This window comes from Pseudomonas sp. efr-133-TYG-23 (genome assembly GCF_030209215.1).
Classification (GTDB): domain Bacteria; phylum Pseudomonadota; class Gammaproteobacteria; order Pseudomonadales; family Pseudomonadaceae; genus Aquipseudomonas; species Aquipseudomonas rhodesiae.
Window position 1 is genome coordinate 57,672 of the sequence record NZ_JARVSL010000010.1, and the last position, 49,683, is coordinate 107,354.

Below are 49,683 nucleotides of genomic sequence, written 5' to 3' on the forward strand. Positions count from 1 at the left end.
TATATCTGGAGCAATGCAATCGACTGTGGGTGGGGGCTTGCCCCCGATCCGCCGAAGGCGCCCATTCACCCCTGGGGAATCAATGCCCCCGGCACCTGAATCACCCGACTGGCCAGACGATGTCCAGCCAATGCCGCCGCCTCGGGTGAACCACCTTGGAGCCGGCTGGCCAGATACGCGGCGCTGAACGAGTCCCCCGCCGCCGTGGTATCCACCACCTTATCGACCTTTAACGCCGGTACAGAAAACCGCTCGCCGTTGCAGCGGATCAGGCACGCATCTGCGCCACGCTTGAGCACCACCTCGGCGATGCCTGGATAGGCCGCGAACACCTGCTCGGCGTCCTCATAACCAAACAATGCGCGCTCGTCATCTTCGGTGAGCAAGGCGATATCCACTTCGGCCAGCACCGCGTGATACGCCGCGCGGGCCGCTTCCACGCGGGGCCACAGGCGTGGGCGATAGTTGTTGTCGAACACTACCCGGCCACCACGGCGGCGGGTTTCGATCAGGGCTTGCAGCAGGCGCGCGCGGCCGATTTCGCCCAGGACAGCCAGGGTGATACCGCTGAAATACACCATGTCGTAGCCCGGCAGCGCCGCCAGAACGGGCTCGGCGGCAGGCGTGGTAAAGCAGTCGCGCACGGCGGCTTCGTTGCGCCAATACAGAAATTTGCGCTCGCCTTGGGCGTCGGTCTGGATGCAATACAAACCCGGCAAACGCCCCGGCAAGCGTTGCACCAGGCCCAGGCCGAGACCTTCGTCGGCCCATTGCTTGCACATCGCATCGCTGAAGCTGTCATCGCCCAGGGCGGTGACGTAGTCGACGCTGCCACCAGCGCCCAGCTCACGGCGCAGGTACACCGCGGTGTTGAGGGTGTCGCCGCCGAAGCTCTGGTGCAGGCTGCCGTCGGCGCGATGTTGCAGTTCGATCATGCATTCGCCGATCAGGGCGATGCGTGGGGTTGTGTTCATGCCTGAGTCTCTGGTGTGGCTGAGGGCCCTATCGGGGGCAAGCCCCCTCCCACATGGGAACGCATTTCAACAGGTGGGTGGGGCTTGCCCCCGATAGGGGCGGCGCGGGTTAGAAGCAGGTGTGCAAGGATTCGATCACTTGCAATTGCTCATCCACCAGGCAGCCGACGTGCCATTTGTCGAAGGTCAGGCACGGGTGCGAGGTGCCGAAGGAAATGATGTCGCCGATGCGCAGCTCCACGCCCGGCGCCACGGTCATAAAGGCGTGCTGATCCATGACGGCGGTGACGACGCAGGCGCTCACGTCATCGCCTTCAGCCGGCAGCACACCGGCCTTGTAGCGCTTGAGCGGCACCGGCAGGCCGGCATCGTAGGCCACGTCACGCTTGCCCAGGGCGATCACCGCAAACCCCGGCTCCGGCAGGGATTGCACGTGGGCCCAGACTTCCAAGGCTGGGCGCAGGCCCTCGTTGAGATCGCTGCGACGGTCGAGCACGCAGCATTGCGCGTCTTTGTAGATGCCATGGTCGTGGGCCACGTAGCTGCCGGGGCGCAATACGCTGAGAAAGCGTCCGGCGGCGTTCTGCGCTTCGAACGACTCGGCAATCAGGTCGTACCAGGCCGACCCCGAAGCGGTGACGATGGGCTTGGCCAGATCGAACGCGCCGCTGTCTTGCAGCTCCATCGCCAGGCGCACCAGGCTCGCAGCGAAATCGCGGATACCGCGGATGGCGTGTTCGCCGTGGATCACCCCTTCGTAGCCTTCGATACCCGTCAGGGCCAGGGCCGGCTGCGCTTTGATCGCCTTGGCCAGTTCGCGCACTTCCTGCTCGCTGCGGCACCCGCAACGGCCGCCGACCACACCGTATTCGATCATCACGTTCAGGCGCAGGCCGCGGGCAGCGAAAAACAACCCGAGGTCGGCGACGTTATCCGGGTGATCGACCATGCAATGAAAATCGAAATCCTGATCGGCCAACAGGTCAGCGATCAGCGCCATATTCGGCGCGCCCACCAACTGGTTGGCCATCAATACGCGGCGCACGCCACCGGCATAAGCAGCACGGGTCTGCACTGCGCTGGCCAGGGTAATGCCCCATGCGCCCTGCTCGATCTGCCGTTTGAACAGCGCCGGCATCATGCTGGTCTTGCCATGGGGCGCCAGCTCGGCGCCGCTGTTGCTGACAAACGTCTGCATCCAGCGAATGTTGTGTTCCAGGGCGTCACGGTGCAGCACCAGGGCCGGCAGGCTGACGTCGCGGACCAAGTGGGCGCCGATGGCGGCAGCGCCTTTTTCGACGGCGTTGAGGGCAGGCATAAGGAGTTCCTATTCGTTGATGCGACGGGCCAGGTTGTTGGCGCTGTCGATCAGCACCCGGCGATAGTCGCTGTAGTTGTTGAGGGCGTCGGCCCGGGGCGCGACGATGCACAGGGTCGCGATGCTGACCCCTTGGGCATCCCGCACCGGGGCGGCGAAGCAATGGGTGAAGGTGTCGGCCACGCTGTCGAACGAGAAAAAACCGTCGAGGCTGGCTTGACGAATCTGCGCCAGGAAAGTCTCCAGCGGCAGGCGCTGGCCGTCCGGCAGGATGAAATCTTCGGGGTCGATCAGGTCGACAATCTGCTGATCGCTCAAGTGCCCCAGTAGCAGACGCCCGGAGGCGGTCCAGGGGATGGGCGCGTTTTCGCCGATATCCGAGGAAATACGGAAATGCCGCTCACCTTCGCGCATCAGCGCCACGGTGTATTTGCGCCCGTTGAGCAGGCACATCTGGGCGGTTTCGTGGGTCTGGCTGACGATTTCCTGCAAGGCATGGTCGGCCTCGCGGGTCAGGTCGAAATGGCGCAGGTGCGCCTGACCGAGAAAGTACAGTTGGCGGCCGAGGTAGACGTGGCCGTCCTTGCCCACCGTTTCCAGGATGCGCCGTTCCAATAACGAAGCGACCAGTTCATAGACCGTGGACTTGGGGCTGCCGATGCCGCTGGCTATATCGTTCGGGCGCAGCGGTTGGCCGATTTCCTTGAGAAAATCGAGGATATCGAACGCTCGGTCCAGGCCTTTGGCGCGGCGTTTGATGGTGTCTTCGGTCATGATGGTTTTCGGTCCGGTCGAATGTGGGGGGAGCCAATCCCTCCCACATGGGTTCTGTATGGAAGTCGAAGCATTTAGCCTTTTTTCTTGTAGGCCACGCAATCGATCTCGACCTTGCAATCGACCATCATGTTGGCCTGCACACAGGCCCGCGCCGGGGCGTGTTCCGGGGTGAAGTATTCGCCGAAGACTTTGTTGAAACTCCAGAAGTCCCGCGGGTCTTCCAGCCATACGCCGACCCGTACGACGTCTTTCAATTCATAGCCGGCCTCTTCCAGAATCGCCACAACGTTGCGCAGGGTCTGGTGGGTTTGCTCGACAATGCCGCCGGTGATGATTTCGCCGTCCACAGCCGGCACCTGGCCTGACACGTATAACCATCCATCCGCCTCCACGGCACGCGCGAAAGGCCGAGGCTGGCCACCGCCGGCAGTGCTGCCGGCTCCGTAACGAGTGATGCTCATAACAATGTGCTCCTGATTAAAAACGAATGTTCTTCAAAAATTCCGCCAGGCGCGGCGATTGTGGACGTTCGAAGATGTCCTTCGACGAACCCTGCTCCTCAATACGCCCCTGGTTCATAAACACGATCTGGTCGGACACTTCATAGGCAAAACGCATTTCATGGGTGACCAGCAACATGGTCATGCCCTCTTCCGCCAGGCCCTTGATCACACTGAGCACTTCGCCCACCAGTTCCGGGTCGAGGGCTGAGGTGACTTCGTCGAACAGCATCAGGCTGGGGTTCATCGCAATCGCACGGGCAATCGCCACACGCTGTTGCTGGCCGCCGGACAACTGGCCGGGGAAGTGATTGCGCCGCTCTAAAAGTCCTACACGCTCCAGCCATTTTTCCGCGAGAGCAACGGCTTGGTCCTTAGGCATTTTCTTAACTTTCAATAAGCCCAAGGTGACGTTCTGCAACGCGGTCAAATGCGGGAACAGGTTGAACTGCTGGAACGCCATGCCGGTCATCGCCCGGTGCTGGGCAATCACACGCTCCGGGTGACGCACGCGCTTGCCGCCGACGTCGCTGTAGCCGATCGATTCGCCGTCCAGGGTGATCTGGCCGCCCTGGAACTCCTCCAGCAAATTGACACACCGCAGCAGCGTGGTCTTGCCCGAACCGCTGGAGCCGATCAAGGTCACCACATTACCGCGCTGCATCGACAGGTCGACGCCCTTGAGCACTTCTACATCGCCGTACTGTTTGCGCAGGCCGCGAATATTCAGCAGCGGTTCGGTTGTGTGAGATTGGTTCATGGCAAGGCCACCCGCTTTTCAATGTAGCGCCCGAATAACTCGATGGCGTAGTTGATGACAAAGAACAAAAACCCGGCGAACAGGTAGAACTCCAGGGTCATGAAGGTGCGCGCGATCACCTGCTGAGTGCTCAGTAGCAATTCGGCCACGCCGATCACCGACAGCAAGGTCGAGGCCTTGACGATTTCCGTGGAGGAATTGACCCAGGTCGGTAGGATCTGACGCAATGCCTGAGGTAACAGCACGTAGCCCAGGGACTGTCGGAACGTCAGACCGATCGCCTTGCCCGCTTCCAGTTGCCCACGGGGAATGGCTTGCAGTGCGCCGCGTACGATTTCCGACACATGGGAGCCACAGAACAACGTCAGCCCGACCGCGCCGGCCTGGAATGCGCTGATCTGCCAGCCGAGCGCCGGCAGCATGTAGAAGCACGCCAGCACCAGCACGAACACCGGCGTGCCACGGATCAGGTCGACATACAGGCGAAACGGTGCACGCATCCAGAACTTGCCATAGGTCAGTATCAACCCGGCGACGATACCGATCAGCGTGCCGAAAAGAATGGCCAGCGCCGACACATAAACACTGGCCTGAAACCCCGCCCACAGGGTGTCTCGGGCGATCCACAACTCGTGCAGCCAGCTGGGAGATTCGTACATGGGGAACCCTCCTTAACGACGGATCGCCAGACGTTGTTCCAGGTAACGGAGCAACAGGGCAATGAGGTAACAGGCGGCCACGTAGAGCGCGGTCGTGACCAGCCAGGTTTCAATCACCCGGTAGCTTTCGACGTTGATCTTGCGGGCGTAATAGGTCAGTTCCGGTACGGCGATCGCGGCGGCCAGGGAGGTGTCCTTGAACAGCGAGATAAAATTGTTCGACAGCGCCGGCAGCACGTTGCGCAGCATCACGGGCACGGTGATATAGGCGCGGATGCGCCACTCGCCCAGGCCGATGGCCAGGCCGGCTTCGCGCAAGCCCTTGGGAATATTCAACAGCCCGGCACGGAACACTTCGGTCAGATACGCCCCGGCGTAAAGCGACAAGGTGATGATGAACGAAGGGATTTTATCCAGACGAATGCCCAGGCTGGGCAAGGCAAAGTAGATCAACAGGATCAACACCAGAATCGGTGTGTTACGCACCACCGTCACGTACACCGACGCCAGGATGCGCAAGGCGCGGTGCCTGGACAGCATGGCAAACGCCATCAGCAGGCCGATCACGCAGCCGATGGCGATCGACAGCAATGCCAGTTGCATACCCAACCCGAGCCCCGCCAGCAAGGTGTCGAAATCGCGCCAGACGGCGGCAAAGTTCAACTGATAATTCATGGTCAACGCTACCTGAGAGGGGCGCCGGTGGCGGCGCCCCGGTTTTCAAACGTCACTTGAACTCGACAGGAAAGCCAATCGCCGGCTCCGGCAGGTCCACGCCGAACCATTGCTTGAAGGAGGCTTTGTAGGTGGGGAATTCCACACCGGTCATGGCTTCATGCAGTGCCGTGTTGACGAAGTTCAGCCAGTCCTGATCGCCGCGTTTGACCGCGCAGGCATAGGTCTGCGGACTCCAAGCGTAGGCCGGGCTGCGGTAGCGGCCGGGGTTTTGCACCATCAGGTATTTGACCGAGGACTGGTCGGTGGCGGCGGCGTCCGCGCGCCCGGAGTTCACGGCCTGGTACATCAGGTCAACGCTGTCGTATTGATCGACCTTGGCCTTGGGCAGCGCCTGGTGCACCAACTCTTCGGCGTACACGTTCTGCAGCACGGCGACGGTAACGCCATCGCCAGCGGCCTGCAGGTCGTCGATTTCCTTGTACTTGCTGTTGTTCGGCAGCAGTAGGCCCACACCTTCACGGTAGTAAGGCAAGGTAAACGCCACCTGTTGCGCGCGGCTGGCGGTCACGGTGATGAACTGGCAACTCATGTCGACCTTGTCGGTCAGCAGGTTGGGAATCCGTGCGTCGGAAGATTGCACCACGAACTCGACCTTGCTCGGATCATTGAACAGACCTTTGGCCACGATGCGACCGATATCAATATCGAACCCTTGCAACTTGCCATCCGCTCCCTGGAAGTGCCACGGCGCATTGGTACTGCCTGTACCCACGATCAGATGCCCACGCTTGAGCACATCATCGAGCTTGCTGCCCGCCGCCTGCACAACGCTGGCGACGGAAGCCGATGCGGCGAAGAGAAAAACACACGCTTTGAACACGGAAGGTCGGTGATGCATGACAAGCACTCCAGAGGTTGTGTATTCCGCTATACCGGAACTTAGTATGTAACAACGGAATAGACAGCAGAAAGTGTGCCATAGGCGAAGGCGAAAACATACGCTGAAGGGAAATACCATGCAGATCAGTCACATAGCTCTGCAGCGTTATGCGGCGATGAGCCAGCATTTGCAGCTGGAGTGCTACCCGGGGCCCCAGGTTGGGTGAGAACGCCTCAATTGAGGGCGTTGCTGGGCGTGGAAAAATGGGCCTGGGGGGCTAGGCTGGGAAGGGGGTGGGGGCTGCTAAGGATGAGGGAGTGGTGATGAAGGTAAGGATTATAGGTCTGGTGGTTTTTGCGTTGGTGGCCGGGAATGCGTTGGGCAGCGAGGATCGTCGCGCGTGCAAGGAGGAGTTGGCCAGACTCAAGGAGTCTTTCGATGCCAATTACACCAGTCAGAACCATCACGATTATCGTCGCGCCAAGGCCTCTCGCGATAACGAGGAATACAGGAAGTGCGCCAACCAGGCACGCAAGGCGCGGGAACGCGCGGAACGGGAGGCTGACCTGTAAAGGTTGACAGTAGACGCGGGAGCGGGCCCGGCTTAGCGTTGGCGAAAACCAGCTCTGTCCAAGAGGTTCACGCCATGGGGTACGCCACCGCAACTATTGCCAATGCCCAGGAATATCAACGGATATTGAACACCAAGCGTCCGGTATTCATTCTATTTGTCTCTGAGCATTGCCCAGCCTGCGTTAAGGCCGGGCCGCTGTTTGACCGAATTGCCCGACAGTACCCGCGCGTGCGCAGCCTCGTGGTGGATTGCGCGAAGACGCCAAGGCACCCTGATGTAACAGGCACCCCGACGTTGCTGATCTATATGCGCGGTACCTTGATGGAGAAACTCAAGGGCTTCGGGCCCGAGCCCCAGCAACTCAGCGTCGTGCGCAGGACCTTTAAACACTACTCACGCCGCAAGGTTGCAAAACCACTTGCGTCACCCGCCGCTCTTCTACCGCCACCACCGTCAGACGCCACCCTTCATGCTCCAGGCAGTCGCCCACCACGGGTAGACGATCGAGCAGGCTCATCACCAGTCCCGCCAAGGTTTGGTAATCATCGGTAGCGACCGCGTTGAAGCCGATGCGCTGGCGAACCTGGTGGAGGTTCAGCGCGCCATTGGCGCGAAAGCCTGCGCTTTCCTCGACAATATCCGGCCCTTCAATTTCGCTGGCGTCCGGCAGTTCGCCAGCGATGGACTCAAGAATGTCGGTCATGCTCAGCACCCCCATAAAATCGCCGAATTCGTTGATCACAAAGGCGATATGGGTCGACTGCTGGCGCATTTGCTCCAGCGCGTTGAGGATCGAAAAACTGTCCAACAGGTTGATCGCCCGGCGCGCCAAGTGCTCCAGGTTCGGCTCATTACCGGCCAGGTATTCCTTGAGCAATTCCTTTTTGTGTATGAAGCCTAAGGGCTCATCAACGGCACCGTTGCGGATTAACGGCAGCCGCGAGTAGGACGAATGCATCAGTTTCAGGCGAATCGTCTCGAGATCGTCCGCCAGGTCGATAAAGTCGACCTTGGCCCTCGGCGTCATCAAGCTGCGGATCGGTCGCTCGGCCAGTTGCAGCACGCCGCTGATCATCACCCGCTCACGTCGGTCAAACAGCGGGCCTTGCGCTGCATCGGGCTCGCCCAGCAGATCGACCACCTCTTCACCCACCTCTTCAACCGCCAGGCTGCGTCCGCCCAACAGGCGCATGACCGCATGGGCAGTGCGCTCACGCACCGGCAGCACGCCTTGGGCCGACTTCTTGCGACGGGCACGGGCAACCTGGTTGAACACCTCGATCAAAATCGAGAAACCGATGGCCGCATACAGGTAGCCCTTCGGAATATGGAAGCCCAGGCCTTCGGCGGTCAGGGCAAAGCCGATCATCATCAGGAAGCCCAGACACAGCATGATCACCGTAGGGTGAGCGTTGACGAAGCGAGTCAACGGCTTGCTCGCGACAATCATCAACCCGATGGAAATGATCACCGCGATCATCATCACCGCCAGTTCGTCCACCATGCCCACGGCGGTAATCACCGCGTCCAGGGAGAACACCGCATCGAGCACGACGATCTGCGCCACAATCGGCCAGAACAGTGCGTATGCCGCGGTACCCGAACGTTGCGCCACGTGCCCCTCAAGGCGTTCATGCAATTCCATGGTGGCCTTGAACAGCAGGAACACGCCGCCGAACAGCATGATCAAGTCACGGCCCGAGAAGCTCTTGTCGAACACCTCGAACAGCGGCTGGGTCAGCGTCACCAGCCAGGAAATACTCGCCAGCAGGCCCAGGCGCATCAGCAAGGCCAGGGACAAACCGATCAACCGCGCTCGATCACGCTGCTCCGGCGGCAGCTTATCCGCCAAAATCGCAATAAACACCAGGTTGTCGATACCCAGTACCAGTTCCAGCACAATCAAAGTCAACAAGCCGAGCCAGGCCGTTGGATCCGCTAACCATTCCATTTATAAAGTCTCTTGGTTGAATTCAGAATGCCGGACACGGCAACGCGCGGTCGTAGGACCGGCACAAGATCAGCAATCGAAAAACGGGATGTTTCAGCGGGAACGGCAGCAATAAACGTCTTGGGGAAAGACGACTGGGGGGCTCCGAGAGGGTATTCATGCAAGTCCTGCAATGAGAAAAGGACTTAAATCCTACATTCGAAACATGAATTTCCCACAACGCAAAATCATTACAAAATCTGTATCCGAGGTGTAAACCCTGTGAGAGGCGGGCTTTCCCCGATGGCCGCTCTTCAAGTTCGCATAGGTTGATTGATACACCGCTATCGGGGCATAGGCATCTACTTGCCCTTCGATGAAAACAAAACCTGAAAAAATGCGTCCTTTGGGGTGAGCAGGCTTGCCCTGCGCTTGGCTGCAAAGCCGCCCCCGGGCCAAGCGCCTCGGTGTGCCATATAAACCCTATTTTTTGGAGAGGGCTGCTTCGCAGCCCAGCGCAGGGCAAGCCTGCTCACCACGGCGTTTTGCATCAGCCTTTAGATACTTACGGCTATCGGGAGCAAGCCACCGCTCCCACATTGGTGTTACCAGAAGCGCTGCTGAGTCAACCGGCTCCACCACGTCAACAACACGCGGTCCACCGAACCACTGGCCGCCAGGCCAACGCGTTCCTGCAAGCTCTTGCGCTCGGCATAGTGCAGGTGAAATACCTCGGCCGTCTTGGCCTTGGTCGCCAGGTATTCATCGCTGGTCTGCAACTCATCAACCAACTGTTTATCCAGCGCGGCCACACCCAACCACACCTCACCGGTCGCCACTTCGTCGATGGCCAACTGCGGGCGATAACGCGAAACAAAGTTCTTGAACAGTTGATGGGTGATGTCCAGGTCTTCCTGGAATTTCTCCCGGCCCTTCTCGGTATTTTCGCCAAACACCGTGAGGGTGCGCTTGTACTCGCCGGCGGTGAGCACTTCGAAGTCGATATCGTGCTTTTTCAGCAGGCGGTTGACGTTGGGCAACTGCGCCACCACACCGATGGAACCCAGGATGGCAAAGGGCGCGCTGATGATCTTCTCGCCAATGCACGCCATCATGTAGCCGCCGCTGGCCGCCACCTTATCGATGCACACGGTCAACGGCACGCCGGCCTGGCGGATACGCGCCAGTTGCGACGAAGCCAGGCCATAGCTGTGCACCATGCCGCCGCCGCTTTCCAGGCGCAGCACCACCTCATCCTTGGGCGTGGCCAGGCTGAGCAATGCGGTGATTTCATGCCGCAGACTCTCTGTGGCCGAGGCTTTGATGTCGCCGTCAAAGTCCAGCACGAACACCCGTGGCTTGGCCTCGGCTTTCTGTTTGCCCTTCTTCTTTTCGGCCTTGCCCTCGGATTTTCGCAGGGCCTTGAGCTGATCCTTGTCGAGCAGGGTCGACTCCAGGCGCTCACGCAGCTCCTTGTAAAAATCGTTGAGCTTGCTGACCTGCAATTGGCCGGCGGACTTGCGCCGCCCCTTGCTGCGCAGCGCCGCGAAGCTGATCAGCACCACCAGAATGGCGACCACCAGGGTGACGGTTTTAGCTAGAAAACTTGCGTACTCGGCAAGAAACTCCATAAGACACCTATGAGGCTCGAAAGCCGCAGTCTACGGGGATTGTCGCCACCGTGTCTAACACTGTTAACCCGGCCAATATCCTACAAAAATAGCGACAAAGTCCTACTTGCGTAGTTCGATTCCCACATCATTTTCAGACCCGAAGCCCAGCAAATACGGGAGAAAACGACTTTAAACTCGGCGTTGAACACACCCACACAGGAGCGACGCCGATGCGCCCCCAGCACCTCGATACCCGCGCCTGGCTGCTCATGGCGCTGTGCATTGCATCGAGCGCCAGCCTCCCTGGCGTGGCAGCCTCCGCACAGCTCAACCCGGTCGACCTGCGCGCGCAAGAGTTCGAGCGTCGAACCCGCGAGCAACTGGAACGCGAGCAGCGCCTGCGCCTGCTTGAGCGTGAGGCCACCGTGCAATCGGAGCCCGCCGCCCCGCTCCCGCAGTCGTCCGCCATCGAACCGTGCTGGCAGATACGCGGCCTGCGCCTGACGGGCAATACCCTGCTCGAGCCGGCGCGCCTGCGCACGGTGCTGCAATCCCACCTCAGCGCGTGCATGGGCGCGTCGCCTATCAACCAATTGTTGGCGGCACTGACCGCGCTGTACGTCGAGGCCGGCTATATCACCAGTCGCCCCTACCTGAAACAGCCTCCAGAAGATGGCCAGCGCCTCGACATCGTCATCGAAGAAGGCTACCTCGAAAGCATCGAACTGGCGGATCCGGACCTACCGGTGTCGTTGCGCGGCGCGTTCCCCGACATGCTGGGCCGGCCGCTGCAACTGCGCGAGCTGGAACAGGGCCTCGATCAGTTGAACCGCCTGCGCTCAGTCGATCTGACGGTGGATGTACTCCCCGGCCAGCAACCTGGGGCCTCGCACCTGTTGCTGCGCCCGCGCTCCACTGCGCCGCGCCTGAGCAGCAGCGCGAGCTACAACAACCGTGGCGCCGAGGCGACAGGAAGGCACACGGCGCTACTCCATCTGGGGTACGACAGCCCGCTGAGCCTGAATGACTTCATCAGTGTCAGCGCCAGTACCTCCCTGGGCGACAGCCACCGCTACAGTCGTTCCCAGGGTATCTACTACACCTTGCCCTACGGTTTCTGGACCCTGGCCTTGAGCGCCAGCCAGGCCCACTACCGTTATGGCATCGCCCTGCCCAGCCAGACCGTCAGCGCCAACGGCCAGGCCCATCAATACGGCCTCGCCCTCAACCGCCTGCTGTGGCGCGATCAGCACACGTTGCTCAATGGCAACCTGCGCCTGAGCACAAAACGCTCGCAAAGCTACATCGCCGATACCTACCTGGCGATCCAGAGCCCGAGCCTGGCGGTGGCCGAGGCCAGTCTCAACCTGTTGAAGCTGGCGGACGGCATCTGGAACGCCAATGTCAGCTATGCCCAGGGCCTCGACGGCTTGGGCGCCGACCGCGACAGCCGGCGTGAATCCCGGGACTTGCCCCGCGCGCAATTTCATAAATACCGCGTCGACGTCGATTACACGCGGCACAACCCTACCGCCGACGGTGTGTGGAACAGCCAACTCGCACTGCAATACAGCCCCGACCCACTGCCGAGCCTGGAACAGTTGCTGATCACCGACCATTACGCGGTACGCGGCTTCCGCCTCGCTGCGCTGGCCGCCGCCAACGGCGCGGTGTGGCGCAACACCTTGAGCCTGCGCCGACACCTGCTGGGCCAGTTGCAGATCAGCCCGCGCGTGGGGGTGGACCTGGGCTGGAGCCAGTACCTCAAAGGCGCCGATATCCAGCGTGTAGGCGGGGCCAGCGTTGGCCTGGCCTTGAACCACCGCACCTGGCAAGTGGACGTGGATTACCAGCGCGGGCTGTTCGGCCCCGCGCTACCGATCAAGGAACGAGGTTTCTGGCTGATGGAGTTAAGCCTGCACTTATAACGCCTCCCCCAATAACAACAAGAAGGTCAAGCCATGACTAGTCATTGCCGTTTTCCATCGGTTCATCTCAAACCCTCCCATTCCCTGCGTTGGGTGATCTGCAGCCTGCTGTCGATTCACTATGGCCATCAGGCGTTCGCCGCCGATGTGGTGCCGGTGAGCGGCAATGCCCAGCGCTTCACCGTGAAGGATGTACCGGTATTGAACATCGTCGCGCCCAACCAGGCTGGGGTTTCCCACAATCGATTCGTGGACTACAACGTGCAAAGCGCAGGTCTGGTATTGAACAATGCGGTGGCGTCGGGACGCTCGAAACTGGCCGGGCAGTTACCCGCCAATCCGCAGTTCAGCGGCCGGGCGGCCGGCTTGATCCTCAACGAAGTGACCAGCCGCAAGGCCTCCCATATCAACGGCCCGCAGGAAGTGTTCGGGCGCGCGGCCGACTACGTGCTGGCCAACCCCAACGGCATCACAGTCAACGGCGCCAGCTTTATCAATACACCGCGCGCCAGCTTTGTAGTGGGCAGCCCGGAACTGGAGGACGGCAAGCTCAAGCGCCTCACCACCTTCAACGGTGCCAATCCCCTCAATGTGGGCGAGCGAGGCGTTAGCAACAGCGCCGGCGCCCTCGACCTGATCGCTCCACGCATCAGCACCAACGGTACGCTCACCGCACGGGACGATCTCAACGTCTTGATCGGGCAGAATCGCCTGCGCTACGCCGACGCCGCCATCGAAAGCAGCGGCCGGGCAAGCGCCCGCCCGGTCGACGCGCAGCTGTTGGGCGCCATGCAGGCCGGACGCATCAACATTATCAGCACCGCCGACGGCGCCGGGGTCAAGATCGCCGCGCCGCTGACAGCGCGCGGCAATCTCAAGGTGACGTCGGCCGGCAACCTGTCCATCTCCGGCAACCCTGAGCCGGTGCGCACCCGCATCAGCAGCACCAACGGCGACGTCGCCCTCGCCGCCCACAACGATCTGACACTGTCGGCGGTTGAGGTGCAGGGTCGTGCCATCGACGCCAGCGCCGGACGCCATCTGCGCCTTGAGGCCAAAACCCGCAAAAGCCAGAGCCAACAGCAAGAGTCCTGGAAAAAGAAGGTGTTGTTCATCACTACCGAAACCTACGACAAGACCACCACCCAGATCGACGTCGAACACGTCGGCACCCAGCTCAAGGCACGCACCGATCTGACGCTCAAGGCCGGTGGCGATCTGCAATTGTCGGCCTCCAGCGCCAGCGCCGGTCGCAACCTGCACGCCACGGCCGGCAGAGACCTGCGCCTTAGCGCTTTGAACGACTCCCAGACCACCCGCGAAACTCTCAACCACCGCAAGGGCCTATGGCGTGGGGATTACGACACCTCGCGCACCACCGAAACCGCCCGCGCCAGCAGCCTGTCAAGCAACGCGGCGATGAGCGTACGCAGCGGCAAGAACCTGACGGTGCTGGGCAGCCAGGTTCAGAGTCAGGGGGACCTGACGATCGAGTCCGGCAAACAGGTCAATGTCGGCGTCACGCGCGCCGCCCAGCAACGCACGCAGAACAACTACGAAGGCGACCTGCTCTCCGGCGCCGTGTTCGGCAAAAACGACAAGGACAACCGCAGCGAAGACCAATCCATCGGCAGCCGCGTCAGTGCCCAGGGCACCTTGCGGGTCACCTCCGACGATGTGCTGATTACCGGCAGCCTGGTGCTGGGGCAGCAGGACGCGGTATTGATCAGCAACAGCGGCTCGCTGACGATCGACGGCAGCCAAAGCCTGGTGCACTCGGAAAAGTCGCGCTCCGACAGCAAACTGTTCGGCCTATTCAAGGACCAGACTGACGAGCGGAAAAACGCCAGCAACCTGGTGCGCAGCCAGGTGAAGTCCCAGAGCAACCTGCGCCTGCAAAGCGCGAGTGATCTGAACGTGATCGGCGCGGATGTCGAGGCGAAGGCCGGGCTTAAACTCAGCGCCGCCGGTGATATCAACCTACTGTCGGGTACGAGCCGCGACACTACGGTCACGCAGACCACCCGCAACGGGTTCACCTCTTCCGCCACCGAGACCAAACAAGCGGCGCCCGGCATCAAGGGCTCGAAACAATTTCAAGCCGGGGTCGGCTATAGCCAGGAGCACAACACCACCACCCAGGACAGCCTCACCCATGAAGACAGCCAACTCAAAGGCGCCACGGTGGACATCACTGCCGAAAATACCGTGCGGGTCAAAGCCTCGGACGTGAGCAGTACCCAGGGCGATTTGAACATCGCCGGCCACGCCATCGAACTGCTCAGCGAAGCCGACACCACCACTCGCGTCAGTGAAACCGATACCTTCGGCCTTGGCCACTTTGTCACCGGCGGCATGGATCGAGCCGGCGGCGGTTACAAGGTCGGCCAGGAAGAGGTGATGACAAGCAGCGCCTCCACCACCGTCAAATCGAGCCATCTGAGCAGCGCCGGCGATCTGAATCTGGTTGCCGACAAGGGCCAGGGCACGCTGTTGACCGAGGCCGCGCAGGTCAAGGCTGACAAAAACCTCACCCTCAGCGCCGGCAGCGTGGAGAACCGCGCGGTCTCCAACAGCACCGTCGAAACCGAGCAGGTCAAGGGCTGGACCGCCAGTATCGGCAGCAACATCGAATACAAAGACCTCACCCGCCCGGTGCAGAAACTGGTCGAAGGGGTGGATCAGAGCAAGTTCTATCAACCCTCGGTGCTCGATGCGATTGAACCACCCAACCTGGGCGTCGACCTGGCCGTCAATGTGCTGAACACCCGCGCCGAGAGCGGAGGCACCACAGCGGTGGTCAGCACCTTCGAAGGCGCCACCGTCAACGTGCAGGTCGAGGGTGCATTGACCGATACCGGCACACGCTACACGGCCACCGAGGGAGGCGTGTCGATCAAGGCCAACAGCCATACCTTCAACGCAGCCGAGAACAGCAGCTGGCAACAGGACAACGGCACCGACACCGACGTTTCGTTAAGGCTGTACACCACCACCGGCCGCGACCTGAATGCGCGGGTTCTGGGCGTGGGCGGCAGTTTCGACCTGGGTAACACCACCCGTACCGCAGTGCCAGGCAGCATCGAGGGCAAACGCGGCATCAGTGTGCAGCTGGGCAGCGACGGCCGCTATGAAGGCAGCCGCTTCGACGCGGGACGCGGTGATTTAAAGATTCAGGCCGCCGGTTCGCTGATCTTCAACCAAGCCCGCGACTGGCAGGGTTCCGGCGAAGGCACCTTGAGCGGTTTCGGCTGGGTTGAACTGGGCAGCAGCCCAGGCACCAGCAAGAAAGCCAACGCGGGCTTCCAGTTGGATAAATCCGACTTGAGCGTCGAAGACTCCCAAGGCCGCAGTGCCGATTTGATCGCCGACGGCGTGATCGAAATCGACGCCGGGCAGGACCTGACCCTGCACGGCGCCAAAGTCGGCACGCCCAACAGCGGCGATATTCGCCTCACCGCCGGAAACCGCTTTGAGTTCCTGGCCGGGGTCGATACCCACACGGCCAATGGCGACGGGATCGGCGGCGGGGCTCGCGTCAGTGCCAAAGCGACCCAGGCTGACACATCCAGCAGCAAGAGCGGCAGCGCCGGTGCCCAGTTCAGCCTGGCTGACATCGACGAACACAGCGTGTTGCAGTGCGGTGGCACGCTCAATAGCGCGGGCACCGTGCGTATCCAGGCCGATCATGTGCGCCTGCAAGGAGTGCAGGGCCAGGCCCAGGCGTTTGAGCTGGCGGCCACCGGCGGCGACTTAGTGCTGGAGTCTGCGGTCTCCAATGAGCACCGCAACAACCGCACTATCGCCGGCGGCCTGGGTGTGAGCGGCACCCGCAGTACGGACCCGGCCAATAACGGTTCCGGCCTGTTCACGCGCGCCAAGGGTGGTGTGGACCAACTCAGCAGTCAGACCCACGACAATACCCGCCTGCGGGCTGATCGCATTCAACTCGACAGCCGCGGCGACACGCAGTTGCTGGGGGCTACCGTCACGGCGCGCGAAGTCAGCGGCACAATCGACGGCGACTTGGTGGTGCAGAGCCGTCAGGATCAGGTGGAGGGCTTGAAGGTGCAGGTCGACGCGCAATTGACCACGGAAAAGAACCCGGCGGGCGCGATCGATAAGCTCAGCGTGGCCGGCGGGCCGTGGTCGGGCAAGCTCAAGACCGCTGGAAAGAACCTTTACGAAAAAACGGCCGACAAGGCGCGCACGCTCAAGGACAAGCTGATCAGCAAGGTCGGTGGCTCGCCCGCGACCCAGGCCGGTACTGGCGCGGCCACGGGGTCGTCCACGTTGAAGAACCTGCTGTTTCAAAATCCGGCCTACCGCGACACTACCCCCACACTGCTGGGGGACTTCAGCTGGTTCAGCAATAACACGGTCGCCGAGGCGTCCGGCATCAACGGCGGCGACGGGATAACGCTGCATGTGGGCGGCGCAGTCGACCTGACCGGCGCGCGCATCGCCTCCAGCCATGGCCGCGTGGCACTGGGCGAGGCGAAGATCACTGGCCGCGACATTCAAGGCCGCGACACCCGCACGGATTTCTCGCTCAACGCCTCGACCTCGCCCCAGCAACTGGGCACAGCGCTCTACGCAGCGTTCAACAACCCCCGTGACCCGCAAAGCCAGCGCGATGAGCATTTCAACCTGGGCCTGTTGCGTACCGGCGGCCACGACCAAGGCCAACACCTGGTCAGCGGAGTCGATCAATAAGCGCGTTAAAAACATCCAGGCCCCTGTGCACAGGGGCCTTGCTCAGTTGCTCCAACACGCTTTTAAAACAAGCGTATGTTTTTCCATTGACAGCTCCCCGGCATCCTCATAACCTCGCCAGACTTTCAACGTACCGGGTGAACGGACGTGGGCAGCATCTATTTGATTCGACATGGCCAGGCCTCCTTCGGTGCAGACGACTATGACGTGCTGTCCCCCATCGGCGTGGAACAAGCGCAAGTGCTCGGTCGCCACCTGGCGGACATGGGCCTGGTGTTCGACCGCTGCATAGCCGGCGACCTGCGCCGCCAGCAGCACACCGCCACTGCTGCGTTCGATCAATACCGCACCCTCGGCCTGCCGACTCCCACCCTGGAAACCGACAGCGCCTTCAACGAATTCGATGCCGACGCCATCATCCGCGCCCTGCTCCCCGACCTGCTCGACAGCGAGCCCGATGCTTTGGACATCCTGCGCAATGCCGCACAAAACCGCGGCGAGTTCCAACGCATCTTCGCCCTGATCATCGAACGCTGGCTGGCCGGCACCTACGACCCACCAGGGCTGGAAAGCTGGCTGGGGTTTGTCGAGCGCGTCCAAGGCGGCCTGCAGCGTCTGCTGGAAGCAGCCGAAAACACCCACAAAATCGCCGTGTTCACCTCCGGCGGCACCATCACCGCCCTGCTCCACCTGATTACCCGCATCCCTGCCGCCCAAGCCTTCGAGCTGAACTGGCAGATTGTGAACACCTCGCTCAACCAGCTGAAATTCCGCGGTCGCGAGGTGGCCCTGGCTTCCTTCAACAGCCATACCCACTTGCAACTGTTGAAGGCGCCGCAGCTCATCACCTTCCGATGAACCGCGGCCAACCGTGACCCCAAGGTCACTGGACTCCACCCTTAAGGATCGAAACCATGACTGACGTAGCCAAAGCTGTAGAAGCAATGAAAGCCAAATTCAACCCAAGCGCTGCCGAAGGCTTGGACCTGGTGTTCGGTTTCCGCATCGACGACACCAAGAACTTCTCCCTGGTGGTCAAAGACAAGACCTGCGAACTCAAAGAAGGCGAGAACCCAGACGCCCAAGTCACCCTGGTGATGGACAGCGACACGCTGGAAGGCATCGTCGACGGCACCACCGACGGCATGCAGGCGTTCATGGGCGGCAAGCTGCGCACCGAAGGCGACATGATGCTGGCGATGAAGCTGAGCGAACTGTTTCCGGCCTGATAAGTCGATGCTCAAAGAATCCCGCCACCCGGCGGGATTTTTCGTTCAACCTGGCGGCCTCCGACTAACCGGATATCGGCCTTATTCCCCTCAAGCCTTCGGCGCAACACTTAATAACAACGCCACCAATGCACTCCACCCGGTTTGGTGTGACGCGCCCAGGCCGCGGCCGGTTTCGCCATGGAAATATTCGTGAAACAACACCAGCTCACGGCTGAGGGGATCAGCCTCCAACTGCGCATACCCCGCCATCGACGGGCGTGACCCGTTTTCATCCAATAGAAACAAGCGAGTCAACCGCTGGCTGAGGCCGTCGGCCACTTCTCCCAGTGACGCCAGATAACCGCTGCCCGCCGGGTACTCCACCGAAAAGTGATCGGCATAATAACGCTCGAATTCGCGCAGCGACTCGATCAGCATGTAGTTGATGGGCATCCACAACGGCCCGCGCCAATTGGAATTACCGCCGTACAGCCGCGAGTCGGACTCACCTGGCTGGTAACGCGCGCACAACGTATCGCCATTTATCTTCAGTGCCAGGGGTTGGTCCGCGAACGCCTTGGATAATGAGCGCACGCCAAACGTTGAGAGAAACTCGTCGTCAGCCAGCATGCGCCGCAGCAGATCCTTGGTGCGTTCGCCACGCAGCAGCGCCAGCAACAGGCGATTGCCCTGTCCCGGCTCGTTCCAGCGCGATACCAGTGCGGCCAAATCGGGCCGGTGGTGCATAAACCCCAGCAGGCGCTCGCGTAGCCCAGGCAAACCTTCATGCTCGCGTTGCTCCAGCACCAGCACCGCAAACAGCGGCATCAGGCCGACGATGGAGCGCAGGCGTACCGGTTCGTTCTGGCCGTCGGGGCGACGCAGCACATCGTAGAAGAACAGGTCCTGCTCATCCCATAGGCCTTCCTCGCTATCGTCGACCCGGTTGATGGCACCGGCGATATACAAGAAATGCTCGAAAAATTTCACTGCAATATCCACATACACGGCATTGCGCTTGGCCAACTCCAGAGCGATACGCATCAAATCCAGCGCATAGGCCGCCACCCACGCCGTGCCGTCGGCCTGATCGAGCTGATAGCCTGGCGGCATCGCCGCCGAGCGATCGAACAGGGCGATGTTATCCAGGCCCAGGAAGCCGCCCTGGAACAGATTGCGCCCCTCAGCGTCCTTGCGGTTGACCCACCAGGAAAAATTCAACAGCAGCTTGTGGAAAATCCGTTCAAGAAAGTCCAAATCACCGATACCGGTCAGCGCCTTGTCCTGCTGATACACGCGCCAACTGGCCCACCCATGGACCGGAGGGTTAGCATCGTCGAAACGCCATTCGTACGCCGGCAATTGGCCGTTGGGATGCATAAAGCGATCTTTGACCAGCAGTAACAACTGGTGCTTGGCATACCCCGGATCAATCAACGCCATGGCAACGGCCTGGAACCCTTGGTCCCAGGAGGCATACCAGGGGTATTCCCAAGTGTCGGGCATGGTCAGGATGTCGAAATTGGACAGGTGCCGCCAATGGCTATTGCGCAGGTGCAAGCGCTCGGGTGGCGGTGCAGGTTGGGTGGGATCGCCGTCGAGCCATTGGTTGACGTCGAAGTAGTACAGCTGTTTGGACCAAAGCAACCCTGCCAGGGCCTGGCGCTGCACATTGCGCGCGTCTGCGTCGCTGATGCCGTGTTGCAATGCCGCGTAAAAGTCATCCGCTTCCCGGCGGCGCTGTTCGAACAGTTTGCGGGCGTGGACCTGGGGCGCTTCCACGGGGGCGAAGCGCAGGTACAGGGTCTGGCTCGCCAGGCCTGGCAGATCGAGGATGAAACGCGCGGCGACCTTGGTGCCGGCCTCGCGACGAATCGCCGAATGCGCCGCGTTCACCACGTAATCGTTGATGCCATCCTTGAACGGCCCCGATGCTGGCTGCCCGTCGAGGCGAGTGGTGTTGCTCTCGTTTTCACAGAACAGCCACTCCAGCCCGTCCTGGCCCCAGGCGCTGAGCCAGCGATCCGGCAATGCAGGATGACGCGCCAACACCTGCTCGCCGTCCAGGCTCAACCGTGGCTTGGGTGCATCGAAGGTCCAGCTCCAGTCATTGCGCGCCCACAACTGTGGCAGCACCTGCAGGCGCGTCGGCTGCGGCGAGCGGTTATGCACGATGACGCGCATGAAAATATCGTCTGGCTGGTGCTTGGCGTATTCGACGCTGACATCGCAATAACGGTTGTCCTCGAACACCCCGGTATCGAGGATTTCATACTCGGCATCGCCCAAGCCTCGTCGGGCGCTCTCGGCGACCAAATCATCATAGGGGAACGCTGCATGCGGGTACTTGTAGAGCATGCGCATGTAGGCATGACTCGGCACGCCATCGACGAAAAAGTACAGCTCCTTGACGTCCTCCCCGTGGTTGCCTTCAGCGTTGTTCAGGCCGAAAAGACGCTCCTTGATGATCGGGTCGCGCTCGTTCCATAGCGCCAGGCCCAGGCACCAATGCTGCGCCTTGTCGCTGAACCCGGCCAGACCATCTTCGCCCCAGCGATAAGCGCGGCTACGTGCGTGATCATGGGGAAAGAAACGCCAGGCATCGCCGTCGGCACTGTAGTCCTCTCGTACCGTGCCCCACTGGCGCTCACTTAAATACGGGCCCCACACGCGCCAGGCATCGGCGCCCTCACCCACCAGGCGCCGGCCCTCGATCGTTTGCAGAATAGATGCGGTCATCCAACCCTCCATCAGGCACTGGTTGGCGGCCAGTGTAGAACCCATCCCCGTATCAATGCACATGAACTCGGTTTTACCTTGACTCATTCGTTTGCAGAATGAAGTCCAGAGGATTCTTCGTTTGCAAGCCGCCTCGGGGCTCAACAAAATCCGGGCAACGGCCACGCCCTCTTTCATTGTCATCAGGAATTTTTCTATGCCAGCCAGCGCCCATGTCAGCCCCGACGAGATCCGCAAGGGTTTTTCCAAGGCCATGTCCGAGATGTACCGCGCTGAAGTCCCGCTGTATGGCGCGCTGATGGAGCTGGTGGCGCAGGTCAACGCGCAGACGCTGGAGGCTGATCCGCGGCTGGCACAGCACCTGCAGCGCACCGGCGAGATCCAACGCCTGGATATGGAGCGCCATGGCGCGATTCGCCTGGGCACGGCTGCCGAGCTGGCAACCATCCGCCGTTTGTTCGCGGTTATGGGCATGCAGCCGGTGGGTTATTACGACCTGACGCCGGCGGGGGTGCCGGTGCACTCCACGGCATTTCGTGCGGTGCATGAAAGCGCGCTGCAAACCAGCCCGTTCCGCGTATTTACCTCGCTGCTGCGCCTGGAACTGATCGAAAATCCCGACCTGCGCGCCTTCGCCGAAAACGCCTTGGCCAAGCGCTCGATCTTCACCCCGGGCGCCCTGGCACTGATCGAACAAGCGGAGCGAGACGGTGGCCTAAACGTCGAGGATGCCGATGAATTTATCCGACAGGCCCTGGAAACCTTCCGCTGGCACCACACCGCGACCGTCACCGCCGCGCAGTACCAGCAACTCAGCGACCAACACCGCCTGATCGCCGACGTGGTGGCCTTCAAAGGCCCGCATATCAACCACCTCACTCCGCGCACGCTGGACATCGACCAGGTGCAAGTGGCCATGCCCGGCAAAGGCATCACACCCAAGGCCGTCATCGAAGGCCCGCCACCCCGCCAGTGTCCGATCCTGCTGCGCCAGACCAGCTTCAAAGCCCTCGACGAACCCATCGCGTTCACCGACGCCCAAGGCAGCCACAGCGCACGTTTCGGCGAAATCGAGCAACGCGGCGTCGCACTCACGCCCAAGGGCCGCGCGCTGTATGACCGACTGCTGAACGCCGCCCGCGATGAACTGGGGGCGTTCCCCAACGAGGCGAACGCCGCGCGCTATGGTCAACTGATGGCGCACCATTTCCAGGCCTTCCCCGACACCTACGCGCAACTACGCGAACAGGGCCTGGCCTACTTCCGCTACTTCGCCACTGCGCAAGGCCTGGCGGTACGCGGCAACCCCGCACAACCCCGCACCCTGCCGGAGCTGATCGACGCAGGCCATATCGATGTGGAACCGCTGGTGTACGAGGACTTTCTACCGGTCAGCGCGGCGGGGATATTCCAATCAAACCTGGGGGACGCTGCGCAAAGCCACTACACAACCAACTCAAACCAGGCTGAATTCGAAAAAGCCCTCGGCAGCCCGACGATCGATGAATTGAAGTTGTATGGGGAGACACAACAGCGGTCGGTGGATGAGTGTATGCGGGTGTTGCTGGGCTGATTTAGTTGCTCGCCTCTGGAACTCTTCGAACTCTAAATTTTTGCTATCGCGCTTGGCCATGAGAAAGGGACTACATGATTTTAGGACCCTCACAATTTGATAAATTTTCTGTACGGGACGAAGCTCAAAACACAGCACTCATCGTTTCGGATAGAAAAAATCATGGAAGCGTTGAAGAAAATTATAGTCGTAGGAGCCGGTCATATGGGCAGCGCCATCGCACTTGGATTGCGACGCGCCAACCCAGAAAGCTCGATATTAGCAATTGAACCCGATGCCGTTCGCCGAGCGTCAATCATCAATGGCGGCATCACTGCGATAGAAATATTGCCAAACCCCATTGCGTCGGAGGTTTTATTCCTAGCAACGACACCTCAAGACTTTTCAAATTTCTTGGAAATAAACCCTCATATAAAAAAATACAAAGGCATCATAATTTCAGTGATGGCCGGGACGTGTATATCCGAACTTACAGACCGATTGAATTGCTCACAGGTATTTCGTGCAATGCCAAATCTTGCTTGTGCCGAGAATGAAGGCGTCACGATTGTATTGGCAGCAGCTTCTGTAACCCAGAGCAATAGTAAAAAAGTCAAAAATCTTCTTTCGGGGCTTGGCTTACTACTTTTCATTCAAAACGAAAAGCTGATGCATAGCGCCACTGCTTTAGTCGGGGGCGGGCCGGCATACCTTTCATTTTTTGCAGCAGCCCTTTACGAGTACGCAATTAGTAGCGGTTTCGAAAAAGCAAGCGCTCTGCTAATTACAGCTCAATTAATGAGCGGCACCTCCAGACTACTAAAACTAGCTCAGGACGATCCAATTAAGCTCTGCGAAAGAGTGATGACACCTGGGGGAACTACACAACAAGCAGTTAACATCTTCGAAAAAAACCAGATTAAAAAAACTATTATCGATGGATTGAAGACTGCTTGCGCGCGATCAGCGACCCTGGGAAGGAGCACGTAAAAATGCAAGGACTTCTTGATCATAATGAAACAGCCGCCAAAAAACACTTAAGCACTGAACATATCGAGAACAAATACAAAATTTATTTTGGCTTGGGGCTGTGTATAAACCTAACTCATGCACCTAAAGTTTTCAAAGTAAGCCCAGCCGGAATAAAGCTTGGAGACTACTTGGTGCGCTCATTAGACTCTAGTGCTTTTAGGCAAAGCTTTTTAGATCTTGGTACGGGCACCGGTGTTCACGCACTTTTAATGCGTAAACTCGGCAACAATGACATCACCGCTACGGACATATCCGAAATATCAATAAAACAAGCAAAATTTCATGAAAACTTAAACTTTAAAAACAACAAAATAGAATTCCATACTGGGGATTTATTCGAAGACCTATCTGAGAGACGGTTTCAAACAATAGTTTTCAACCCTCCCGGATGGCGAACACCTTCACAGGCTCTGATTAATAAATTAAGAAAAGCAGACCCAGCAACAGAATTACCCATTCAAGCCATGTTTTATGGGGATGAGGTAGTATCACGTTTTCTTGAGCAGCTCCCCGCCCACCTTAACTCCAAAGGAAAAGCAATTATAGGGCTCAATTCTTTGATCGGAATACAGGACGTACTTTCCAGGTACATTCAAAAACACCGAGGTACGCCTCCACTAGCCTACAAGCTAATAGAACGACATACAATTCCGCTTCTCTATTACTCAAATGGCTGGCAATCCATTGAAAAAAGTTTAAAAGAGGAGTTCGAAAAATGGTCTAAACAAGACTTAGCCGCTTACTCCACAGACGTACACGGGAATATATTTTGGTCCTATGAAATCATCGAGCTTTACCATCGTGCGACCTAAACATGTTAGCAAAACACGCCTCCCGTCAAAGTTATTACTTAGCAATATTCTTTTCAGGCATAGCAAATTTTTTGCTTGGAGCCTCCGCTCTCTACTGGAAAGAATTTAGCGAAGTTCCAACTGTAACACTGGTAGCATACAGGATAGTATTATCAACTATTATCCTTGCCGCGCTGCTTTTCATCCCAAGCAACCTCAAACAAATAAAAAAACTAACAAAGAAGTCAATAACTATACATTTTTTCGCTTCTTTCCTCGTTGCTATAAATTGGGGAACTTTCATATGGGCGTCCATAAATGGATTCGTGCTGGAGAGCGGGCTTGGATACTTGCTGGCTCCGTTCATCTCCATCGGATTAAGCCTTTTAGTGTTCAATGATCAGATAAGCCGCAACAAAGCGTGGTCAATTTCGATTGCATTAATTTCGATCATTCTTCTTATATTTTGGAGTGAAAACCTCAGCCATTTTACTTATTTAATAATCGCTTTCACATGGGGCTCCTACACATACATAAAGAAGACCACCATTTTGAACGCCTTAAGCGGTTTATTTTTAGAAACGTTTTTCCTAAGCTTGTGCTTAGCATTAGCCGTATGGCTATTGAGTCTTCCGATTATTCTACCTAGCAGACTTCCCGAAGGTACAAATCAACTAATCTGGCTCGCTGGCATCGTATCTGTGACGCCCTTGTTGATGTTTTCTTTTTCTTCAGGAAAAATCCCATTATCGCTGACTGGGCTTATGCAGTTTATTTTACCGCTAACACTTCTTTCCATTGGGCTGCTTTTCGGTAATCCCGAAACACCCAACACATCACAAATAATGATTATTACAATAACAAGCATACTATTGATCCTTATCGCTTACGACACGCTTGTCACTCCCGGACCAGATAAATGAGAATTAAAAAAGTGAACAACCATTATGACGTCATTGTTATCGGCCTTGGAATCATGGGTGCAGCAACATTATGGAGGTCGTCGAAAAACTCATCGAAAATAATGGGTATTGATGCTTCAAGTCCGACTTATAGCAGAGGATCTTCCCAAGGAGCATCGAGAATTTTCAGGCAAGCTTACTGGGAAGGTTGCAAGTACCTTCCATTACTTAGACAGGCAAATCTATTATGGAATGAACTTGAACAAACAAGTCAGATGCAACTAATTGTTAGAACTGGAGGAATTTTTATTGGGCATGAGCACAGCCGCCTAGTAGCAGGAAGTATTAACACTGCCATGGAGGGAAGCGTCGATCATGAAATATGGACAGGATTGAAGATAAAAAATAATTTTCCAGCCTTCAATATATCAGAGCAAATGAAGGGCGTATTCGAACCAGGCGCATATGCAATATCGGCCAGCAATGCTAGATCGTGTATGCTAAATCAGGCGGTTAAGTCTGGCGCCACCGCTGTTTTTGGTGACTGCGTTACTGCAATCGAAAACCATAAGCGGGGAGTACTTGTCAAAACGAGACGTGGACAGATTTATGTTGCCAAATCAGTTATCGTTACGACCGGCCCATGGATTGCAAAATATTTGATGCCTGAACTGAACCACCTGTTAGATCCGCGCCAAGTTCCAGTGTATTGGTTCAAGCCGAAAAACTCGTCAAAGCAACTCTTCTCGGCTGATCATTTCCCGGTGTTCTTATACGAACGTCAGGACGGAAGCCTTCTTTATGGCTTGCCGTCAATTTGCAACTCCGAACCTGGCGTAAAAATTGGTTTTCACAATCGACAGCAAACCTCTGAAAATCCTCAATGGAAAAGCGTACCAGTACAAGATAATTACATAAATGATATATCTGAAGCTGTTAGCTTGATATTTCCGGAGCTGGAGAAAAAACCCATATGCGCAAAAAATTGTTATTACACGATGAGCATTGACGAATCTTTTCTCATAGATCGATCCCAAATAATGGAATCCGTATATTTCGCATCCGTTTGTTCTGGGCATGGCTTCAAATTCGCGCCAGCCATTGGCGATGCTTTAGCCAATATGGCCTTTGAACGACAATGTGCCGTGCCACTTTCAGAGTTTGAAGTGCAACGCTTCAATTTAATATCATGCAAATTCTAAACCCCACACGCGCCAGCAAACTTATCACTTTTTATGGTGCAGGCAAGCTGCTCGCAAATAGCCTAAGGACGCGGCGCCCAAACAGATGCGCTACGTCATCATTAGCGCTTTTCGCAAGCTAGCTTGCTCATATTTGGCATTAGCCCAACTGCGCCACAATCTTATCTTTGACCAACAAGCGTTTTTTCTTCAGTTTCTCCACGTCTTCATCGCTGGCACTTGCTCCTTCGGCCTTTACCACTTCCGCGTCGGCGACGTCGTATTGGTCGAGCAGCGAATCCAGGCGTTTGTCACTTGCCCTGCGTTCGTGAACGGCCTCCTTGCTCAACCCCAAATCCTGATACAGGTCGTGTTTCACTGGCATGGCGTACCTCCGCATGTTGATCGATGGCTTACGCCTTTGAAGCTAGACCATTCCCATGGGCTTTGTCATGTCCGGGTTGATCTTGCCCCGTTCGTCGCGGCAGGTGAGATGAGATCAAACCTTTTGCGCCGCCCTGCCCTCCACTGCAGATCGCAACCCGAGGGAGACCGGTTCATGACTCATCCAGCCACTGCTGTCGACACTCAATGCATCAACACCCTGCGTACCCTGGCGATGGATGCCGTGCAGAAGGCCAATTCCGGCCATCCCGGCACGCCCATGGGCCTGGCGCCGGTGGGGTATACGCTGTGGAGCCGATTTTTGCGCTACCACCCGGAGCAGCCTGATTGGCCTAACCGAGATCGCTTTGTGTTGTCGGTGGGGCATGCCTCGATGCTGTTGTATTCGCTACTGCACTTGGCCGGCGTGGTGGAGGTTGATGCCCACGGTCAGCGCACCGGCCAGCCGGCGATCAGCCTGGACGATATCAAGCAGTTCCGCCAAGCCGACTCGAAGACGCCGGGGCACCCGGAATACCGCATGACCACCGGTGTCGAGACTACCACCGGCCCGCTGGGCCAGGGGTGCGCCAATAGCGTCGGCATGGCCATGGCCGAGCGTTGGCTGGGTGAGCGTTTCAACCGCGACGGCCAGGTGCTGTTCGACTACAACGTCTACACCCTGTGCGGCGACGGCGACATGATGGAAGGCATCAGCAGCGAGGCCGCATCCATGGCCGGCCACCTGAAGCTGGATAACCTGTGTTGGATCTACGACAACAACACCATCAGCATCGAAGGCCATACTGAGCTGGCGTTCAGCGAGGACGTGATCAAGCGCTTCCAGGCCTATGGCTGGCACACGCTGCATGTCACCGACGCCAACGATCTGGGCGCCTTGAGCCAGGCGCTGCAAGCGTTTCAGGCCAACACCGGGGCGCCCACCCTGATCGTGGTCGACAGCGTGATCGGCTATGGCTCGCCCCATAAGCACAACACCGCCGCTGCCCATGGCGAACCCTTGGGCGATGAAGAAATCCGCCTGACCAAGGCCGCCTATGGCTGGCCCGAGGATGCCCAGTTCCTGGTGCCCGATGCCGCACGCACGGCATTGCGCGATGCGCTGTATGAGCGGGCCGAACCGTTGTTTCAACAATGGAATCAGACCCTGGCCAGCCTGGATCCACAACGTGCCGACGAACTGCGGCGCATGCGCGCCGGCGAGATGCCTGCGCACTGGCAAGACGAATTGCCAACCTTTGAAACGGACGCCAAGGGCGTCGCCAGCCGCGCTTCCGGTGGCGAAGTACTGAATGCCTTCGCCCGACAAATCCCCTGGCTGCTCGGCGGTTCGGCGGACCTGTCGCCGTCGACCAAGACCAGCCTCACGTTCGACGGCGCCGGGCGTTTCAGCGCCGACGACTACAGCGGGCGCAACCTGCATTTCGGCATCCGCGAGCACGCCATGGGCGCGATCGCCAACGGTCTGGCGCTTTCTTACCTGCGGCCCTACACCTCCACCTTTCTGGTGTTCAGCGACTACATGAAGCCGCCGATCCGCCTGGCGGCAATCATGGAGCTACCGGTGGTGTTCGTGTTTACCCATGACTCGATCGGCGTGGGTGAAGACGGGCCGACGCACCAACCCATCGAACACCTCACCCAACTGCGCGCCACCCCAGGGCTGTTGACCCTGCGCCCGGGCGACGCCAATGAAACCCTGGAATTATGGAGGGTCGCCCTGGCACAGACCCAACGGCCCAGCTGCCTGGTGCTGTCGCGCCAACCGTTGCCGACGCTTGACCGCAGCCGCTATGCGGCGGCCTGTGGTGCGGCCAAGGGCGCCTATGTGCTGGCGGCCGCTGACCAGCCTGAGGTGATCCTGATAGCCACGGGCAGCGAGGTCAGCCTGGCCGTGGACGCCTATGAACAGCTCAAGGCTGAAGGGATTGCCGCGCAGGTGGTGTCGATGCCCAGCTGGGAGCTGTTTGAAGACCAGGACCAGGCCTACCGCGACAGCGTATTGCCGCCTGCCGTGAAGGCGCGCGTGGTGATCGAACAGGCCGGCCCTCTGGGTTGGGACCGTTACGTCGGCCAGACGGGCGCCAAAGTGGTGATGAACAGCTTCGGCGCCTCGGCTCCATTGGCCAAATTGCAGGAGAAGTTCGGGTTCACGGTTGAGCATGTGGTGAAACAGGCCAGGGCTCAGATCGACCTTAACCAGCACTGATCAAAACCTGTGGGAAGGGGGCTTGCCCCGATAGCGAAGGGTCAGCGACAAATGGGCTGACTGACCCGCTGCCATCGGGGGCAAGCCCCCTCCCACCTTTGGAACCCATCACTTATTAGATCATCGCCTTGGCAAGGAACGGCGCAGTCCGGCTCTTTTTGCTTTTGGCCACCTTCTGCGGCGTGCCGCAGGCCACTACGTTGCCGCCCAGATCACCGGCTCCCGGGCCGATATCGATCACCCAGTCGCTCTGGGCCACCACGCGCATTTCATGTTCCACCACAACCACCGTGTGCCCCGCGTCCACCAGTTGATTGAGCTGGCTGAGCAAGCGGTCGACGTCCCGTGGGTGCAGGCCGGTGGTGGGTTCATCCAATACATACAAGGTGGCGCCACGGGCATTGCGTTGCAGCTCGGTGGCCAATTTGATGCGCTGCGCTTCGCCGCCGGACAGCTCCGTCGCCGGTTGGCCCAGGCGCAGGTAACCCAGGCCGATATCCCGCAACACCTCCAGCGAACGCAGCACGCCCGGCTGTTCGGCAAACACCTCCACCGCCTGGTTCACCGTCAGCCCCAGCACCTGGGCGATGTTCATGCCTTGCCACTTCACCGCCAGGGTTTCGGGGTTGTAGCGCGCGCCATGGCAGGTTGGGCACGGTGCGTAGACGCTGGGCATAAACAGCAACTCGACGCTGACAAAGCCCTCGCCCTCGCAGTTGGGGCAGCGGCCCTTGGCGACGTTGAACGAGAATTGCCCGGCATCGTAGCCGCGCTTCTTCGCTGCTGGCGTGGCGGCAAAAAGTTTGCGCACGTTGTCGAACAGCCCGGTGTAGGTCGCCAGATTGGAACGCGGCGTGCGGCCAATGGGCTTCTGATCCACCTGCACCAAACGCCGGATATGTTCCAACCCAGCGCCGATACGTCCGCCGCTGGCTTGCGGCGCGTCATCTTCCAGGCTTGGTTCGTCGTCACTTTCCACCACGCGCCCAAGGCCACTGCCCACCAGTTCGAGCAGCGCCTGGCTGACCAGGCTGGACTTGCCTGAACCGGAAACCCCGGTGACGGCGGTAAAGCAGCCCAGCGGAAAATCCACCTGCAACTCTTTGAGGTTATTGCGCGTTAGGCCCTCCAGCGTCAGCCAGGCGCTGGGCTCACGACGCGCGGCAGTGGCCGGGCGCGGTGCGGCGAACAGGTACTCGCGGGTCTGCGACGCCTGCACCTCGGCCAGGCCGGCGGGCGGCCCGCTGTACAGCACTTGCCCACCCTGCTCGCCGGCAGCCGGGCCGACGTCGATCAGCCAATCGGCGCGGCGCATGGTTTCCAGGTCGTGCTCGACTACAAACAACGAATTGCCCGCCGCCTTCAACCGCTCCAGCGCGGTAAACAAGGCTTCGCCATCGGCCGGATGCAGGCCGGCCGATGGTTCGTCCAACACATAAATCACCCCAAACAATTGCGAGCCCAACTGAGTGGCCAGGCGCAAACGCTGCAATTCGCCTGACGACAAAGTCGGCGTGCTGCGTTCCAGGGACAGGTAGCCCAAACCCAGTTCGATCAGCGTATTAACGCGTTCCAGCAGGTCCTCAGCAATACGCTGCGCCGCCAGACGCTTTTCCACCGACAGTTTCATGCGGTCTTCGCCCGCCGCCACCGGTCGCAGCAACTCGGCCAGCTGCGTCAACGACAGCTGGGACAACTCGCCGATGTCCACCCCGGCAAATTTCACCGACAACGCCGCTCGGGTCAGGCGTTTGCCCTCGCACAGCGGGCAAGGGCTGCCCTGCATAAACTGCGAGACGCGCTTTTTCATCAGCGCGCTCTGAGTGTGGCTGAAGGTGTGCAGGATATAGCGCCGCGCACCGCTGAACGTGCCTTGGTAACTGGGTTCCAACTTGCGCTTGAGCGCCTCGCGGGTCTGCTCCGGGGTGAAACCGGCATACACCGGCACCGTCGGGGTTTCTTCGGTGAAGAGAATCCAATCGCGCTGTTTTTTCGGCAGGTCGCGCCACGGGATATCCACGTCATAGCCCAGCGTCACCAGGATGTCGCGCAGGTTCTGGCCCTGCCACGCCAACGGCCAGGACGCCACCGCGCGCTGGCGGATGCTCTGGGACGGATCGGGCACCATCAGCGCTTCCGTCACCTCATACACGCGGCCCAGCCCATGGCATTGCGGGCACGCGCCCTGGGGCAGGTTCGGCGAGAAATCCTCGGCATACAGCATGGCCTGCCCTGCCGGGTATTGCCCGGCGCGGGAATACAGCATGCGAATCAGGCTCGACAAGGTGGTCACACTGCCCACCGATGAGCGTGCACTCGGCGTGCCGCGCTGCTGTTGCAGGGCCACCGCCGGCGGCAAGCCTTCGATGCTGTCCACATCCGGCACGCCCACCTGATCGATCAAGCGCCGCGCATACGGCGCCACCGATTCGAAATAGCGGCGCTGAGCCTCGGCATACACCGTAGAAAACGCCAGGGACGATTTGCCCGAGCCGGACACGCCGGTAAACACCACCAGGGCATCGCGCGGGATGTCCACATCGACGTTGCGCAAGTTGTGTTCGCGAGCGCCGCGCACGCGCACAAAGCCAGCGGCCTGGGCCGTGAGCGGCGGGAGGTTGCGTTGTGAGGTCATGGTCAACCTTATCGAGCGGTGAGCACGCTGCGCACCCGTTGCGTCAAGGCTTCGGGGCTGTAGGGCTTGCTCAGCAGATGAATGTCGGGAGTCAGCAGATGGTTGTTGGAGAGGATGTCGCGGGTGTGGCCGGAGGTGAACAGTACCGGCACCGGCGGAATCTGCTCCCGCGCCCACTCGGCCAGGTCGGTGCTTTTGACCCGGCCCGGCATCACCACATCGGTGAAAATCAGCTCCGGTTGCAGGCCCGCTTGCAGCTGGCGCATGGCCTGGTCGCCATCTTCGGCGGTGAGCACGGTGTAGCCCGATTGTTCGAGCACCTCCACCACGGTCAGGCGCACGCCCTCGTTGTCTTCCACCACCAGGATGGTTTCCCGGCCACACTCAGAGACCACCGGCTCGGCCGGCACCTCCAGGCACTCCTCGCCGAGGCTGCGCGGAAAATACAGCTGCACCACGGTGCCCTTGCCTTCTTCGCTGCACACATCCACATGGCCGCCACTCTGACGCACAAAGCCGAACACCATACTCAGGCCCAGGCCCGTGCCGTGGCCATCACGCTTGGTGGTGAAGAAGGGTTCGAACACTTTGGACTGGATGGCCGGCGACATGCCCACCCCGGTATCGGCCACGGACAGACGCACGTACTCGCCGGGGTTGACGCTTTTGCCCACGCAATCGTCGGGGTTGAGGATGATGTTTTCGCCGCTGATGCGAATCACACCTTCGCCTTTCATGGCGTCCCGGGCATTGATCGCCAGGTTGAGCAAGGCGTTTTCCAACTGGTGACGGTCGACGTGGATGCACCAGGGGTCGCGGGGCAATTGCACGTCGATATGAATGGTTTCGCCCAAGGCGCGTTGCAGCAGTTCACCCAGGGTTTCGTAAATACGCAGCGGGTTGTACACCGCTGGCGACAGCGGCTGGCGCCGAGCAAACGCCAGCAATTGGGCCGACAGCTTGGCGCCACGGTCCACGGCGGCAATCGCGGCGCTGACCCGGCGTTGCACATGCTCATTGTGCGGCTCATGCCGCGCCAGCAAATGCAGGTTGCCGGAGATCACTTGCAGCAGGTTGTTGAAGTCGTGGGCCACGCCGCCGGTGAGGCCGCCAATGGCTTCCAGTTTTTGCGACTGGCGCAACTGGTCCTCAGCGGCGGAACGCGCCTGCACTTCGGCGGCCACCCGCTGTTCCAGGTTGTGCGTGAGTTCTTGGCGCACCTGCTCGGACTTCACCAGTTCGGTGGTCTCCACCACAATCGCCAACACCCCGGCCGGTTGCTGGTCATCGCCGGCGACGGGGCTGTAGTACAGATCCAGCCACACGGTCTCCGGCAGGCCGTTGCGCAACAGCACCAGGTCTTTATTGTTGAACGATAAGGTGCCGCCAGCCAGGCAGGTGTCCACCACATGCCGATTGAAATCCGCCACTTCCGGCCAACCCAGTTCCACCGGCGTGCCCAATAGATAAGGGTGACGTCCACCGGCAAAAGCCGAGTAACTGTCGTTGTAAATCATGTAGCCCGCTCGCCCCCACAGCATCACCATCGGCACCGGAGACGCCAGCATCATTTGCACGGTGCAGGCCAGGCTGGTGGACCATCGATCGATCGGTCCAAGGTCGGTGGTTGACCAGTCGAATGCGCGAATACGCTGGGCCATTTCACCGGCCCAACCTTCACAGCCGTGTGGGTTGGATAAAAATTGCATCGTTCGGCTCTGCGCAGAGAAAGGACGGTCGCAACAGTTGGAGCGCACCGGGGGCGGATCGTTTCATTTGCATACGTTAGGGGCAATTCGCCGCATATGCTACTGGGCTCAACGAAAATCCCGGCTGCGCACATCCATGCCATCGAGCAAGGTGGACAGATCGGTCAGCCGCCCGGCGATCAGGTGCCTCACCTCGCCTACCGCTTCCCAGCGGCCATCGACTTTAAGCAGGCGCGAGCCGACCAGAGCCAGGCGCTGACGTTCGGCAAGGTCGCGCCAGACCACCACGTTCAGGTTGCCGAACTCATCTTCCAGGGTCACGAAGGTCACCCCGCTCGCGGTGCCGGGCCGTTGTCGCCCGGTAACCAGCCCGGCAACGCTGACATTGCGCCCATGCTCCACCGCCATCAGCTCGCGGGAGCTGCGGCAGCGTCGTTGACGCAACTCGGCGCGCAGCAGCGCCAGTGGATGCGGGCCGAGGGTGGTGCCCAGGGTGGCATAGTCGGCGTGCAGGTCTTCGCTGACCGTGGGCGCCGGTAATACCACCGCGTCTTCGTCGGGGCTGGGCAGGCCGGCAAACAATCCCAGTTGCTTGTGCACGCCGGCCACCTCCCAGCGTGCGCGGTGGCGATTGCCGGCCAGGGCACGCAAGGCGCCGGCATCGGCGAGCAGGGCCTGGGCTCGTGAGTCCAGCGCGGCGCGACGGTCCAGGTCGGCGATGTCGCTGAATATTTGCTGCCGGCGCGCCGCTTCGATGCGCCGGGCATCCTCTTCACGAAACCCCGAGATCAGGCGCAAGCCCATGCGAATCGCCGGTTGCGCGCCGTCGATGGGCTCCAGGCTGCAATCCCAGTCGCTGGCCTGCACATCCACCGGGCGGATCTGCAAGCGATGGCGCCGCGCGTCCTGCAGGATCTGGTCCGGGCTGTAGAACCCCATGGGCCAACTGTTGATCAGCGCGCACGCGAACGCCGCCGGTTCATGGCACTTGAGCCAGCAACTGGCGTAGGTCAGCAAGGCAAAACTGGCCGCATGGGACTCGGGGAAACCGTAGCTGCCAAACCCCTTGATCTGCTCGAAGATCTGCGCGGCGAATGCCTCGGTGTAGCCGTTTTTCAGCATGCCATCGCGCAACCGCTCGCGATGGGGCTCAAGGCCGCCGTGGCGTTTCCAGGCGGCCATGGAACGGCGCAACTGGTCGGCCTCGCCGGGGCTGTAGTCGGCGGCCACCATAGCGATCTGCATCACCTGCTCCTGGAACAGCGGGATGCCCAGGGTGCGTTGCAACACGGTTTTCAGTTCGGGCGACGGGTAAGTCGTCGGTTCTTCATGGTTACGCCGCCGCAGGTACGGATGCACCATGCCGCCCTGGATCGGCCCGGGCCGCACAATGGCGACCTCGATTACCAGGTCATAAAAGACCTTGGGCCTGAGCCTTGGCAGCATGGCCATCTGCGCCCGCGACTCGATCTGGAACACGCCAATGGTGTCGGCCTTGCTGATCATGGCGTAGGTGGCCGGGTCGTCCTTGGGAATGCTGGCCAGCGACAGGTCGCGACCGCGATGCTGGCGCAGCAAATCGAAGCAACGGCGGATCGCACTGAGCATGCCCAGGGCAAGGATATCCACTTTGAGCAGGCCCACCGCGTCAAGGTCGTCCTTGTCCCACTGGATAATCGTACGCTCGGCCATGGCAGCGTTTTCCACCGGCACCAGGGTGTCCAGCGGGTACTCGGAAATCACGAACCCACCGGGGTGCTGGGACAGATGCCGAGGGAAGCCGATCAGTTGCTGGGTCAGGGTCAGCACCCGATGCAGGATCGGCGTATGCGGGTCGAAGCCTGCTTCGCGCAGGCGCTCCAGGGGCGGTGCGTCGTCACTCCAGCGCCCGCAGCAATCGGCCAGGGCGTTGATCTGATCCGGCGGCAACCCCAAGGCCTTGGCCACGTCACGCACCGCGCCGGCAGCGTGATAAGTGCTGACCACCGCGGTCAGCGCCGCGCGGTGGCGGCCGTAGCGCTGGAATACGTATTGCAGCACTTCTTCGCGGCGTTCGTGTTCGAAGTCCACATCGATATCCGGCGGCTCGTTGCGCTCCTTGGATAAAAACCGCTCGAACAACAGGTTGGTCAGGCTCGGGTCGATCTCGGTGATGCCCAGGGCAAAGCACACCGCCGAATTGGCCGCCGAGCCACGGCCCTGGCACAGGATCGAACGGCTGCGGGCGAAGCGCACAATGTCATGCACCGTGAGGAAATAGCTTTCGTAGCCCAGATCGCTGATCAGCCCCAATTCGTGGTCGATTTGCATTGACGTCTTGGCCTCAACGCCGTGGGGCCAGCGCCGCGCCATGCCTTCTTCGGTGACGGCGCGCAGCCAGGTTTTAGCGGTATGCCCCTCGGGCACCAATTCACGCGGGTAGTGATAGCGCAACTGGCCGAGGTCGAAGGTGCAACGGCGCGCGATGGCCAGGCTTTCGTCGAGCAGCGCTTGCGGGTACAGCGCGCCGAGGGCGTCAAGGCTGCGCAAGTGCCGCTCGCCGTTGGGGTGCAGGCGCGTGCCGGCCTCAGCCACGCTGACGTGATGGCGGATGGCAGTCATGGTGTCTTGCAAAGCGCGGCGCCCACGTACGTGCATATGCACATCGCCACAAGCCACCGCTGGTATTTGCAGGCTGGCGGCCAGGCTCAGGCGTTGCTGCAAGTGGCGCGCATCGTCCTGCCCGCAATGCAGATGCACCGCCAACCACAGGCGTTCGGCGAAGGTCTCGCGCAGCCATTGGATCGACGCCTGGGTGTCATCGTCAGCCGCCACCCACAACGCCAGCAGGCCGGGCATCGGTTGATCAAAATCGTCTTGCAGCAGGCGATAACGGCCCTTTTCGGCGCGGCGGCGGGCCACGGTGATCAGCCGGCACAGGTGCTGGTAGCCGCTGAGGTCTTGCACCAGCAGCACCAGTTTCGGGCCGTTTTCCAGGCGCACTTCGCTGCCGATGATCAGCGGCAGTTCCACCGCCTTGGCCGCCTGCCAGGCGCGCACGATGCCCGCCAGGCTGCACTCATCGGTGATTGCCAAGGCGCTGTAGCCTTGGGCCTTGGCCCGTTCGAACAACTCCAGGGCACTGGATGCACCGCGCTGAAAACTGAAGTTGGACAGGCAATGCAGCTCGGCGTAGCTCATGCAAACCAGCCTTGCAGCCACAAGCCATCGCTCTGCCCCACGTTGCGGAAAGCCCAGCCGCGTTGGCCGGTGCGGGTCTGCACCAAGTAATAATCGCGACGGATATCGGCGCCGTCCCACCAGCCGGATTCGATACGCTCCGGGCCCATCAGGATATGCACGCCCTGCTCGGCCAATGGGCTCGGTTGCGGCAGCAGCCAGCCGGGGCGCTGCACCTTGTTCAAGCCTTGGCAGGCACGCGGGTCCGCTGCCGCTTGCCAGGCACACTCCGGGCGATGATCGGCATGAAAGCGCAGGCCCTGCACAGCGTCATCCCCCAGGCGCGCGCGCAGGCGTTCGCGCAATTGCTCCCAGGGCAGGGTTTGTTGCGGGCGCTCGTCGAACAGGTCCTGACGCTGCGGCACAAACACCGGCAGGTCTTCGGCCAGCAGGCGAAGGCTGCGCACCGGGGCGCTGACTTGCACCTGCTCCAGGCGCCCGCGCGCCAGTTCGAACAGCATGCCCGGTTCGCGCTCGGCACTGAGCAGGCCGACTTTGATCACGCTGTCGGCAGCCTGGGCATGTTCCAGATGCAGATCGAAACGCTGCACGCCACTGTCGCGACCGCAGAGGAATGCGGACAGATCGGCGGTCAAACGGCGCAAAGGGAATAGCAGCGCCTGATGGGAATGCACGTCGAAGTTCAGTTCGATGCGCACGTCAAACCGGTCGGGTGGCTGGTAGAAGTCCAGAGCCAACGGGCGCTGGCCGCTCAAGGCATCCAGGTGCTGGAGCAGACCGGCGTCAAACCGCCGCGCCAGGGTGTGCCGAGGCAAGGCCTGCACGTGGGCCAGGGTACGCAGGCCCATGCGCGATAACGCGGTAGCCGCCTGCGGCTCCAGGCCGGCGCGGTCGATGGGCAACGGGGCCAGGGCCTGCTGTAAAGCGGAGTCATCGGCCACGGCCAGACCATCATAGAGATTGGCCAACACCCGCGCCGCCGCCGGGTTGGGTGCGGCGACAATGCGGTGGCGAAAGCCCAATTCAGTCAACTCCTTGCGCAGGCGCGCTTCGAACAGCGGCCAGGGCCCGAACAGCCCCAGGCTCGATTCGATTTCAAACAACAAGGCGCGGGGGTAATACACGCTGACCTGAGAACTGAAACGGTAGGCCCAGGCCGCCAGGAATTGCTGCCAACGCTCAATTTGCACGGGGTCGTATTCGGCGCTGGCAAAGGTCTTGACCAGCGCATGTGCCGCCGTCAGGGACTGGCCAGGCCGTAAGCCCAACGCACGCGCGGCGGCATTGACGGTTTGCAGGACGCGCCGCTGCGGCGTACCGGCGAGCAGCGCCAAGGGCGCATCCGGCTCGGGGTGCAGGCGCTGCACCCCGTCCAGCGCCAATTGCGGGAAGACAATACACACCCAGCGCATGGCAAGCTCAGTGCCCGGCCAACGCAATCGGCGCCGGATGGGCCAGCCCGCCGCGACACTTGAGCACGCGCACCTGGGCGGGCCTGGCCTCGACGGCCAGGCGCAACGCGGCAGGCGATGGGTTGATTGCTTCACTCAGGGCACGCCAGGCAAAAGCCAGGGTCTGGCCGGTTTCGGCCGCCACCTGCAAGCGGCGCAAGGCACGGTCATCGGCCTTGTGCGGCCAGCACAACACGGCGCCGCAACTGCCGGAACGCAGGCACTGTTCCACAGCCCACAGCACGTCGCGCTCCTCGGCCTGCACCACTGAGAGCTGACGCACGTCCACCCCGGCGTTCTGCCAGGCATGGGGGTACGGCGTGTAGGGCGGCGCCACCAGCACAATGCGCTCGCCCGCCGCCGATAAGCGCGCCAGGGTCGGCAGCACCAGTTGCAATTCGCCCACGCCGTCCTTGGCCATCAGGATTTCACTCAAGGCCGAAGCCGGCCAGCCGCCGCTGGGCAGCACCGCATCCAGCGCCGCCAGCCCGGTGGGATGCAGGCTGGCCGGTGGCGCGGCGGGCCGGCCCTTCCAGACGCGGCCACCATTGAACAGCGCGTCCAGGGCAACCACGGCGCCCATCAGCCTTGCCTCACCAGGCCGCAGAACACCCCTTCGATGGCCAGGTCCTGGTCGGGGCCCACCACAATAGGTTGGTATGCGGGGTTGCGGGGCAGCAGACGCACCGTGTCGGCGTTGCGTTCAAAACGTTTGATGGTGACTTCGCCGTCCAGGCGCGCCACCACGATTTGCCCATTCAAAGCCTCGGCACTGCGCCGCACGCCCACCAGGTCGCCGTCGAGGATGCCGTCTTCGATCATTGAGTCGCCCTGCACCCGTAGCAGGTAATCCGGAGTTTTCGCGAAGGTAGCCGGGTCCAGTTGCAGGCGGCTGTGCACCTCGGCATCGGCGCCAATCGGCAGACCGGCGGCCACACGGCCAAGCACAGGCACATCCAGCCATTCGGGTCGCGCCGGCTGATTGAGCAGGCGAATACCACGGGCCTGGTTGGGGTTGACCTCGATAAAACCGGCTTCGGTCAGCGCCAGCACATGCTTGCGCGCCACGCTGCGCGAGGCAAAACCGAACGCCTCGGCGATCTCGGCGAGGCTGGGGGGCTGGCCTTGCTGCGCGATGCGGTCGCGGATAAAGGTCAGGATGGCGGTACGGCGGGGGGTCAGGGTCGTCATGGAGTACATTTGTACTCCTGTGGGAAATTTCTGACAATAGCCGTCAGTCGGGGTTGTGTTGAACCAGCGATAAGTCGATCAAGCAGGTAAGGGAATAGTCCGCAGCGGTCGCACCGACTTGTAGGAGAAGCTCGAATAGATCTCTTTGACGCACGGCAACGTCTGTAGCACCTCGCGGGCAAATTCGCCGAACGACTCCAGATCCTTGGCCACCACCTCCAGCAAAAAGTCATAGCGCCCCGACACGTTATGGCAGGCCACGATTTCCGGAATATCCAGCAGCCGCTGTTCAAAAGCGCGGGCAATCTCCTGGGTGTGACTCTCCATCATGATGCTGACAAATGCCGTCACCCCATACCCCAGCGCCTTGGGCGACAGGATCGCCTGGTAACCGCTGATTACCCCGCTTTCCTCCAGGTTTCGTACCCGGCGCCAGCATGGCGAGGTGGTTAGCGACACACGCTCGGCCAGTTCGGCCACCGTGAGACGGGCATTGCTTTGCAGGGCGTTTAACAAGGCTTTATCGGTACGATCGAGGTGAGTGGGCATAGCGTGCCTCTAAACGTTATTTTTATTGGCTTTTCATCCCCTGATACGGGATTTGGCAGCAAACTTGGCAAAGTTCGGCCGCGATTTCGAGCATAGCATTGTAGGAAACAAGGAGCGCCCGACATGCACAATAAACACAAGACATTCGGCTTTTCCACACGCGCCATCCATCACGGCTATGACCCCAAAGACCATCACGGCGCCCTGGTGCCGCCGATCTATTTGTCCGCCACCTTTGCCTTTCCCACCGCCGAATACGGCGCTGCCTGTTTTGCCGGTGAGGCCAACGGGCATTTCTATACGCGCATTTCCAACCCCACCCTCGCGCTGCTGGAATCGCGCATGGCCAGCCTGGAGAACGGCGAGGCGGCGGTGGCGTTCAGTTCCGGCATGGGCGCAATCGCCGCGACGTTCTGGACGCTGTTGCGGCCCGGCGATGAGGTGATCGTCAGCCAGACACTTTACGGCTGCACCTTCGCCCTGCTGCACCACGGCATCGGTGAATTCGGCATCAAGGTGCGCCACGTCGACCTGACCGACCTGGCTGCGCTGCAGGCCGCGCTCAGCCCTGCCACGCGCATGATCTACTGCGAAACCCCGGCCAACCCCACCCTGCAACTGGTGGACATCGCCGCCGTGGCCGCCCTCGCCCACCAGCAGCCGAATGTGACCGTGGTGGTCGACAACACCTACTGCACTCCCTACCTGCAACGCCCCCTCGATCTCGGCGCCGACGTGGTGGTGCATTCGGCCACCAAGTACCTCAGCGGCCACGGCGATATCACCGCCGGCATTGCCGTGAGCAACCAGGCCCTGGCCCAGCGCATTCGCCTGCAAGGCCTCAAGGACTTGACCGGTGCGGTGATGTCGCCGCAGGACGCGGCCTTGCTGATGCGCGGCCTCAAAACGCTGGCCCTGCGCATGGACCGTCATTGCAGCAATGCCCAAGCCGTGGCCGAAGCCTTGCAGGCCCATCCCGCCGTCGAGCACGTTACCTACCCCGGCCTGCCGTCTTTCCCACAGTACGCGTTGGCAAAACGACAGATGGGTCAGGCCGGCGGCATGCTGGCCTTCGAGCTAAAAGGCGGCATCGACAGCGGCCGGCGCTTTATGAACGCCCTGCAATTGTTTACCCGCGCGGTCAGCCTGGGGGATGCCGAATCGCTGGCCCAACACCCGGCGAGCATGACCCATTCCACCTACACCCCGCAGGAACGCGCGCAGCACGGTATCAGCGAAGGTCTGGTGCGGTTGTCGGTCGGGTTGGAGGATGTGGCCGACCTGCTGGCGGATGTGCACCAGGCGTTGGCCAAGTGCATGCGCGTGGCGCCGCGTGCCAAGGCGATGGCGACCCACGCCGCGAGATAACGGCGCAGGCCTGACGCGGGGCGAGCCCGCCCATACAAGACATCACGTGGCCTTGAGCCGGACTCAGACCCTCGGTGCCATATGCTCGGCAATCCGCGCCCGTAACCAGCGCTCCGCCGGGTCATTGTCGTGCACCCCGCTCCAGACCATCGACAACTCTGCCGCATCAATCGCAAACGGCGGGTCCTCGGCGCGCAGGGTGGTGCCCTCGGTCAAGGCGCATGCCGCGTAGTCCGGCACAGTGGCGATGATCTGCGTGCCCGCCAGCAACGCCCGCAACCCGCTGAATTGCGGCACCGCCAGTACCACCCGCCGGGCGCGGCCGATGCGCGCCAGGTCCAGGTCGATATTGCCGCTCAAGTCCCCGGAGAACGACACCATTGCATGGGGGCGCTGGCAGTAATCATCTAGGCTCAGCGGCGCCACGCCGTCATCGCCGCGCAGCACTTTGCACGGAATATCCCGCAGCTTCTTGCGCTTGGCGTTCGCCGGCAATTCGGTGGTGTAGCTCACGCCTACGGAAATCTCGCCACTGGCCAGCAGCGACGACATCAACAGGTAATTGGCCCGGCGGACCACCACGATGATCCCCGGCGCTTCTTCGCGCAGTTGGCTAAGCAACGGCGGAAACAGGCCGAACTCGGCGTCATCGGACAAACCGATGCGGAACACCGCGCAGCTGGTGGATAGGTCGAAATCCTTGGCGCGGCTGACCGCGCCGGAAATGGTGTCCATGGCCGGTTGCAGCTCCTTGAGTATCGCCACTGCCCGTGGCGTGGGCTCCATGCCCCGTCCGTTGCGTAGCAGCAACGGGTCGTCGAACAGATCGCGCAAACGCCCCAGCGCTGCGCTTACCGCCGGTTGGCCCATAAACAGTTTTTCAGCGACCCGGGTCAGGTTCTTTTCGAACATCAAGGCTTCGAAAATCACCAGCAGGTTCATGTCGACGCGGCGCAGGTCGTTGCGGTTCATGGCGCTATCCAGACGGTTATCAGGCCGCCAGCTAAGCACGTAGGCGCGGCATCGGGATTGCACACCTGTGCTGTCTTTTTCGCCAGGAAAAACCGCCTCACCTGGCAAAATTAACAACGATTAACTCGTCAGGCACAGGCACCGGCGCCAAGAATGCAGCCGTCTACACTGCATCCATTCACCGGGAACGCTCCCATCGACTGCGGATACCTGTCATGGCCCGACTTGAGTACTGTGCGCCTCGCTTGCCCGCCACTGGCGGCCTGTGCCCTCGGCGCGAACGCATCGCCAAACAACTGATCCTGGCCAACCTCGGCGAAAGCCTGACCATCGCCGAGCTGGCCCAGGCCTGCGCCCTGTCGCGCAGCCATTTCTCTCGCGCTTTCAAGTGCAGCACCGGGCTGTCGCCCCAGGAATGGATCCGCCAACAGCGCATCCAGCGTGCCAAGGAGCTGATCACCACGTCCTCCCTGAGCCTCACGCAGATCAGCCTGGAGTGCGGGTTCTGCGACCAGGCGCACTTCTGCCACATGTTTACCCGCAGTGAAGGGGTCAACCCAATGACCTGGCGAAATCACCAACTGCGTCACAAGTCCCATGTGATCGCCGCCTAGTGATCCAGACACGCCTGGCCTATGCTGGCCGCCTACCGTTCCCAGAGCATGGCCACCCATGAACGACCTCCGCGATCAGGCCGTGCAGTTCGGCCCCTACCGTATCCACCCGCGCCAACGCCTGGTGCTGGAGGCCGGTCGGCCGCTACGCCTGGGGCGGCGCGCGGTGGATATCCTGCTGATCCTGCTGGAGCAGGCCGGCAACGTGGTGAGCAAGCAGGAGCTGATCGCGCGGGTGTGGCCGACAAGCGTGGTGGAGGACGGCAACCTGCGGGTGCATATGGCGGCCTTGCGTAAAGCGTTGGGCGATGGCCAGGCCGGGCAGCGCTATATCGTCACAGTGGCCCAGCGCGGCTACAGTTTTGTTGCGCCATTGAGCATCGAACCGATGAGCCTACCCAGCGACGGTGCGCCTCAACGCCCGTGCCACAACCTGCCCCTGCGCCGCACTCGTATGATCGGGCGCCAGGCCTTGATCGACCGCCTGGTGCAACAACTGCCCACGCAACGCTTTATCACCCTGACCGGCGCCGGCGGCATCGGCAAGACCACCGTCGCCCTGCGGGTGGCGGAATTGCTGATCGGCCACTACCGCGACGGCATTCACCTGCTGGACCTGGCGCCGCTGAGCACGCCATCGATGATCCTGCCCAACCTCGCCGCCCTGCTCGACCTGGCACCGGCCGAACAAGGGCCGCTGGTGGCTTTCGCGCGCAGCTTGCAGGAGCGCCAGTTGCTGCTGGTGATCGACAACTGCGAACACTTGCTGGACGACATCGCACTGATCAGCGAAACCTTGCTGCGCCACGCGCCCCACCTGCACATCCTGGCCACCAGTCGCGAAGCGTTGCGCGCCGAGGGCGAGTCGGTGCAACGCCTGGAGCCGCTGGCCTGCCCTCCCGCCTCCGGCAACCGTGCCCAGGCCCTGGGTTACCCGGCCTTGCAACTGTTGATCGAGCGGGCCATGGCCCATCAGGACAGCTTTGAACTGAGCGACACCGAGCTGCCCCTGGCCATCGATATCTGCCAGCGCCTCGATGGAATTCCCCTGGCCATTGAGCTGGCGGCGGCGCAGATCGAGCGTTTCGGCCTGTCGGGATTGCTGGCGCAAATCAACGATAACGTGCGCCTGCTCAACCGTGGCCAGCGCAGTGACCTGCCCCGTCATCAGACCCTGCGCGCAACCCTGGACTGGAGCTTCAACCTGCTCAGTGCCGGCGAGCAAATCTGCCTGCGCCGTCTAGCGGTGTTTCGCGACGGCTTCAGCCTGGCCAGCGCAACGGCGGTGATTGCCGGCGCAGCGCTCGCCCCGGCCGAAGTGCCCGGCTCGATCAGCCAACTGGTGGGCAAATCCCTGCTGAACGTAGAACCCAGCGATGACGATATGGTGTATCGCCTGCTGGACATCACCCGCACCTACGCCCTGGAAAAACTCAGCCTCGCCGGCGAGCTGGACGCCACCCGCGAACGTCACGCGGCGCGTTGCCTGGCGCTGATGGAACAGGCACAGGCCGATTGGTCGCTACTCGCGACCCAGCCGTGGATCGACCGCTACGCCCCGCTGCGCGAAGACATCCGCGCGGCGCTGGACTGGGGCCTTGGCACGGGCGGTGCGTCGGCGCTGGCGATCAAGTTGACGGTCAGCGCCATGCCGCTGTGGCAGGAACTGTCGCTGCTGCGCGAACACGCTTTGTACGTGGGCAAGGCCCTGGCCCTGATGGACAAGGCCCAAGCGCCCTGCCCGCGCCTGGCGATGCAGCTGCAACTGGCCTTGGGCAGCCTGGTTTATCACGCAGTCGGCGGCGCGACCCAGAGCGGCACGGCATTCGCCGAAGCCGCGCGCCTGGCCGAGCAGAGCCAGGACCTGGGCGGCCAGTTGCGCGCGATCTCTGGGCAAATGGCGGTCGACCTCTGTGGCGGGCGCTATGACCAGGCGCGGGCGCAGAGCGTGCAGTTCGATCGCCTCGATCCGCGCACCGATCCGCTGCTGGGCTTGAGCAATCAGCGCCTGCAGGTGCTGGCCCAGCATTTTACCGGCGACCAGGTCCTGGCCCGCCAGAATGCCGAACAGCTGATCCAGCGCATGGCCCACAGCGGCCACTTGAACCGATTCGCCCACGGCATCGGCATACAGTACGACCAGAATGTTGCTTCATTGACCGTCCTGGCGCGCATCCTATGGCTGCAGGGTTACCCCGAACGCGCCTGGCGCACCGCCAGCCAGGCATTGGAACTGGCCGTGCAGGTCAACCACGGCACCTCGATCTGCTACACCCTGGCCCTGGCCGGCGTGGTGATCGCACGCTACAACGGCGACCAGACGGCGGCGCAGCGCCTGCAAGCGCTATTGCTGGAACAGTCGCATAAACATGGGGTGCACTTGTTCCAGACCTGGGCCGGGCATTACGCCGGCATCATGGAACGCAGCGACCTGCAAGGTCTGGGGCTGATCGAAGACATTCTGGTCACGCTCGGCGCCTGCCCGGTCGATGCACAGAACGCCGCGCGTGCACGCACGGGGGCCGCCGGTTGGTGCGCGCCGGAATTATTGCGGGTAACCGCCGAGCAGATGTTGGGCCAGGGCGATACGTTGGCTGCCGAACCCCTGCTGCGCGAAGCCCTCGACCTGGCCAAAACCCAAGGCGCCCTGGCCTGGGAACTGCGCAGCGCCGCATCGATGGCACGGTTATGGCAAAGCCTGGGCCGCGCGGATGCCGCCCGCGACCTGCTCAAAGGCGTGTACGAACGGTTTAGCGAAGGGTTCGCGACGCCGGATCTAGTCGACGCTCGCCGCCTGCTCGACCAGTTGCAGGACAAACGGCCGGCCTGAACCCAGCCCCAGGTAATGCCCATAGCCCTGCTGCAAACGTTGCACTTGCCGTGGGTCGCGCAACTGCATCAGGGCATAGCCGCGCAGGCAATTGAGCAGGCGGTAACGCGGCAATCCGGGGCCAGGCTCCACGCTGAGCAGCGAGACATTCACCAAGCGTGTCAGCAGGTACGCCAGGTCGGCATGCTCCAGTTCGGTGCCGGCCACCAACGCGCTCAACGTCGGCACGTTCACCGCGTGCTTGAACAGCCCCAATTGCAGGAACAACCAACGCTCCGGCAGGCTCAGGCGCTGGTAGGTCCAATCCAGGGCTGCCGCGAGGGACTGATGCCGCTCAACCGCCGTGCGGCGTCCCCGAGTCAAGACCTGTAAGCCCTTGCACAGCTGCGCCTGCACACCACGCATGCCCAGCGCGTCGACCTGCGCCGCCGCCAGCTCCAGTGCCAGGGGAATGCCGTCGAGGCGCCGCACGATATCGCGCAGCGGCGCCAGATCCTGAAGGCGCAACGCAAAGCCTTGCTGACCGGCCCGCGCACGCGCCACGAACAGCTGCACCGCCGGGCAGGCCAACGCCTGTTCGACACTGGCCAGTGCCGCCGGTGCGGGCACCGCCAGGCGCGGTACGCGCAGCACCCATTCGCCGGGAAGGTGCAGCGGTTCACGGCTGCTGATCAGCACGCTGACCCGGGGCGCCAGTTCACGCAATACCCGCAGCCACTGCCGGCACGCGACCAATAGCAGGTCAACGCCGTCGAGCACCAACAGCAACTGGCGCGAAGCCAAGTGCCGTCCCAGCTCATGGGCGCTGCTCCCGGCTTGCAGCTGCAGCACCGCGGCCACCTGCTCCAGCATCGCCTTCGGCGTCTGCACCGTGGCCAGGTCGACCCACCATACGCCGTCGCAATAGCGCGGCAAGACACGCTCGGCCAGGGCCAATGCCAGGGTGCTCTTACCCACCCCGGCGCAACCCGTGAGGGTCATCAGGCGTTGGCCGGACAGACGCCGCACCAGCACGCCTAATACTTCGTCACGGCCTATCACCGGCGTCAGCCGAGCGACCAGGTTATGGCACGGCGTCGCCACCGAAGGCAGTGCGCCGTGCACCGGTGCCGCGAAGCAATAGCCGCGATGAGGATCATTGAGGATGTAGCGTTGCCCATCGAACGCCCGGCGCAACGCGGCGATGTGCACACGCAGGTTGTTCTCTTCCACCACGCTGCACGGCCAGACGCGCTCGATCAAGGTCGCCTTGTCGATGAATTGTCCCGGCGCTTCGAGCAGCACCGCGAGGATGTCCAGCGCGCGCCCGCCAAGCGGCACCGGCCAACCCGCCTTGCTGACCAGGCGTTGCTGGCGGTGAAAGACATAAGCACCGAAGCGCAGTGTGCCATCAGCGTCCATCGACTGAAGGTTATTCATGTCTCGTCATCGCGCTGAAACACCCGTTCTTGGGCGTTCGCGCATCCTTTTCCATGGGCTTGGCGTTATCTTGCCAGTTGGCAATGACAGGACAATGCTGGCACAGGGAGCGATACGGACAATCCGGTGCGCTAGACGGACATGGTGTCGCTAACTGAACTGTTGTCGGTATTGGGTCGGGGTCAGGCCGAGTTTTTCACTGAAGAGAAAGCGCATATGCCGCACGCTGCCGAAACCGGCGTGGAACGCCACGGTCTTGAGCGGCAGCTCGGTGGTTTCCAACAAGTGCCGCGCGCGGTCGATGCGCGCACCTTGCAGAAAGGCCATGGGCGTCATCTGCACATCCTTGGCGAACAACCGCGCAAAGTGGCGCGCGCTCATATCAACCAGAGCGGCCATGGATTCGACGGTGAAGGACTGTTCAAGATTGGCCAGAACATGGTTCTGCACTCGGGTGATCGGGGTTTCCTGGGGCGCCACGGCCGAGGTCATCGGGCTGAACTGAGCCTGGCCGCCCTGACGCTTCATCACCACCAGCAGCACCTTGGCCACTTCCACCGCCACCTGTTTGCCGTGGTCCTGAGCCACCACCGACAACGCCAGGTCGATGCCCGCGGTGACCCCGCCGGAAGTGATCAGGCGCCCGTCCTGCAAGTAGATGCGATCGGTCTCCACGATAGCCTTGGGGAACGCCTTGATCAGTCGCTCGGTGTAGTGCCAGTGAGTGGTGACGCGATGACCGTCCAGCAGCCCGGCGTACCCCAGCACAAAGGCGCCGGTGCAGATCGAACCGAAGCGCCGCGCCCGTGGCACCGCCGCCCTGAGCCACGGCAGCAACGCCGGGTGGCACTCGTTGTAGGCGCCAGGGCCGCCGGGCACCAGCAACAGGTCATAAGCGTCCAGGGCCTGCTCCAGCAACAGGTCGGCCTGCACCATCACCCCATTGGAGGCGCGCAACGGGCCAGGCTCGGTGCCCAGGGTGAGGATTCGATAATGCTGCGCAGGGGGCAGGTAGCGATTGGCAATGGAGAACACTTCGAGCGGCCCGGCCATGTCGAGCAGGAGGAAGTCCGGGAACAGCGCCATGGCCACGGTTTTCATTGTGCGGAGGATCCATAGAGAAGAAGGCGGCGCTCATTATTGCACGCTCGAAACTGTCAACCGCAAGTGGACAGTTATTCAGTTTTCATCTTCTTAATGAATTAAAAGACAACCAGTAACCTTCTTCTCAACGCCAGCGCACTGCATGTCGCAGACCGCGCTCACTTGAGGACAAAGACCATGCTGACCCTACGCAAAGCTTCCGAACGCGGCGCCGCCAATCATGGTTGGTTGAAGTCGTTCCACACCTTCTCGTTCGCCAACTACTGGAACCCCGCCGAGCAGGGTTTTTCCGACCTGCTGGTGATCAACGATGACCGCGTCGCCGCCGGCAAAGGCTTCGGCCAGCACCCGCACCGCGATATGGAGATTTTCTCCTATGTGCTCGAAGGCGCCCTGGAGCACAAGGACACCTTGGGCACCGGCTCGGTGATCCGCCCCGGCGATGTGCAACTGATGAGCGCCGGCAGCGGCGTGGCCCACAGCGAGTTCAACCACAGCCAGACCCGAGGCGTGCACTTCCTGCAGATCTGGATCGTGCCCTCGGTGGCCGGCGCAGAGCCGCGCTATCAGCAAGAGCACTTCAGCGAAGCGCAGAAACGCGGACGCTTGCAGTTGATCATCTCGCCGGACGGCGCCGACGGTTCCCTCAGCGTGCGCCAGGACGCACGGGTCTACGCCGGGCTATTCAACGCCGAAGAAACCGCGACGCTGGAGCTGCCACCGGCGCGGCATGTGTACATCCATGTGGCTCGCGGCAGCGTTGAGGTCAACGGCCAGCGCCTGGAAGAAGGCGACGGCGCCCGCGTGCGGGATGAGCGCCAGATTCGCCTGAGCCACGGCGAGGACGCCGAGGTGTTGGTGTTCGACCTGCGCCCTCAGGAACTGCCACAGATGCCATGACCGACCGCGCGGTGGCCCGGGAAACCGGGCCATCGCTGGCGTCGATAGTCACCATCAGCCCAATGAAGTTCTCTTAAAAAAAGCAACGCGTAACATCCAACCCATACACAGCAACACCCCAACTTAATGACTCGGAGCACACTCTCATGAAACGCCAACTCTTGCTTAGCCTTGCTTTCTCGGTACTCGCTGCCAATGCATTCGCTCACCCCGTAGTCGCCGAAGGCGGCGCGGATCGCCTGATGGAAAACCGTGTCGCCGAAGGTGGCGCCGACCGTTTACAGGATCGTGGCCTGGCTGAAGGCGGCGCGGATCGCTTGCAGGAACGAGCTCTGGCCGAAGGCGGTGCGGATCGTTTGCAGGAACGCGCTCTGGCTGAAGGCGGTGCGGATCGTTTGCAGGAACGCGCTCTGGCTGAAGGCGGTGCGGATC

At 61.1% G+C, this 49,683-nt stretch carries 38 protein-coding genes and 1 pseudogene; 17 read left to right on the forward strand and 22 right to left on the reverse strand.

Annotated features, from left to right (window positions below; genetic code table 11):
• Nucleotides 1–65: 65 nt before the first annotated feature.
• The 8 genes from QRN41_RS06395 to QRN41_RS06430 all read right to left on the reverse strand — a co-directional run bounded on the left by QRN41_RS06395 (nucleotide 66) and on the right by QRN41_RS06430 (nucleotide 6,564).
• Complete coding sequence (locus QRN41_RS06395) at nucleotides 66–974, reverse strand: sugar kinase (RefSeq protein WP_285421338.1); 909 nt, start codon at nucleotides 972–974, stop codon at nucleotides 66–68.
• A gap of 109 nt (nucleotides 975–1,083) precedes the next feature.
• Nucleotides 1,084–2,292: an amino acid deaminase gene (locus QRN41_RS06400; protein ID WP_285421339.1), complete on the reverse strand. Its 1,209-nt coding sequence runs from the start codon at nucleotides 2,290–2,292 to the stop codon at nucleotides 1,084–1,086.
• A 9-nt stretch (nucleotides 2,293–2,301) separates the two neighbouring features.
• Complete coding sequence (locus QRN41_RS06405; RefSeq protein WP_034098328.1) at nucleotides 2,302–3,066, reverse strand: IclR family transcriptional regulator; 765 nt, start codon at nucleotides 3,064–3,066, stop codon at nucleotides 2,302–2,304.
• Nucleotides 3,067–3,140: 74 nt separating this feature from the next.
• Nucleotides 3,141–3,530, reverse strand: coding sequence for a RidA family protein (locus tag QRN41_RS06410; RefSeq protein WP_034138403.1), 390 nt, complete (start codon nucleotides 3,528–3,530; stop codon nucleotides 3,141–3,143).
• Between the two features lie 16 nt (nucleotides 3,531–3,546).
• Nucleotides 3,547–4,329, reverse strand: a complete 783-nt coding sequence (locus tag QRN41_RS06415; RefSeq protein ID WP_123479967.1) for an amino acid ABC transporter ATP-binding protein — start codon at nucleotides 4,327–4,329, stop codon at nucleotides 3,547–3,549.
• Nucleotides 4,326–4,988, reverse strand: a complete 663-nt coding sequence (locus QRN41_RS06420) for an amino acid ABC transporter permease (protein WP_034098332.1) — start codon at nucleotides 4,986–4,988, stop codon at nucleotides 4,326–4,328. Before QRN41_RS06420 ends, QRN41_RS06415 begins: the two co-directional genes overlap by 4 nt.
• A gap of 12 nt (nucleotides 4,989–5,000) precedes the next feature.
• Nucleotides 5,001–5,663, reverse strand: coding sequence for an amino acid ABC transporter permease (locus QRN41_RS06425; protein ID WP_285421340.1), 663 nt, complete (start codon nucleotides 5,661–5,663; stop codon nucleotides 5,001–5,003).
• Nucleotides 5,664–5,715: 52 nt separating this feature from the next.
• Nucleotides 5,716–6,564: a transporter substrate-binding protein gene (locus tag QRN41_RS06430; RefSeq protein ID WP_285421341.1), complete on the reverse strand. Its 849-nt coding sequence runs from the start codon at nucleotides 6,562–6,564 to the stop codon at nucleotides 5,716–5,718.
• 305 nt (nucleotides 6,565–6,869) lie between these two features.
• On the opposite strand from QRN41_RS06430, the gene QRN41_RS06435 reads away from it, so the two are divergent.
• Both QRN41_RS06435 and QRN41_RS06440 read left to right on the forward strand, forming a co-directional pair.
• Entirely contained in the window at nucleotides 6,870–7,118 is a 249-nt protein-coding gene (locus tag QRN41_RS06435; protein ID WP_094066721.1) for a hypothetical protein, read from the forward strand.
• Between the two features lie 74 nt (nucleotides 7,119–7,192).
• Nucleotides 7,193–7,450, forward strand: a pseudogene (locus QRN41_RS06440) (thioredoxin family protein); the annotation flags it as partial.
• 52 nt (nucleotides 7,451–7,502) lie between these two features.
• Here QRN41_RS06440 and QRN41_RS06445 read toward each other — a convergent pair.
• Together QRN41_RS06445 and sohB are read right to left on the reverse strand one after the other, a co-directional pair.
• Nucleotides 7,503–9,071: a TerC family protein gene (locus tag QRN41_RS06445; RefSeq protein ID WP_285421342.1), complete on the reverse strand. Its 1,569-nt coding sequence runs from the start codon at nucleotides 9,069–9,071 to the stop codon at nucleotides 7,503–7,505.
• 584 nt (nucleotides 9,072–9,655) lie between these two features.
• A complete protein-coding gene (gene sohB, locus QRN41_RS06450) occupies nucleotides 9,656–10,681 on the reverse strand; it encodes a protease SohB (RefSeq protein ID WP_034138408.1) in 1,026 nt (341 codons plus the stop codon).
• Between the two features lie 212 nt (nucleotides 10,682–10,893).
• Between sohB and QRN41_RS06455 the strand changes: the two genes are divergently transcribed.
• The 4 genes from QRN41_RS06455 to QRN41_RS06470 all read left to right on the forward strand — a co-directional run bounded on the left by QRN41_RS06455 (nucleotide 10,894) and on the right by QRN41_RS06470 (nucleotide 18,536).
• Nucleotides 10,894–12,591: a ShlB/FhaC/HecB family hemolysin secretion/activation protein gene (locus tag QRN41_RS06455; protein ID WP_285421343.1), complete on the forward strand. Its 1,698-nt coding sequence runs from the start codon at nucleotides 10,894–10,896 to the stop codon at nucleotides 12,589–12,591.
• A 33-nt stretch (nucleotides 12,592–12,624) separates the two neighbouring features.
• Nucleotides 12,625–17,307, forward strand: a complete 4,683-nt coding sequence (locus QRN41_RS06460; RefSeq protein WP_285421344.1) for a hemagglutinin repeat-containing protein — start codon at nucleotides 12,625–12,627, stop codon at nucleotides 17,305–17,307.
• A gap of 147 nt (nucleotides 17,308–17,454) precedes the next feature.
• The gene (locus QRN41_RS06465) at nucleotides 17,455–18,165 is read left to right on the forward strand and encodes a histidine phosphatase family protein (RefSeq protein ID WP_034098340.1); all 711 of its coding nucleotides are present in this window, start codon (nucleotides 17,455–17,457) and stop codon (nucleotides 18,163–18,165) included.
• Between the two features lie 56 nt (nucleotides 18,166–18,221).
• Nucleotides 18,222–18,536, forward strand: coding sequence for an SCP2 sterol-binding domain-containing protein (locus QRN41_RS06470; RefSeq protein ID WP_034098342.1), 315 nt, complete (start codon nucleotides 18,222–18,224; stop codon nucleotides 18,534–18,536).
• A gap of 90 nt (nucleotides 18,537–18,626) precedes the next feature.
• Here QRN41_RS06470 and QRN41_RS06475 read toward each other — a convergent pair whose 3' ends face one another.
• Nucleotides 18,627–21,257, reverse strand: a complete 2,631-nt coding sequence (locus QRN41_RS06475) for an MGH1-like glycoside hydrolase domain-containing protein (RefSeq protein WP_285421345.1) — start codon at nucleotides 21,255–21,257, stop codon at nucleotides 18,627–18,629.
• A gap of 196 nt (nucleotides 21,258–21,453) precedes the next feature.
• On the opposite strand from QRN41_RS06475, the gene hglS reads away from it, so the two are divergent.
• The 5 genes from hglS (at nucleotide 21,454) to solA (ending at nucleotide 26,736) form a co-directional block, all read left to right on the forward strand.
• On the forward strand, nucleotides 21,454–22,830 hold the full coding sequence (gene hglS / locus QRN41_RS06480; protein ID WP_285421346.1) for a 2-oxoadipate dioxygenase/decarboxylase HglS: 1,377 nt from the start codon (nucleotides 21,454–21,456) through the stop codon (nucleotides 22,828–22,830).
• A gap of 162 nt (nucleotides 22,831–22,992) precedes the next feature.
• Complete coding sequence (locus tag QRN41_RS06485) at nucleotides 22,993–23,799, forward strand: pyrroline-5-carboxylate reductase family protein (protein ID WP_285421347.1); 807 nt, start codon at nucleotides 22,993–22,995, stop codon at nucleotides 23,797–23,799.
• Between the two features lie 2 nt (nucleotides 23,800–23,801).
• Complete coding sequence (locus tag QRN41_RS06490) at nucleotides 23,802–24,653, forward strand: methyltransferase (RefSeq protein ID WP_285421348.1); 852 nt, start codon at nucleotides 23,802–23,804, stop codon at nucleotides 24,651–24,653.
• A gap of 2 nt (nucleotides 24,654–24,655) precedes the next feature.
• Nucleotides 24,656–25,555: an EamA family transporter gene (locus tag QRN41_RS06495; protein WP_285421349.1), complete on the forward strand. Its 900-nt coding sequence runs from the start codon at nucleotides 24,656–24,658 to the stop codon at nucleotides 25,553–25,555.
• On the forward strand, nucleotides 25,552–26,736 hold the full coding sequence (solA, locus tag QRN41_RS06500) for an N-methyl-L-tryptophan oxidase (RefSeq protein WP_285421350.1): 1,185 nt from the start codon (nucleotides 25,552–25,554) through the stop codon (nucleotides 26,734–26,736). The genes QRN41_RS06495 and solA overlap by 4 nt, the downstream gene beginning before the upstream one ends.
• 139 nt (nucleotides 26,737–26,875) lie before the next feature.
• Here the strand turns inward: solA and QRN41_RS06505 are convergent, their stop codons facing one another.
• On the reverse strand, nucleotides 26,876–27,100 hold the full coding sequence (locus QRN41_RS06505) for a DUF465 domain-containing protein (protein WP_034098345.1): 225 nt from the start codon (nucleotides 27,098–27,100) through the stop codon (nucleotides 26,876–26,878).
• Nucleotides 27,101–27,274: 174 nt separating this feature from the next.
• On the opposite strand from QRN41_RS06505, the gene tkt reads away from it, so the two are divergent.
• Nucleotides 27,275–29,329, forward strand: a complete 2,055-nt coding sequence (gene tkt, locus QRN41_RS06510) for a transketolase (protein ID WP_285421351.1) — start codon at nucleotides 27,275–27,277, stop codon at nucleotides 29,327–29,329.
• 115 nt (nucleotides 29,330–29,444) lie between these two features.
• On the opposite strand, the gene uvrA is transcribed toward tkt, so the two are convergent.
• The 7 genes from uvrA to QRN41_RS06545 all read right to left on the reverse strand — a co-directional run bounded on the left by uvrA (nucleotide 29,445) and on the right by QRN41_RS06545 (nucleotide 40,044).
• Nucleotides 29,445–31,964 (reverse strand): excinuclease ABC subunit UvrA, encoded by a 2,520-nt coding sequence (gene uvrA, locus QRN41_RS06515; protein WP_285421352.1) that lies wholly within the window; start codon nucleotides 31,962–31,964, stop codon nucleotides 29,445–29,447.
• An 8-nt stretch (nucleotides 31,965–31,972) separates the two neighbouring features.
• Nucleotides 31,973–33,673, reverse strand: a complete 1,701-nt coding sequence (locus tag QRN41_RS06520; RefSeq protein WP_167417670.1) for an ATP-binding protein — start codon at nucleotides 33,671–33,673, stop codon at nucleotides 31,973–31,975.
• A gap of 108 nt (nucleotides 33,674–33,781) precedes the next feature.
• Nucleotides 33,782–36,853, reverse strand: a complete 3,072-nt coding sequence (locus QRN41_RS06525) for an error-prone DNA polymerase (RefSeq protein WP_285421353.1) — start codon at nucleotides 36,851–36,853, stop codon at nucleotides 33,782–33,784.
• Entirely contained in the window at nucleotides 36,850–38,265 is a 1,416-nt protein-coding gene (locus QRN41_RS06530) for a Y-family DNA polymerase (RefSeq protein ID WP_034098355.1), read from the reverse strand. Before QRN41_RS06530 ends, QRN41_RS06525 begins: the two co-directional genes overlap by 4 nt.
• A 7-nt stretch (nucleotides 38,266–38,272) precedes the next feature.
• Nucleotides 38,273–38,887, reverse strand: a complete 615-nt coding sequence (imuA, locus tag QRN41_RS06535) for a translesion DNA synthesis-associated protein ImuA (RefSeq protein WP_034098357.1) — start codon at nucleotides 38,885–38,887, stop codon at nucleotides 38,273–38,275.
• Complete coding sequence (gene lexA, locus QRN41_RS06540) at nucleotides 38,887–39,504, reverse strand: transcriptional repressor LexA (protein ID WP_034098359.1); 618 nt, start codon at nucleotides 39,502–39,504, stop codon at nucleotides 38,887–38,889. The genes imuA and lexA overlap by 1 nt, the downstream gene beginning before the upstream one ends.
• A gap of 69 nt (nucleotides 39,505–39,573) precedes the next feature.
• Entirely contained in the window at nucleotides 39,574–40,044 is a 471-nt protein-coding gene (locus QRN41_RS06545) for an Lrp/AsnC family transcriptional regulator (RefSeq protein WP_034098361.1), read from the reverse strand.
• 123 nt (nucleotides 40,045–40,167) lie between these two features.
• Between QRN41_RS06545 and QRN41_RS06550 the strand changes: the two genes are divergently transcribed.
• Nucleotides 40,168–41,412, forward strand: coding sequence for a methionine gamma-lyase (locus QRN41_RS06550; protein WP_123479981.1), 1,245 nt, complete (start codon nucleotides 40,168–40,170; stop codon nucleotides 41,410–41,412).
• A 63-nt stretch (nucleotides 41,413–41,475) separates the two neighbouring features.
• Here QRN41_RS06550 and QRN41_RS06555 read toward each other — a convergent pair whose 3' ends face one another.
• The gene (locus tag QRN41_RS06555; RefSeq protein WP_285421354.1) at nucleotides 41,476–42,384 is read right to left on the reverse strand and encodes a LysR family transcriptional regulator; all 909 of its coding nucleotides are present in this window, start codon (nucleotides 42,382–42,384) and stop codon (nucleotides 41,476–41,478) included.
• A 215-nt stretch (nucleotides 42,385–42,599) separates the two neighbouring features.
• Between QRN41_RS06555 and QRN41_RS06560 the strand changes: the two genes are divergently transcribed.
• A complete protein-coding gene (locus QRN41_RS06560) occupies nucleotides 42,600–42,998 on the forward strand; it encodes a helix-turn-helix domain-containing protein (RefSeq protein WP_034138421.1) in 399 nt (132 codons plus the stop codon).
• A 58-nt stretch (nucleotides 42,999–43,056) separates the two neighbouring features.
• Nucleotides 43,057–45,828 (forward strand): ATP-binding protein, encoded by a 2,772-nt coding sequence (locus QRN41_RS06565; protein WP_285421355.1) that lies wholly within the window; start codon nucleotides 43,057–43,059, stop codon nucleotides 45,826–45,828.
• Here the strand turns inward: QRN41_RS06565 and QRN41_RS06570 are convergent.
• Nucleotides 45,775–47,247 (reverse strand): ATP-binding protein, encoded by a 1,473-nt coding sequence (locus tag QRN41_RS06570; RefSeq protein WP_285421356.1) that lies wholly within the window; start codon nucleotides 47,245–47,247, stop codon nucleotides 45,775–45,777. The two genes, QRN41_RS06565 and QRN41_RS06570, sit on opposite strands and share 54 nt — an antisense overlap.
• Nucleotides 47,248–47,397: 150 nt before the next feature.
• Nucleotides 47,398–48,348, reverse strand: coding sequence for a GlxA family transcriptional regulator (locus QRN41_RS06575; protein ID WP_034098372.1), 951 nt, complete (start codon nucleotides 48,346–48,348; stop codon nucleotides 47,398–47,400).
• Nucleotides 48,349–48,528: 180 nt separating this feature from the next.
• On the opposite strand from QRN41_RS06575, the gene QRN41_RS06580 reads away from it, so the two are divergent.
• The gene (locus tag QRN41_RS06580) at nucleotides 48,529–49,251 is read left to right on the forward strand and encodes a pirin family protein (protein ID WP_123479986.1); all 723 of its coding nucleotides are present in this window, start codon (nucleotides 48,529–48,531) and stop codon (nucleotides 49,249–49,251) included.
• 146 nt (nucleotides 49,252–49,397) lie between these two features.
• A partial coding sequence (locus tag QRN41_RS06585; RefSeq protein ID WP_285421357.1) for a hypothetical protein occupies nucleotides 49,398–49,683 on the forward strand: 286 nt, incomplete at its 3' end.

What these genes read in the sequence shown, in the direction of transcription:
- QRN41_RS06405 (WP_034098328.1), bottom strand. Translation starts at nt 3,066, where the DNA reads ATGACCGAAGACACCATCAAACGCCGCGCCAAAGGCCTGGACCGAGCG.
- uvrA (WP_285421352.1), bottom strand. Translation starts at nt 31,964, where the DNA reads ATGACCTCACAACGCAACCTCCCGCCGCTCACGGCCCAGGCCGCTGGC.
- solA (WP_285421350.1), top strand. Translation starts at nt 25,552, where the DNA reads ATGAGAATTAAAAAAGTGAACAACCATTATGACGTCATTGTTATCGGC.
- QRN41_RS06420 (WP_034098332.1), bottom strand. Translation starts at nt 4,988, where the DNA reads ATGTACGAATCTCCCAGCTGGCTGCACGAGTTGTGGATCGCCCGAGAC.
- QRN41_RS06530 (WP_034098355.1), bottom strand. Translation starts at nt 38,265, where the DNA reads ATGCGCTGGGTGTGTATTGTCTTCCCGCAATTGGCGCTGGACGGGGTG.
- QRN41_RS06490 (WP_285421348.1), top strand. Translation starts at nt 23,802, where the DNA reads ATGCAAGGACTTCTTGATCATAATGAAACAGCCGCCAAAAAACACTTA.
- QRN41_RS06505 (WP_034098345.1), bottom strand. Translation starts at nt 27,100, where the DNA reads ATGCCAGTGAAACACGACCTGTATCAGGATTTGGGGTTGAGCAAGGAG.
- QRN41_RS06485 (WP_285421347.1), top strand. Translation starts at nt 22,993, where the DNA reads ATGGAAGCGTTGAAGAAAATTATAGTCGTAGGAGCCGGTCATATGGGC.
- QRN41_RS06560 (WP_034138421.1), top strand. Translation starts at nt 42,600, where the DNA reads ATGGCCCGACTTGAGTACTGTGCGCCTCGCTTGCCCGCCACTGGCGGC.
- QRN41_RS06445 (WP_285421342.1), bottom strand. Translation starts at nt 9,071, where the DNA reads ATGGAATGGTTAGCGGATCCAACGGCCTGGCTCGGCTTGTTGACTTTG.
- sohB (WP_034138408.1), bottom strand. Translation starts at nt 10,681, where the DNA reads ATGGAGTTTCTTGCCGAGTACGCAAGTTTTCTAGCTAAAACCGTCACC.
- QRN41_RS06410 (WP_034138403.1), bottom strand. Translation starts at nt 3,530, where the DNA reads ATGAGCATCACTCGTTACGGAGCCGGCAGCACTGCCGGCGGTGGCCAG.
- QRN41_RS06460 (WP_285421344.1), top strand. Translation starts at nt 12,625, where the DNA reads ATGACTAGTCATTGCCGTTTTCCATCGGTTCATCTCAAACCCTCCCAT.
- QRN41_RS06550 (WP_123479981.1), top strand. Translation starts at nt 40,168, where the DNA reads ATGCACAATAAACACAAGACATTCGGCTTTTCCACACGCGCCATCCAT.
- QRN41_RS06430 (WP_285421341.1), bottom strand. Translation starts at nt 6,564, where the DNA reads ATGCATCACCGACCTTCCGTGTTCAAAGCGTGTGTTTTTCTCTTCGCC.
- QRN41_RS06415 (WP_123479967.1), bottom strand. Translation starts at nt 4,329, where the DNA reads ATGAACCAATCTCACACAACCGAACCGCTGCTGAATATTCGCGGCCTG.
- QRN41_RS06555 (WP_285421354.1), bottom strand. Translation starts at nt 42,384, where the DNA reads ATGAACCGCAACGACCTGCGCCGCGTCGACATGAACCTGCTGGTGATT.
- QRN41_RS06455 (WP_285421343.1), top strand. Translation starts at nt 10,894, where the DNA reads ATGCGCCCCCAGCACCTCGATACCCGCGCCTGGCTGCTCATGGCGCTG.
- QRN41_RS06475 (WP_285421345.1), bottom strand. Translation starts at nt 21,257, where the DNA reads ATGACCGCATCTATTCTGCAAACGATCGAGGGCCGGCGCCTGGTGGGT.
- QRN41_RS06495 (WP_285421349.1), top strand. Translation starts at nt 24,656, where the DNA reads ATGTTAGCAAAACACGCCTCCCGTCAAAGTTATTACTTAGCAATATTC.
- QRN41_RS06580 (WP_123479986.1), top strand. Translation starts at nt 48,529, where the DNA reads ATGCTGACCCTACGCAAAGCTTCCGAACGCGGCGCCGCCAATCATGGT.
- QRN41_RS06425 (WP_285421340.1), bottom strand. Translation starts at nt 5,663, where the DNA reads ATGAATTATCAGTTGAACTTTGCCGCCGTCTGGCGCGATTTCGACACC.
- tkt (WP_285421351.1), top strand. Translation starts at nt 27,275, where the DNA reads ATGACTCATCCAGCCACTGCTGTCGACACTCAATGCATCAACACCCTG.
- QRN41_RS06565 (WP_285421355.1), top strand. Translation starts at nt 43,057, where the DNA reads ATGAACGACCTCCGCGATCAGGCCGTGCAGTTCGGCCCCTACCGTATC.
- QRN41_RS06400 (WP_285421339.1), bottom strand. Translation starts at nt 2,292, where the DNA reads ATGCCTGCCCTCAACGCCGTCGAAAAAGGCGCTGCCGCCATCGGCGCC.
- imuA (WP_034098357.1), bottom strand. Translation starts at nt 38,887, where the DNA reads ATGGGCGCCGTGGTTGCCCTGGACGCGCTGTTCAATGGTGGCCGCGTC.
- QRN41_RS06525 (WP_285421353.1), bottom strand. Translation starts at nt 36,853, where the DNA reads ATGAGCTACGCCGAGCTGCATTGCCTGTCCAACTTCAGTTTTCAGCGC.
- QRN41_RS06395 (WP_285421338.1), bottom strand. Translation starts at nt 974, where the DNA reads ATGAACACAACCCCACGCATCGCCCTGATCGGCGAATGCATGATCGAA.
- hglS (WP_285421346.1), top strand. Translation starts at nt 21,454, where the DNA reads ATGCCAGCCAGCGCCCATGTCAGCCCCGACGAGATCCGCAAGGGTTTT.
- QRN41_RS06570 (WP_285421356.1), bottom strand. Translation starts at nt 47,247, where the DNA reads ATGAATAACCTTCAGTCGATGGACGCTGATGGCACACTGCGCTTCGGT.
- QRN41_RS06545 (WP_034098361.1), bottom strand. Translation starts at nt 40,044, where the DNA reads ATGCCCACTCACCTCGATCGTACCGATAAAGCCTTGTTAAACGCCCTG.
- QRN41_RS06520 (WP_167417670.1), bottom strand. Translation starts at nt 33,673, where the DNA reads ATGCAATTTTTATCCAACCCACACGGCTGTGAAGGTTGGGCCGGTGAA.
- QRN41_RS06470 (WP_034098342.1), top strand. Translation starts at nt 18,222, where the DNA reads ATGACTGACGTAGCCAAAGCTGTAGAAGCAATGAAAGCCAAATTCAAC.
- QRN41_RS06435 (WP_094066721.1), top strand. Translation starts at nt 6,870, where the DNA reads ATGAAGGTAAGGATTATAGGTCTGGTGGTTTTTGCGTTGGTGGCCGGG.
- QRN41_RS06575 (WP_034098372.1), bottom strand. Translation starts at nt 48,348, where the DNA reads ATGAAAACCGTGGCCATGGCGCTGTTCCCGGACTTCCTCCTGCTCGAC.
- lexA (WP_034098359.1), bottom strand. Translation starts at nt 39,504, where the DNA reads ATGTACTCCATGACGACCCTGACCCCCCGCCGTACCGCCATCCTGACC.